49 protein-coding genes, 2 rRNA genes and 1 pseudogene are annotated in these 53,105 nt (G+C 72.7%); 34 read left to right on the top strand and 18 right to left on the bottom strand.

What is annotated here, in order from left to right:
* The 3 genes from GD880_RS18615 to GD880_RS18625 all read left to right on the top strand — a co-directional run.
* Positions 1 to 90: ribosomal RNA gene (locus GD880_RS18615) — 23S ribosomal RNA — on the top strand; the annotation flags it as partial.
* A 107-nt stretch (positions 91 to 197) separates the two neighbouring features.
* Positions 198 to 314: ribosomal RNA gene (gene rrf, locus GD880_RS18620) — 5S ribosomal RNA — on the top strand.
* Positions 315 to 674: 360 nt separating this feature from the next.
* Positions 675 to 1,667, top strand: a complete 993-nt coding sequence (locus GD880_RS18625) for a patatin-like phospholipase family protein (protein ID WP_405002765.1) — start codon at positions 675 to 677, stop codon at positions 1,665 to 1,667.
* Positions 1,668 to 1,901: 234 nt separating this feature from the next.
* Here the strand turns inward: GD880_RS18625 and GD880_RS18630 are convergent, their stop codons facing one another.
* Positions 1,902 to 2,795, bottom strand: a complete 894-nt coding sequence (locus GD880_RS18630) for a GNAT family N-acetyltransferase (RefSeq protein WP_152233110.1) — start codon at positions 2,793 to 2,795, stop codon at positions 1,902 to 1,904.
* Between the two features lie 189 nt (positions 2,796 to 2,984).
* Here GD880_RS18630 and GD880_RS18635 point away from each other — a divergent pair, with 189 nt between their 5' ends.
* Positions 2,985 to 3,275: a hypothetical protein gene (locus GD880_RS18635; RefSeq protein ID WP_152233111.1), complete on the top strand. Its 291-nt coding sequence runs from the start codon at positions 2,985 to 2,987 to the stop codon at positions 3,273 to 3,275.
* A gap of 24 nt (positions 3,276 to 3,299) precedes the next feature.
* Here the strand turns inward: GD880_RS18635 and GD880_RS18640 are convergent, their stop codons facing one another.
* Positions 3,300 to 4,727, bottom strand: coding sequence for an APC family permease (locus tag GD880_RS18640; protein ID WP_152233112.1), 1,428 nt, complete (start codon positions 4,725 to 4,727; stop codon positions 3,300 to 3,302).
* Positions 4,728 to 4,886: 159 nt separating this feature from the next.
* Positions 4,887 to 5,393: a hypothetical protein gene (locus GD880_RS18645; protein ID WP_152233113.1), complete on the bottom strand. Its 507-nt coding sequence runs from the start codon at positions 5,391 to 5,393 to the stop codon at positions 4,887 to 4,889.
* Between the two features lie 268 nt (positions 5,394 to 5,661).
* Here GD880_RS18645 and GD880_RS18650 point away from each other — a divergent pair, with 268 nt between their 5' ends.
* The 4 genes from GD880_RS18650 (at position 5,662) to GD880_RS18665 (ending at position 8,578) form a co-directional block, all read left to right on the top strand.
* Positions 5,662 to 6,090 carry a VOC family protein gene (locus GD880_RS18650; RefSeq protein ID WP_152233114.1) on the top strand — a complete coding sequence of 143 codons (429 nt, stop codon included), beginning with the start codon at positions 5,662 to 5,664 and terminating at the stop codon, positions 6,088 to 6,090.
* A gap of 94 nt (positions 6,091 to 6,184) precedes the next feature.
* Complete coding sequence (locus GD880_RS18655) at positions 6,185 to 6,526, top strand: nuclear transport factor 2 family protein (RefSeq protein ID WP_152233115.1); 342 nt, start codon at positions 6,185 to 6,187, stop codon at positions 6,524 to 6,526.
* 239 nt (positions 6,527 to 6,765) lie between these two features.
* Positions 6,766 to 7,485: a chitosanase gene (locus GD880_RS18660; protein WP_152233116.1), complete on the top strand. Its 720-nt coding sequence runs from the start codon at positions 6,766 to 6,768 to the stop codon at positions 7,483 to 7,485.
* Positions 7,486 to 7,576: 91 nt separating this feature from the next.
* On the top strand, positions 7,577 to 8,578 hold the full coding sequence (locus GD880_RS18665) for an aldo/keto reductase (RefSeq protein WP_152233117.1): 1,002 nt from the start codon (positions 7,577 to 7,579) through the stop codon (positions 8,576 to 8,578).
* Positions 8,579 to 8,656: 78 nt separating this feature from the next.
* Here GD880_RS18665 and GD880_RS18670 read toward each other — a convergent pair whose 3' ends face one another.
* Positions 8,657 to 10,333, bottom strand: a complete 1,677-nt coding sequence (locus GD880_RS18670) for a histidine kinase (RefSeq protein WP_193314601.1) — start codon at positions 10,331 to 10,333, stop codon at positions 8,657 to 8,659.
* A 351-nt stretch (positions 10,334 to 10,684) separates the two neighbouring features.
* Here GD880_RS18670 and guaD point away from each other — a divergent pair, with 351 nt between their 5' ends.
* The 4 genes from guaD to GD880_RS18690 all read left to right on the top strand — a co-directional run bounded on the left by guaD (position 10,685) and on the right by GD880_RS18690 (position 15,683).
* Positions 10,685 to 12,019 carry a guanine deaminase gene (guaD, locus tag GD880_RS18675; RefSeq protein ID WP_152233119.1) on the top strand — a complete coding sequence of 445 codons (1,335 nt, stop codon included), beginning with the start codon at positions 10,685 to 10,687 and terminating at the stop codon, positions 12,017 to 12,019.
* Complete coding sequence (locus tag GD880_RS18680; RefSeq protein WP_152233120.1) at positions 12,016 to 13,416, top strand: NCS2 family permease; 1,401 nt, start codon at positions 12,016 to 12,018, stop codon at positions 13,414 to 13,416. Before guaD ends, GD880_RS18680 begins: the two co-directional genes overlap by 4 nt.
* 140 nt (positions 13,417 to 13,556) lie before the next feature.
* Positions 13,557 to 13,892: a TfoX/Sxy family protein gene (locus GD880_RS18685; protein WP_152233121.1), complete on the top strand. Its 336-nt coding sequence runs from the start codon at positions 13,557 to 13,559 to the stop codon at positions 13,890 to 13,892.
* 318 nt (positions 13,893 to 14,210) lie between these two features.
* Entirely contained in the window at positions 14,211 to 15,683 is a 1,473-nt protein-coding gene (locus tag GD880_RS18690; RefSeq protein ID WP_319593278.1) for a TIGR01777 family oxidoreductase, read from the top strand.
* A 60-nt stretch (positions 15,684 to 15,743) separates the two neighbouring features.
* On the opposite strand, the gene GD880_RS18695 is transcribed toward GD880_RS18690, so the two are convergent.
* Positions 15,744 to 16,022 carry a hypothetical protein gene (locus tag GD880_RS18695; protein WP_152233123.1) on the bottom strand — a complete coding sequence of 93 codons (279 nt, stop codon included), beginning with the start codon at positions 16,020 to 16,022 and terminating at the stop codon, positions 15,744 to 15,746.
* Between the two features lie 136 nt (positions 16,023 to 16,158).
* Here GD880_RS18695 and GD880_RS18700 point away from each other — a divergent pair, with 136 nt between their 5' ends.
* Positions 16,159 to 16,422: a hypothetical protein gene (locus GD880_RS18700; protein WP_152233124.1), complete on the top strand. Its 264-nt coding sequence runs from the start codon at positions 16,159 to 16,161 to the stop codon at positions 16,420 to 16,422.
* A 110-nt stretch (positions 16,423 to 16,532) separates the two neighbouring features.
* On the opposite strand, the gene betT is transcribed toward GD880_RS18700, so the two are convergent.
* The 5 genes and pseudogenes from betT to GD880_RS18725 all read right to left on the bottom strand — a co-directional run.
* On the bottom strand, positions 16,533 to 18,767 hold the full coding sequence (betT, locus tag GD880_RS18705; RefSeq protein WP_452176757.1) for a choline BCCT transporter BetT: 2,235 nt from the start codon (positions 18,765 to 18,767) through the stop codon (positions 16,533 to 16,535).
* Between the two features lie 292 nt (positions 18,768 to 19,059).
* The gene (locus tag GD880_RS18710; protein ID WP_152233126.1) at positions 19,060 to 20,310 is read right to left on the bottom strand and encodes an MGDG synthase family glycosyltransferase; all 1,251 of its coding nucleotides are present in this window, start codon (positions 20,308 to 20,310) and stop codon (positions 19,060 to 19,062) included.
* The gene (locus tag GD880_RS18715) at positions 20,301 to 21,218 is read right to left on the bottom strand and encodes a DMT family transporter (RefSeq protein WP_152233127.1); all 918 of its coding nucleotides are present in this window, start codon (positions 21,216 to 21,218) and stop codon (positions 20,301 to 20,303) included. The genes GD880_RS18710 and GD880_RS18715 overlap by 10 nt, the downstream gene beginning before the upstream one ends.
* Positions 21,219 to 21,222: 4 nt before the next feature.
* A complete protein-coding gene (locus GD880_RS18720) occupies positions 21,223 to 22,008 on the bottom strand; it encodes a polysaccharide deacetylase family protein (protein ID WP_152233128.1) in 786 nt (261 codons plus the stop codon).
* Positions 22,009 to 22,164: 156 nt separating this feature from the next.
* Positions 22,165 to 22,419 (bottom strand): annotated as a pseudogene (locus GD880_RS18725) (ATP dependent DNA ligase); the annotation flags it as partial.
* A 90-nt stretch (positions 22,420 to 22,509) separates the two neighbouring features.
* On the opposite strand from GD880_RS18725, the gene GD880_RS18730 reads away from it, so the two are divergent.
* A complete protein-coding gene (locus GD880_RS18730; protein WP_152233129.1) occupies positions 22,510 to 24,066 on the top strand; it encodes a P-loop ATPase, Sll1717 family in 1,557 nt (518 codons plus the stop codon).
* Between the two features lie 83 nt (positions 24,067 to 24,149).
* On the opposite strand, the gene GD880_RS18735 is transcribed toward GD880_RS18730, so the two are convergent.
* Complete coding sequence (locus tag GD880_RS18735) at positions 24,150 to 25,703, bottom strand: ATP-dependent DNA ligase (RefSeq protein WP_152233130.1); 1,554 nt, start codon at positions 25,701 to 25,703, stop codon at positions 24,150 to 24,152.
* A 248-nt stretch (positions 25,704 to 25,951) separates the two neighbouring features.
* On the opposite strand from GD880_RS18735, the gene GD880_RS18740 reads away from it, so the two are divergent.
* The gene (locus GD880_RS18740; protein WP_152233131.1) at positions 25,952 to 26,398 is read left to right on the top strand and encodes a hypothetical protein; all 447 of its coding nucleotides are present in this window, start codon (positions 25,952 to 25,954) and stop codon (positions 26,396 to 26,398) included.
* 36 nt (positions 26,399 to 26,434) lie between these two features.
* Here GD880_RS18740 and GD880_RS18745 read toward each other — a convergent pair whose 3' ends face one another.
* The gene (locus GD880_RS18745) at positions 26,435 to 26,848 is read right to left on the bottom strand and encodes a pyridoxamine 5'-phosphate oxidase family protein (protein WP_152233132.1); all 414 of its coding nucleotides are present in this window, start codon (positions 26,846 to 26,848) and stop codon (positions 26,435 to 26,437) included.
* Between the two features lie 222 nt (positions 26,849 to 27,070).
* Here GD880_RS18745 and GD880_RS18750 point away from each other — a divergent pair, with 222 nt between their 5' ends.
* A complete protein-coding gene (locus tag GD880_RS18750) occupies positions 27,071 to 27,937 on the top strand; it encodes a DNA-3-methyladenine glycosylase family protein (protein ID WP_226909820.1) in 867 nt (288 codons plus the stop codon).
* A 164-nt stretch (positions 27,938 to 28,101) separates the two neighbouring features.
* Positions 28,102 to 29,313 carry a dipeptidase gene (locus tag GD880_RS18755; protein ID WP_152233134.1) on the top strand — a complete coding sequence of 404 codons (1,212 nt, stop codon included), beginning with the start codon at positions 28,102 to 28,104 and terminating at the stop codon, positions 29,311 to 29,313.
* Between the two features lie 124 nt (positions 29,314 to 29,437).
* Here the strand turns inward: GD880_RS18755 and GD880_RS18760 are convergent, their stop codons facing one another.
* Together GD880_RS18760 and GD880_RS18765 are read right to left on the bottom strand one after the other, a co-directional pair.
* Positions 29,438 to 30,865: an ABC transporter permease gene (locus tag GD880_RS18760; protein WP_152233135.1), complete on the bottom strand. Its 1,428-nt coding sequence runs from the start codon at positions 30,863 to 30,865 to the stop codon at positions 29,438 to 29,440.
* Complete coding sequence (locus GD880_RS18765; protein ID WP_152233136.1) at positions 30,862 to 31,704, bottom strand: ABC transporter ATP-binding protein; 843 nt, start codon at positions 31,702 to 31,704, stop codon at positions 30,862 to 30,864. The genes GD880_RS18760 and GD880_RS18765 overlap by 4 nt, the downstream gene beginning before the upstream one ends.
* 358 nt (positions 31,705 to 32,062) lie before the next feature.
* Here GD880_RS18765 and GD880_RS18770 point away from each other — a divergent pair, with 358 nt between their 5' ends.
* The 3 genes from GD880_RS18770 (at position 32,063) to GD880_RS21150 (ending at position 36,032) form a co-directional block, all read left to right on the top strand.
* A complete protein-coding gene (locus GD880_RS18770) occupies positions 32,063 to 32,854 on the top strand; it encodes an SDR family oxidoreductase (protein ID WP_152233137.1) in 792 nt (263 codons plus the stop codon).
* 122 nt (positions 32,855 to 32,976) lie between these two features.
* Entirely contained in the window at positions 32,977 to 33,177 is a 201-nt protein-coding gene (locus GD880_RS18775) for a hypothetical protein (RefSeq protein ID WP_152233138.1), read from the top strand.
* Between the two features lie 5 nt (positions 33,178 to 33,182).
* Positions 33,183 to 36,032 (top strand): helix-turn-helix transcriptional regulator, encoded by a 2,850-nt coding sequence (locus GD880_RS21150; protein ID WP_193314602.1) that lies wholly within the window; start codon positions 33,183 to 33,185, stop codon positions 36,030 to 36,032.
* 100 nt (positions 36,033 to 36,132) lie between these two features.
* Here GD880_RS21150 and GD880_RS18785 read toward each other — a convergent pair whose 3' ends face one another.
* Complete coding sequence (locus tag GD880_RS18785) at positions 36,133 to 37,017, bottom strand: fructose bisphosphate aldolase (RefSeq protein ID WP_152233140.1); 885 nt, start codon at positions 37,015 to 37,017, stop codon at positions 36,133 to 36,135.
* A gap of 154 nt (positions 37,018 to 37,171) precedes the next feature.
* Here GD880_RS18785 and GD880_RS18790 point away from each other — a divergent pair, with 154 nt between their 5' ends.
* Together GD880_RS18790 and GD880_RS18795 are read left to right on the top strand one after the other, a co-directional pair.
* A complete protein-coding gene (locus GD880_RS18790) occupies positions 37,172 to 38,425 on the top strand; it encodes a serine hydrolase domain-containing protein (RefSeq protein ID WP_152233141.1) in 1,254 nt (417 codons plus the stop codon).
* A 182-nt stretch (positions 38,426 to 38,607) separates the two neighbouring features.
* Positions 38,608 to 39,732 carry a thermonuclease family protein gene (locus GD880_RS18795; protein WP_152233142.1) on the top strand — a complete coding sequence of 375 codons (1,125 nt, stop codon included), beginning with the start codon at positions 38,608 to 38,610 and terminating at the stop codon, positions 39,730 to 39,732.
* A 69-nt stretch (positions 39,733 to 39,801) separates the two neighbouring features.
* Here GD880_RS18795 and GD880_RS18800 read toward each other — a convergent pair whose 3' ends face one another.
* Complete coding sequence (locus tag GD880_RS18800; protein ID WP_152233143.1) at positions 39,802 to 40,194, bottom strand: MerR family transcriptional regulator; 393 nt, start codon at positions 40,192 to 40,194, stop codon at positions 39,802 to 39,804.
* A gap of 174 nt (positions 40,195 to 40,368) precedes the next feature.
* On the opposite strand from GD880_RS18800, the gene GD880_RS18805 reads away from it, so the two are divergent.
* Positions 40,369 to 41,550: an MFS transporter gene (locus GD880_RS18805; protein ID WP_226909821.1), complete on the top strand. Its 1,182-nt coding sequence runs from the start codon at positions 40,369 to 40,371 to the stop codon at positions 41,548 to 41,550.
* Here the strand turns inward: GD880_RS18805 and GD880_RS18810 are convergent.
* Positions 41,505 to 42,053, bottom strand: coding sequence for an SRPBCC family protein (locus GD880_RS18810; protein WP_152233145.1), 549 nt, complete (start codon positions 42,051 to 42,053; stop codon positions 41,505 to 41,507). The genes GD880_RS18805 and GD880_RS18810 overlap by 46 nt on opposite strands.
* Positions 42,054 to 42,193: 140 nt before the next feature.
* On the opposite strand from GD880_RS18810, the gene GD880_RS18815 reads away from it, so the two are divergent.
* Both GD880_RS18815 and GD880_RS18820 read left to right on the top strand, forming a co-directional pair.
* Positions 42,194 to 42,844 carry a dihydrofolate reductase family protein gene (locus GD880_RS18815; protein ID WP_152233146.1) on the top strand — a complete coding sequence of 217 codons (651 nt, stop codon included), beginning with the start codon at positions 42,194 to 42,196 and terminating at the stop codon, positions 42,842 to 42,844.
* A 62-nt stretch (positions 42,845 to 42,906) separates the two neighbouring features.
* Positions 42,907 to 43,923, top strand: a complete 1,017-nt coding sequence (locus GD880_RS18820) for a PHP domain-containing protein (protein ID WP_152233147.1) — start codon at positions 42,907 to 42,909, stop codon at positions 43,921 to 43,923.
* A gap of 68 nt (positions 43,924 to 43,991) precedes the next feature.
* Here the strand turns inward: GD880_RS18820 and GD880_RS18825 are convergent, their stop codons facing one another.
* Positions 43,992 to 44,642 (bottom strand): TetR/AcrR family transcriptional regulator, encoded by a 651-nt coding sequence (locus GD880_RS18825; RefSeq protein ID WP_193314603.1) that lies wholly within the window; start codon positions 44,640 to 44,642, stop codon positions 43,992 to 43,994.
* 441 nt (positions 44,643 to 45,083) lie between these two features.
* On the opposite strand from GD880_RS18825, the gene GD880_RS18830 reads away from it, so the two are divergent.
* Genes GD880_RS18830 through GD880_RS18870 form a run of 9 tightly spaced genes read left to right on the top strand, consistent with a single transcriptional unit; the run spans position 45,084 to position 52,852 of the window.
* The gene (locus tag GD880_RS18830; RefSeq protein WP_152233149.1) at positions 45,084 to 45,296 is read left to right on the top strand and encodes a Flp family type IVb pilin; all 213 of its coding nucleotides are present in this window, start codon (positions 45,084 to 45,086) and stop codon (positions 45,294 to 45,296) included.
* Positions 45,297 to 45,330: 34 nt separating this feature from the next.
* On the top strand, positions 45,331 to 45,774 hold the full coding sequence (locus GD880_RS18835) for a TadE/TadG family type IV pilus assembly protein (RefSeq protein WP_226909822.1): 444 nt from the start codon (positions 45,331 to 45,333) through the stop codon (positions 45,772 to 45,774).
* Positions 45,762 to 46,829, top strand: coding sequence for a pilus assembly protein TadG-related protein (locus GD880_RS18840; protein ID WP_152233150.1), 1,068 nt, complete (start codon positions 45,762 to 45,764; stop codon positions 46,827 to 46,829). The genes GD880_RS18835 and GD880_RS18840 overlap by 13 nt, the downstream gene beginning before the upstream one ends.
* 12 nt (positions 46,830 to 46,841) lie before the next feature.
* Positions 46,842 to 47,597 (top strand): Flp pilus assembly protein CpaB, encoded by a 756-nt coding sequence (gene cpaB, locus GD880_RS18845; protein WP_152233151.1) that lies wholly within the window; start codon positions 46,842 to 46,844, stop codon positions 47,595 to 47,597.
* Complete coding sequence (locus tag GD880_RS18850; RefSeq protein WP_152233152.1) at positions 47,594 to 48,796, top strand: AAA family ATPase; 1,203 nt, start codon at positions 47,594 to 47,596, stop codon at positions 48,794 to 48,796. Before cpaB ends, GD880_RS18850 begins: the two co-directional genes overlap by 4 nt.
* On the top strand, positions 48,793 to 50,352 hold the full coding sequence (locus GD880_RS18855) for a CpaF family protein (RefSeq protein WP_226909823.1): 1,560 nt from the start codon (positions 48,793 to 48,795) through the stop codon (positions 50,350 to 50,352). Before GD880_RS18850 ends, GD880_RS18855 begins: the two co-directional genes overlap by 4 nt.
* Positions 50,349 to 51,296 carry a type II secretion system F family protein gene (locus GD880_RS18860; protein WP_226909824.1) on the top strand — a complete coding sequence of 316 codons (948 nt, stop codon included), beginning with the start codon at positions 50,349 to 50,351 and terminating at the stop codon, positions 51,294 to 51,296. Before GD880_RS18855 ends, GD880_RS18860 begins: the two co-directional genes overlap by 4 nt.
* Before the next feature lie 14 nt (positions 51,297 to 51,310).
* Positions 51,311 to 52,210, top strand: coding sequence for a type II secretion system F family protein (locus tag GD880_RS18865; protein WP_152233153.1), 900 nt, complete (start codon positions 51,311 to 51,313; stop codon positions 52,208 to 52,210).
* A gap of 15 nt (positions 52,211 to 52,225) precedes the next feature.
* Entirely contained in the window at positions 52,226 to 52,852 is a 627-nt protein-coding gene (locus tag GD880_RS18870) for a prepilin peptidase (protein WP_226909825.1), read from the top strand.
* Positions 52,853 to 53,105 lie beyond the last annotated feature (253 nt).

Genomic DNA, 53,105 nt, shown 5'->3' on the forward strand with positions numbered 1-53,105 from the left:
CCCCAGCAGACCACTGGGTTGATAGGCCGGACGTGGAAGCGCGGTAACGCGTGGAGCTGACCGGTACTAATTGGCCGACAACTTGCCACAACAAAACTAAGCATCAAACGACTGCTTGCGTCCACTGTATGGTTCCCGAGATACGCCCCACAACCAGCCCCAGAAGGGTTCGGTCGGGCCGGATATCTCCATAGAGTTACGGCAGTCATAGCGAGGGGGAAACGCCCGGTCCCATTCCGAACCCGGAAGCTAAGCCCCTCAGCGCCGATGGTACTGCACGGGAGACCGTGTGGGAGAGTAGGACACCGCCGAACACCCATTCCAGAAAGGCCCCCACACCCGTGGGGGCCTTTCTGCGTATCCCCGCTGTTGGCCCGGGTGGTCGATTCGATGGCGCGGCGGTTTCGGCCGACCGCCAAACGCGTTTCGAGATTTTCAAATGGAAGGTGTAGCCGTTTGGTGGCGCGTTCCGCGGCGCCACGGGAGCCGGCGTGATGCCGATTGCGCGCCACGTCACCGGTGTGCGATCATCCCCGAGATCGTGATTCCTTGGTAGGAGGTGAGACCCATGAACGCAGTATCCACAGTGGGCGCTCCCTCGGAGCTCACGATCGCGCGACTGAGGTAGTCGCCACCGGGAGCGCCCGACAGGCAATCCGCGAAAGGCGACTCCCTTGAACATCACACCGTCTTCACGTCCGCGCTTCACCTCGGCGGCCTCCGACCGGCCGCTGTCCGACCGGGTTCAGCCGCAGGTCGACGCCTCAAGCCGGATGCGCGCCGCGGGCGAGCGAGCGTTAGTCCTCGGCGGCGGCGGATCGACCGGCAACGCCTGGCTCATCGGCGTGATCGCCGGCCTGTTCGATGCAGGGCTGGACGTGACCACACCCGACCTGACCATCGGGACGTCGGCCGGAGCGACGGCAGCGGCCCAGATAGCCGGCGCCACCCCGCCCGAGCTGCTTGCCGCCATCCTCGCGGCAGCCCCGCGTTATCGGACCGGCCCGGCTCGATCCGACCGAGGACGCGGTCCGACCAGGCCGGTGACGAACCACCTGGAGAGAACGAGCGCGATCATCGCCGCCGCCGAGGACCCGGCCGACATGCGCCGCAGGATGGGCGCGGCGGCACTCGACATGGATGCGGCGTCGGACGGCTCCTGGCACACACAGTGGCGCGCCACGGTCGCAGAGCGGCTGCCCAGTCATCTCTGGCCACAGCGGGCTGCGCTCATCACCGCGGTCGATGCCCACACGGGTGAACCGGCCGTGTTCGACCGCCACAGCGGAGTCGACCTGGTGGACGCCGTCGCCGCCAGCTGCGCCAGTGGCCTTCCCCACCGGATCGGGGACCGCCGATACATCGACGGCGGCTACCGGTCCAACGCCGAGAATGCCGACCTGGCAGCCGGATACGCACGGGTGCTGGTGCTGTCCCCCTTCGGCGGCCGAACGCGCACGCCGCTGGAGTGGGGCATGCACCTCGCGAGGCAGGTCGACGAACTACGCGCACGCGGCAGCCGAGTGGAGACGATCTTCCCCGACAGCGACTCCGAGCACATGTTCGGCGCCAGTGCGATGGATCCGGCGTTGCGTCCGCCCGCCGCTCGAGCCGGCTACGCCCAGGGCAGAGCCCTTGCCCCGCGGCTCACCAGTTTCTGGCGCTGACCCGCACGGAAGCGATCGGCTCGGTAGGCGGGGCCACACCGGCTCACGCCTGGTCCGGCCCACGGGCGCGACACGCCTCGCACCGTCCGTGGGCCCCTCGCCTGGGCTCGGTCCGCCGTCCGTGGGCCCCTCGCCTGGGCTCGGTCCGCCGTCCGTGGGCCCCTCGCCTGGGCTCGGTCCGCCTTTCCGGGAGACCGCGGCCGCTCCCATGCCCGGGCGTTCGGGATCTCCGGCTCAGACCGCGATCGCGCGGTTGACCCAGACCGAGGTCACGTCCATGCCGACGCGCTGGTACAGCCCGAGCGCGCCGGTGCGCGAGTCGGTGCTGAGCTCGGAACGGACCGCGCCGTGCCCCCGGGCCGCGGCGAACGCGTCAGCGAGGAGGGCCTGGCCCAGGCCGAGGCCGCGCCGGTCGCGCCGGACCGCGAGCTTGTCGACAAAGCCGGTGGTGCCGGCGAGGAGCACGACCGCGGCGCCGACGACCGCGCCGTCGGGCGCCGCGGCGACGCGAAGATTCCACGCCTCGAAGCCGGGCCGACGCAGCACCTGGGCGCCGAAGTCCTCGAACGACTGCCGCGCGCGCGCCGACCATTCGAGGAAGGCGTCCTCGACCACCATCCACACCGCGCGGTGCTCGGCCGGCGTCGCCTCACGAATCGTGACGCCCGCCGGCAGCGGAGGGGCCGCGATGGTGGCGCCGTCGGGCATGGCGAGCACCCACGAGGTCCACCGGACGTGGAAGCCGAGCGCCTCGAGGAGACGGTCGCCGGGAGACCCCTGCGGGACCGGCATGCCGACGACCGCGCTGCCCACCGACCGCGCCCGCTCCTGGAGCCACCCGGCGAGGTGGCTGCCGATGCCGCGCCCGTGGTGCGCGGGGTCGACGGCGGCGTGCGCCCGGTCGGGCCCCGAGAGCTCGGCGTACGCCACGAGGCGGTCGCCGTCGAGCACGCCGACCGTGCCCGTGGGGAGGTCGAAGCTGGGCCGCTGCCAGTCGGCGAGGAGGTCCGCCTCCTCGATGCTGACCTGACCGGTGTCGCGCAGCTCCTCGGCGGCCATGATCGCCGTGACGGCGGCGGCGTCGTCGAGGGCGAGGGGGCGTTGTGTCAGGCCGGCGGGAAGGGGCATGAGGGCATTGAAGCGTGCGAACGGCACCAGGTCCCGCGAAATTCGCGTCCAGGGCGCACGTCATTGCCGCCGTCGGCGGGCAAGCGTCCATGTCCTGATGACCATGGTGGCCGGCTGTGCCACGCTGGCAGCGCGGGCGACGGCTGCGGCGCCGTCGTCGGCGGCGCGGAACCACGGAGGCGGTCGATCATGACGCACGGGCGGGAGGACGCACCGGGCCCACGGGCGCAGCACGGTGACCCGCCGGCGCGCCGGTGGGGGATGCTCGCCCGCTGGGTGCTCGCCCGCCGCGGCCTCTACGCCGCGGCGGTGGCGGCCCTCGCCGTCGTCGCCATGCAGCTGCACCGATGGGTGACCGGCACCTTCCAGCTGTGGGCGGTGCTCCTCATCGCGGCCATCGCCGTCGTCGCGGGGCGCCTGCTCGACCCGCGACGACGCCGCCTGCACGCCGCCAGACGTGCCGCCGAGCGTCGCACCTGACGCGGACGCCGGCGGGCCGCCCCTCTAGTGCTCCTCGCGCCCGAGGGCCTCCGGGTCACGGAAGTAGGTCTTCTTCGCCCGCACGCCCCGGTTCCACAACCAGGTCAACACCCACAGCACCACCCCGATCCCCACCAGCACCCCGGCGATGCGGTACTCGATCGGGTCCTGTGCCCACGGGCCGACGAGGTAGACGCAGGTGAGGGCGCCGAGGTAGGGCAGCACCCTCGGGGCGCGGAAGTGCTCCCGGTTCACCGGCCGCCGACGCAGCACGATCGCCGCGACGTTGACGACGGTGAAGACCGCGAGCAGCAGCAGCGCCGTCGTCCCGCCCAGGGCCGTGACGGTCTCCGCGCCCATGACGGTGGTGACGACGACGATCAGACCGGCCGCGATCGCCGTCGTGAACACGATGGCCGCCCAGGGCGAGCGGCGGCGGGGGAGGACCAGGCCCAGGGAGCGGGGCAGGACGTCCTGGCGGGCCATGCCGTAGAGCAGCCGGCTCGCCATCATCATGTTGATGAGGGCGGTGTTGGCGACGGCGAACATGGACAGGACCGGGTAGATCGTGTCCATCGGCAGCCCCGGCGCGCCGGCGCGGACCACCTCGAGGAGCGGGGTGGCGCTCTCGGCCAGCGTCCCCACCGGCACCAGCGCCACGGCGGCCACCGACACCAGGACGTAGACCACGGCGGTGAGGCTGAGCCCGGTGAGCATGATCCGCGGGAAGGTGCGCACCGGGTCCTTGGTCTCCTCGGCCATGTTCACCGAGTCCTCGAAGCCGACCATGGAGAAGAAGGCCAGCGCCGTCGCGGAGGTCACGGCGAGGAAGACCCCCTTGTCCTCCGGGGTCTCGAAGCCGACGACGCGGCTGAAGTCCGCCTGGCCCTGCCCCATCGCCCAGAACCCGATGAGCACGACGATGAGCAGCCCGGTCAGCTCCACGACCGTGAGCACCACGTTGACCTTGAGGCTCTCGGCCACCCCGCGCAGGTTGACCAGGGCCAGGAGCACCACGAACGTCACCGCGACCACCGTCACCCCGCGCTGACCCCAGTCCAGGCCGAAGGCGACCACGAAGTTCTCGCCGAGGAACTTCGAGGCCGTGGACGCCGAGGTGATGCCCGAGCTGAGCACGGCGAAGGTGACGAGGAACGTCAGGAAGTGGATGCCGAAGGCCCGGTGGGTGTACAGGGCGGCGCCGGCCGCCTGCGGGTACTTCGTGACGAGCTCGAGGTAGGAGAACGCCGTCATGGTGGCGACGGCGAACGCCAGCAGGATCGGCGCCCAGGCCGCGCCGCCGACCTCGGCGGCCACCTGGCCGGTGAGGGCGTAGACACCGGTGCCGAGGATGTCGCCGACGATGAAGAGCAGCAGCAGCTTGGGTCCGATGACCCGCTTGAGCCGGGGCTCCTCATCCTCCTTCGTCGTGGTCGTGGTCGTCGTCGACATGGTCCTCCTCGTGCGGTCGTCTCAGCGGACCTTGTCTGTCCGATGGATGGTTCGCAAGTGGAGGCGACGGCAGGCGGCTTCCGGACCCTGTGCCCGGACGCGCGACCTTCGCGGACGATCGATTCTCAACGGCCCCAGCGGGGGCGAGCACCGGGACGGCTACACGCCCTGCATCGGTGAGATGACGACGTCGACCGCTAACCAGCCCGGGACGGGCGGCGCGCTCGTGCCGTCCCAGTTCGCCAGCGGGATCGAGAAGAACGCGGTCTGTGTCACCACGATGGCGCCGACGGCGAGCAAGATCACGGTGGGGCCGGCCCAGCTGAGCGCTCTGAGGGCGGCTGCCGCATCATTCGCCCGCTGCACGGCTCTGATGGTCGCCCACACGACGACCAACGCGAGCAGCAGGTAGACCACAGGGCTCGGGCGAAGCGTCATGGCGATGCACGACGGGGCAATGTCGGTCGGGTTGCCGAACCGGTCGACGAAGCCACCGTCGGCGTCCATGCCACCCGGGCAGTATCCCTGGCTTCCTGTCGACAGGATCGAGTAGCCAAACCCTGCGACAAATGCCGTGACGATGAGTCGCCGAACCAGAACGAGCACCTCGCTACCGGGCGGCGAGGACGTGGCGAAGGCGGGAGACCTGATCGTGTCGCTCGGCATAGGGGCACTCCTGCTCGGATCCTCGGCGCCTCACCGTTCGCCTCGACGACGCGGTCTGTCAGGCGTGTCTCCACTGCGCGCCGTCGTTGGCGCTCGACGTCGATCATGGCACAGGGGCCACCGGGGGCGGCTGGACCCCGTACGACTGGCATGGCCCGGCAGCTCGAGGAGTGAAGCGCTGTGGTTCGGACAGCCGCCACAATCATGCCGAAGGACCACCGCCGCAACGAACGCGGCAGCAGGCCCACCACCGACAAAGGAGTCACCCATGGATTGGACCCTCGAGGTCGTCATCGTGCCGGTCAGTGACATCGACCGGGCGATCGCCTTCTACCGCGACCAGGTCGGCTTTGCGCTCGACCACCACACCGTCAACGAGCACATGACCGTCGCGCAGCTCACCCCGCCCGGCTCGGGCTGCTCGATCGTCGTCGGCACCCTGCCGGCGCAGAATGCGATGACGCCGGGGACGCTCCACGGGCTGCAGCTCGTGGTCGCCGACGCGGCGGCGGCCCGCCGGGAGCTGGTCGACCGGGGCGTGCCGTGCAGCGAGATCACCGCCTTCGACGAGCGCGACGGTGGGACGTTCTTCGGGTTCCAGGACCCGGACGGCAACAGCTGGGCGGTGCAGCAGATCCGGGCGCGGGCCGAGAGGCCGCTCATCCCGCTGGAGGCACGCGCCACCTTCGGCGGGTAACGACCGCGACCGTTCTCCGCCGGCGCGGGCTCCGTGCCTGCACACTGGGAGCAGGCCGAGGCGGTCGGCCGGTCCAGCCCGAGGGAGGTCGACGATGACCAGGACGCCGGAAGAGATCTTCGCCCACCACGGCCAGGCGCTGGGGGCCGAGGACCTCGAGGACATCGTCGCCGACTACGCCGAGGACGCCGTCCTCGTCCTCCACAAGGAGGTGTTCCGGGGCAAGGACGGCGCCCGGGAGGTCTTCACCCGCCTGCTCGGCGACGTCCCGCGGGCCCAGTGGGAGCTGGACACCACCTTCGTCGACGACGTGCTGTACCTGGAGTGGAATGCCACCGGCGGCGGCCGGCGGATCCAGGACGCCATCGACACGTTCGTCTTCGCGGACGGGCAGATCCAGGTCCAGACCATCGCGTACACGGTCCGTCAGCTCTGATGTGGAACGGCCCTGTCAAGTGGTGCTGGTAGGAGGCTGACGGCGTGAGGTGGTGGCGCCGGGCGCGAGCGGGGGGCCGGGCGCAGGGCCCGGCGCCCGCCGAGCCGGACCGCGAGCCGGGCCACGTGGCCGGCGACCCGTCGGCCGGGGAGGCGGGGCGGGGATCACCCGCCGGCGAGCCGGACCGGGGATCAGCGGGGGTCCCGGGGCTCGCCAGCTATAAGGAGCTGGCGCTGGAGATGACCTCCACGGCCGAGAACTCCACCCTGGACTGGACCACCGCGTACGGCTACATCGAGGACATCGACGACGGGCGCGGCTACACCGGCGGGCTCGTCGGCTTCTGCTCGGGCACGGCCGACATGCTCGCCCTGGTCCGACGCTACGCCGGGCGCGCGCCGAGCAACCCCCTCGCGCCCTACCTCGAGGCGCTCACGGCGATCGTGGCCGCGCCGTACGCACGCCGGGCGAAGCTCTCCCACCGGCTGCTCGACCCGGGTTTCGTGCCCGCCTGGCGCGCCGCGGCGAACGACCCGGCCTTCCGCCAGGCCCAGCGCGACCTGCGCGACCAGCTCTACTGGGCCCCGGCCCTCGAAGCGGCCCGGGCCGACGGCGCGGGGGCGCTCGGTCTGGCGATCTACTACGACGTCTCGGTCAACCACGGCCCCGGCGAGGACCGGGAGTCCTTCGGTGGCATCCTGCGGACCGCCCGGGCGGCGCGTCCGACGCCCGCCGCCGGGGGCGATGAGGCCCGCTACCTCGCCGCGGTCGTGGACGCGCGCGCCGCGGTGCTCAAGGAGTGGGGCGACCTGCAGCCGGACGGGCGCGTCGCCGCGCACCGCGCGCTGCTCGCCACGGGCAACCTGGGCCTCGTGCCGCCGGTGTCCTGGTCGATGTACGGCGACCGGTTCACCGTGCCCGCCTGGCCGGCGCCCCCGTCGGAGGAGCGCGGCGCCTGACGCGGCGCGCGGACCGGGGTGGGCTCGTCCCGTAGGCGCCCGCTCGCCGTCGGGCGCACGATGGCAGGACCCCACCGGCGAGGAGAGTCTCATGCGACTGCGCACGCTCGGCACCACCGACGCCAACGCCCTGACGGTCTCGGCCCAGGGCCTGGGCTGCATGGGCATGTCGGAGTTCTACGGCACCGCCGACGAGGATCAGGCGATCGGCACCATCCACCGGGCGCTCGAGCTGGGGGTCACGCTGCTCGACACGGCCGACATGTACGGCGTCGGCGCGAACGAGCGGCTCGTCGGGCGCGCCATCGCCACCGCCGGCGTGCCCCGCGAGCAGATCGTGCTGGCCACCAAGTTCGGCAACGTCCGCGACCCCGACGACCCCACCAAACGCGGCGTCAACGGGCGCCCGGAGTACGTGCGCCAGGCCTGCGACGCGAGCCTGCGCCGGCTCGGCCTGGACCACGTCGACCTGTACTACCAGCACCGGGTGGACAAGAACACGCCGATCGAGGACACCGTCGGGGCGATGGCCGAGCTCGTGCGCGCCGGCAAGGTCCGCTACCTCGGGCTCTCGGAGGCGTCGGCGGAGACCATCCGCCGCGCGCACGCCACCCACCCCATCACGGCGCTGCAGACCGAGTACTCGCTGTGGACCCGGGACATCGAGCCGGAGATCCTCCCGACGATCCGCGAGCTGGGCATCGGGCTGGTGCCCTACGCCCCGCTCGGGCGGGGCTTCCTCACCGGCACCATCACCGACCCGGACAAGCTGGCCCCGGACGACTTCCGCCGGCACAACCCCCGCTTCCAGGGCGAGGCCCTCCGGGCGAACCTCGCCCTCGTCGACGCGGTCAAGGCCCTCGCCGCCACGAGGGGCGTCACACCCGGCCAGCTCGCCCTCGCCTGGGTGCTGGCCCAGGGCGACGACGTCGTGCCCATCCCCGGCACCAAGCACCGTAGGTACCTCGAGGAGAACGTCGCCGCGGACGGCATCGAGCTGAGCGACGACGACCTCGCGGCGCTCGAGGGCGCCGTGCCGCCCGAGGCGGTGCAGGGGCAGCGGTATCCGGACATGTCGACCATCGACAGGTAGCGGGCGCGCGCGTCAGCCGCGCGCGAGGTGATGCGGTGCGCCGCCTCGGCGCGCCATGCCGTGCGCAGTCTCGACGCGTTACCCGGTGAGGGGCAGGACGGCGACCACGGACGTGCCCGAGCCCGGGACGCTCGTGACCCGCAGATCGCCGTCGCACAGCCGGGCCCGCTCGCGCATGGTCTGCTGGCCGTGGGTGCCCGGTCGGACCGTCGCGGTGTCGAACCCGCGCCCGTCGTCGACCACGGCCAGCTCGAGCCGGCGCGGGCTGAGGGTGAGGGTGAGGGTCGCCGCCGTCGCCGAGGCGTGCTTGACGGCGTTGTGCAGCGCCTCGCCGGCGATGCGCACCAGGTGCTCGCCGGTCCCCGGGGGCAGCACCGGCAGCGCGTTCTGGGGCACGGTCACCCGCACGGGCAGGCCGTCGCGCGTCGTGACGGACTCGGCCAGCTCGCGCAGGGCCTGGCGCAGGTCCAGCGGGGCGGCGTCGCCCGACGGGCGCAGTTCGACGAGCAGCTCGCGCATCTCCGTCGTGGCCTGCCGCGCGAGCTCCTCGAGGTCCAGCGCGGCCTGCCGCGCCTTGTCCGGGTCGCCGGAGTCCAGCGCCCGCTGCACCAGGTAGGCCCGCGTCTGCAGCGCGAAGAGCGCGTGGTTGACCGAGTCGTGCAGCTCGCGGGCGATGCGTTCGCGCTCCACCCGGGCCGAGGCGTAGGAGATCTCGTGGCGCATCCGGTCTGCGCCCAGCGCCACGCCGGCGTGCTCGGCCATGGAGGACCAGAACGCCAGCTCCGCCTCGCTGGGCGCGGTGACCCGGTCGGGGACGACGATCATCAGCACGCCGGCCACCCGCTCGTCGCGCCACACCGGGAACTTCGCCGTCCCCTGCCAGCTCAGCTCGTCGAGGGCGTCCACCCAGGGGCGGGTGCGCACGCCGGTGGCCAGCCGCTCGCGGTCGTCGGAGAGGAACCCGGCGCGCCCGCGCGCGAGCATCGGCCCGGCCGGCAGGTCCTGCAGGCGGGCCGGTGAGGCCGCCATGACCTCGGCGAAGTCGTCGGGCAGCCCGGTGGAGGCGGCCGGACGCAGCAGCCCGCGCCCGTCCTCGACCAGCAGCAGGGCGCCGAGCGCGCGGGTCGCCGCCACGGTCTCGCGGACCAGGGCGTCGAGGACGTCGGCCGTCGAGCGGCCCGAGGCCATCCGCGCCGCGGCCGCGCCGAGCTCGGCGGCCTCGCGCTGGGCCTGGCGCACGCTGGTGGTCTCGTGGAAGACGGCCGGGGCGAGCTCTGCGCCGCCCACGCTGATCACGGTGCCCGACCAGGTCATCTCCAGCTCGGTGCCGTCGGGCCGGACCACGGTGTTGGTGTAGAAGCCGGTGTCGCCCTCACGCTGCTTCTGCCCGAGCGCCAGCAGCGCCGCCCGGTCGTGCTCGACGAAGGAGCGCAGGTAGTTCTCCCCCCGCAGCTGCTCGAACGGCCGGCCCATGATGCGGGCCCCGGCGGGGTTGAGGTAGGTCCAGCCCTGGTTCTCGCCCGTGATGCTCACCCCGTACCCGATCGTCTCGATGATCGCCACGAGGGCGTCGATCCCGAGCCCGTAGAGCACCGCGGCGCTGGCGCCGGGCATGGCGCGGCCGGTAGACGGCAGGACGTCGGGGTCGGAGCCTGTCGACGGCACCGCCTCGAGCGCGGCGGGGTCGGCGGATTCGGCTGACGGCGCCGACGGCGCGGCCATGGTGTGCGGGGGTGCGCCCCCGGGGCGGTTCACAGCGCGAATCATGCCAGTACCCGGGGGTATTCCATGACAGTCTGCCCCGGAAATGAAACGGGTGCCCACAACCGGCGCGGCGCCGCGGCGAGCATTGTCCGGGAATCGACCAGGAATGCGACCGGCCGCAGCCACGAAGTGAAAACGGTCTTCCGAAATGATTGCCAACGTTGCGGCGCCGGGACTATGGTCCCTGGCGACACCGGGGTCGTCGTTCGCATGGATAACCGGCGGCCCGGGGAGGACCGATTCCCAACCATGCCCGCGCCCGAGCGCGGTGGCTCGACGAGGAGCGTGGATGGACCGGTGCGACCAGGCGCGCAAAGGTGCCCGCACACCGAGGGCGGCCGCGTGACCCTCTACCGCGCCGCCGTCATGGACACCCCCCGCGACCCGCTCGTCGAGGGCCCGGACGCGCTGCGGGCCGACGCCGATGCCGGCCTGCTCGTGCGCGACGGCGTCGTCGCCGCCCGCGGACCGTTCGCCGCCGTCGCCGCCGCCCACCCGGAGGAGGAGGTCGTCGACCTGCGCGCGGGCGTGCTGCTGCCCGGCTTCGTCGACACCCACGTGCACTATCCCCAGGTCCGGATCATCGGCGGGCTGGGCATGCCGCTGCTCGACTGGCTCACCAGCTGCGCCCTGCCCGAGGAGGCCCGGCTCGCCGACGCCGCCCACGCCCGGGCGGTGGCCCGCGAGTTCGTCGACGGCCTGGTGCGCGCCGGCACGACGACGGCCCTGGTCTTCGGCTCGCACTTCCCGGGCGCCACCGACGCCGTGTTCGCCGCCGCCGAGGCGGTGGGGCTGCGGATGACCGCCGGGCTCGTCGTCGGCGACCGCTTCCTGCCCGAGCCGTTGCTGACCACCCCGGACGCCGCGCTCGCCCACGGCAGGGCGCTGCTGGAGAAGTGGCACGGCCGGGGGCGGCTGCGCTACGCCGTCACCCCGCGGTTCTCGCTGTCCACCTCCGACGCCATGCTCGAGGCCTGCGCGGAGCTGCTCGCCGCCCGCGAGGACGTCTGGTTCACCTCCCACCTCAACGAGAACCCCACCGAGATCGAGGAGGTGCGCCGCCTGTTTCCCGGCGCCGGGCACTACCTCGACTCTTACCACCAGCACGGCCTGGTCACGGCCCGCTCGGTCCTGGCCCACAACGTCCACCCCACCGCCCACGAGCTCGAGGTCCTCGCGGGCACGGGCGCCGCCGTCGCCCACTGCCCGACGTCCAACTGCTCCCTCGGCAGCGGGCTGTTCCCCCTGGCCGCGCACCTGGACGCCGGCGTGCGCGTGGCGCTGGGCTCCGACGTCGGCGCCGGCAGCGGGTTCTGCCTGCTCAAGGAGGGGCTGCAGGCCTACTTCGTCCAGCGCCTGCTCGGCCCGCACGGGGTCGACCTGGGCCCGGCCGCCCTGCTCCACCTGGCCACCCGGGCCGGGGCGCTCGCGCTGGGCCTGAGCGACCAGGTCGGGGACCTGGCGGTGGGCAAGCAGTTCGACGCGGTGTGGGTGAGGCCCCAGCCTGGCACTACGCTCGACGTCGTCCTGCGCCACGGCGCCGACGCCCCCGACGCCCTGGCCAAGATCTTCACCCTCGGAACTCCCAGCGACATCGCTGTCGTCTGGGTTGCCGGACGGACGGTCTCCGGACCGTCCGCGCCGGTGCCACCACCCCTTCCACTGGAGGCAGCATGAGCACGACCGCACCCCCGCGGCCGACCCCACGGGCGACGGCGCCCGCGTTCCTCGACCGGTACTTCGGCCTCACCGCCGAGGGCACCACCCTCCCGCGCGAGCTGCGGGCCGGCTTCACCACCTTCTTGACGATGAGCTACATCCTCTTCGTCAACCCCCAGGTCCTCTCCGCGGCCATCGACGTGCCCAACGCGTTCGTCCAGCTGCTGATGACGACCGCGATCGCGGCGGCCTTCGGCTCGCTGGTGATGGGGCTGATCGCCCGGTACCCGTTCGCGCAGGCGCCGGGCATGGGCCTGAACGCCTTCTTCTCCTTCACCGTCGTCGCCGGCATGGGGGTGCCCTGGCAGACGGCGCTGGGCGCGGTGTTCATCTCCGGGGTGCTTTTCGTGGTGCTCAGCGTGGTCGGGGCCCGCAAGGCGATCGTCATGGCGATCCCGATGAGCCTCAAGCTCGCCATCACCGCCGGCATCGGCTGCTTCCTGGCCTTCCTCGGGCTGCGCAGCGCCGGGCTGGTGGTGGCCAACGAGGCGACGATGGTCTCCCTCGGGTCGCTGTCCAACCCGACGGCGTGGGTGGCGATCATCGGGCTGATCGTCACCGCGGTGCTGCTCCAGCTGCGGGTCAAGGGCGCGATCCTGTGGGGCATCCTCCTCAGCTCCGTCGTCGCCATCGTCACCGGCGCGAAGGTCTACGCCGGCGGGCCCGACGGCGCCCTCCAGGCCTTCCCGGGCTTCGCCGACGGCGTGGTGGCCGCCCCGGTGTGGCCCAGTGACCTGGTCGGCCAGCTCGACATCGCCGGGGCGCTGGGCCTGGGCATCCTCAGCGTGGTCTTCACGTTCTTCTTCGTCGACTTCTTCGACGCCACCGGCACCCTCACCGGCCTGGCCCAGCGCGCCGGCTACCTCGACGAGCGCGGGGACATGCCGCGGGCCAAGACCACCTTCTCCATGGACGGCCTCGCCGCCATGTTCGGGGCGTTCATGGGCACCTCGACCACTACCGCCTACGTCGAGAGCGCCTCGGGCATCGAGGACGGCGGGCGCACCGGGCTGACGTCGGCGACCACCGGCGTCCTGTTCGCGCTGTCGATGTTCCTGTGGCCGCTGGCCGGCGCCATCCCCGGCGCCGCCACCGCCCCGGCGCTCATCCTCGTCGGCGCGATGATGATGGACGGCATCCGGCACATCGAGTGGAGCGAGGTCGCCGAGGGCGTGCCGTCGTTCCTCGCGATCATCTCCATGCCGCTGACCTTCTCCATCGCCAACGGCGTGAGCCTGGGCGTCATCAGCTACTGCGCCATCCGGCTGTTCAGCGGCCGCGGCCGCAAGGTCCACCCGATCCTCTACGTCGTCGCGCTGCTCCTGGTCCTGCGGTACGTCTTCCTCGCCGAGTAGGTCACCGGGTCCCGCAGTTCGAGGCGGGCCGCGGCGGCCGGTGCGGCCCGCCGCGGCCCGTGGCGCGTCCGGCCCCTTGCCGCCCGGCGCGGGACCGCGGGAGCATCGGAGCGCACACGTCGTCGACCGGGGGAGCCGCCATGCAGATGCCGCGGCCGAGCGAGGCGGACAAGGCGCGGTTCCGCTCGCTGATCCCCGACGACCCGCGCGTCGAGATCAGGCCGATGTTCGGCAACCTCGGCGCCTTCATCGACGGCACCATCTTCGCCGCGCTGCTCGGCGCAGACATCGGCGTCAAGCTCTCGGCCGCCGAGCTCGACGAGCTGCGCGCGGGCGGGGCGCGCGGGTTCGGGCCGGGGCCGCGGCCGATGGACGGCTACGTGACCGTGCCCGACGACGCCGACGCCCGCGCGCTCGTGGCGCGGGCCGCCGCGTACGTGGCGGCGCTGCCGCCCAAGGCGCCGAAGAAGCGGTGAGGCCGCTCGCCCGGCGCCCGTCGGGGTTGCTCGCGGACATCCGGCGCTGGAGGGTCGCCATCGCCTGGGCGTTCGCCGACGGCACGTGACCTCGAGCGCCACAACCGGGGCGGGAGTGACGCCACGGACCCCGACACGCTGTCACATCCGCATCACCTGTCCCGGTTGTGGCGTTCCGCGCGCGAGTGGCGGTGAGGTCACGGCCGGCGGCGCTCGGTTCGGGGCACGAACGGGGTGCCAACATCCGCGGGCGGGACCGCCGAGGCTGGCCGCCCGCTCGCCGGGTCCGTCCCGGCGCCGGCTGCCACGATGACCGTCATGGCCGTCTTCGAGCGCACGACCGTCCTGCCCCACCCGCGCGCGCAGGTGTTCGCCTGGTTCGAGCGGCCCGGCGCGCTGGTGCGGCTCAGCCCGCCGTTCGGGGGCAGCGTGCTGGCCGAGCCGTCCGACGGCATCCGCGACGGCTCCGTCGCCCGCCTGGGCATCGCCGCGCCTGGCCTGCTGGGCGCCAGCCTCGAGGCGCTGGCCCACGCCGTGCCCTGGCCCGCCGCCGTCCCGGCCCGGCTGCGGAGACCGGAGCTGGACTGGACCGCCCGGCACGACCGCTACCACCCGCCCCAGCTGTTCCGCGACACCATGGTCCGCGGCCCGCTGGGCCACTGGGTGCACACCCACCGCTTCGCCGACGCCGCCGACGGCGGCACGGTGATGACCGACCATGTCGCCTACGGGGTGCCCGGGGAGAATGTGCTGCCCGGCCGGGCCGCCGACGCCGCGGCACGGGCCATGCGCCCGGCGCTGGAGCGGATCTTCGCCTACCGCGCCGCCCAGCTGCACGCCGACCTCGCCTTCCACGCCGCCCACGCCGGGGCGGCGCGCACGGTCGCGGTCGCCGGCGCCTCCGGGCTCATCGGGCGCCAGCTGTGCGCGCTGCTCACCGGCGGCGGGCACACGGTGCTGCGGCTGGTGCGCCGCCGCGCGGCCGCGCCGGACGAGATCGACTGGGACCCCGCCGCCGGCACCCTCGACCACGCGGCGCTGCGCGGCGTCGACGTCGTCGTCAACCTCGCCGGGCGGTCCATCGGCGGCCGGTTCACCGCCGAGGCGAAGGCGGAGATCCGGCGCAGCCGGGTCGACGGCACCACCCTGCTGGCCGAGGCGCTCGCCCGGCTGGCCGGCGACGGCCGGCCGCGGGCGTTCCTGTGCGCCTCGGGCATCGGCTACTACGGGCCGCGCCCGCACGGGGACGACCCCGACCCGGCGCCGCTGACCGAGGACGCCCCGTCCGGCCCGGGCTTCCTCGCCGCGGTCTGCCGGGCGTGGGAGGCCGCGACCGCGCCGGCGGCGGCGGCCGGGGTGCGGGTGGTCAACGTGCGCACGGGCCTGGTGCAGACCCCGGCGGAGGGGCCGCTGGCCCGGCTGCTGCCGCTGTTCGCCGTCGGGCTGGGCGGGCCGTTGGACCCCGGGCAGTGGCAGAGCTGGATCTCCATCGACGACATCGCCGCCGTCTATGCCCACGCCGCCCTCGACGACCGGCTGCGCGGGCCGGTCAACGCCGTCGCGCCGGCCCCGGTGCCCGGCCGCGAGTACGCCCGCGCCCTGGGCCGCGTGCTCCGCCGCCCGGCGGCGCTGCCGGTGCCGGGGTTCGGCCCGCGGCTGGTGGTGGGGGAGGAGGGGGCGGCGGAGCTGGCCTATGCGAGCCAGCGGGTGTCGTCCGGCAAGCTCGAGGCGGCCGGGTTCCGGTTCCGGCACCCCACCCTCGAGGCGGCGCTGCGCCACGTGCTGCCCTAGCGCCATGCCATCACCGGCGGTTGCTCACCACCCGACCGAGGCCGGTGACCCGGGATCTGCTCAGCGCCCGGGCTGCTCCAGCGCGGCCCGGGTGGAGGCGAGCGCGCGTTCGAGGCAGCCGGCCAGGCGTTCGGCGGAACGAGCCCGGACGGCGGCCGCCTCCCGGCCGGCTTCGGCGCGTGCCTGGTCGGCCTCCGCCCGGGCCTCGGCGAGCCGGGCGAGCACGGGCTCGATCTCGGCGGTCCTCTCGGCCGCGCGGTCGGGCGCCCCCGAAGGGAGGGGCGCACCGGGCGGACGGGCCGGTTGGAAGCGCTGCAGGGGGTCCCGGGCCCACGACATATGGCCTCCCATCGTCGTCGCACGACCGGACCAGCCTAGGTCGCCGCGCCCGGGCGTGAGCGGGCATCGGTGTCACGCGCTGGCGGGGCACAGGCCCCGCACGCTGCCCCGGATCGAACGCATGTACGATACTGGCGTGGCGCGCGGTGCAGACGGTGTGGCTCCCTGGTGGGCGGGCCACCAGCGGATCCTCAACGCCCGCGCGGTGCCCGAGCGCTTCACCCGGGCCGCGCAGCCGGTGCCGGTGCGGGTGCGCCTGGACTGGTCCCAGGACGGCGCCGAGGAGCGCGAGGCGGTGGCGACGGCGTGGACCACCCCGCTGGTCCTCGTCCTCGTCGACGACCCGCGCGCGGCGCTGCGCGGGGTATGGGTCCCCGCGCGGGACGTGCACCGGCGCTGATCGCGCACGCACGCGGCCCGCCGGCGCAAGCTGCCTTGCGCCGGCGGGCCGCATGGAGTGGCCCGCCGGGACCGCCTCGCCGGGGGTGCCGGCGGTGGCGGGCCGGGGCGTCAGTCCGCGACGCGCTCGACGTCGTCCGCGTCCGTCGGCACGATCGGGACGGCGCCGGTCGTCGCCGCGACCGCGGGGGTCAGCACCGAGGCGTAGTCGTGCTCGCGGGAGTAGCTGAGGAACGACAGGTGCGCCTCGTAGCGGTCCAGGACGTCGTTGATGACCTGCTGCTGGGTCAGGCCCATGAGGTCGTAGCCCTCGGTGCCCGTCTGGGTGAAGACCTCCACCTTGTAGTAGACGTCGTCGCCCTTGGGCATCGGCCGCCCGCCGATGCGCGGGACCTGCGCCTCGACCGCGGCCGCCTGGTAGTGGAAGTCGCGGTGCTCGGCCATGTTGACGACCAGGGTGTGCTCGTCGATGCCGGTCTCGGCGTTCGGCGTGGTCGACAGGGTCGCGTCGTAGCCCTGCTCCCGGAACTCCGCGGCGACGGCGGACAGGGCCGGCTGCACGGTGCGGTCCAAGAACTGCGAGACGGACCGCCGGGACGGGTAGGACCGCAGCTGCGCCATGCGCTGCTTCCACGTCTTCTCCGGCACCTGGCCGCCGTGGGCGGCGGCCGAGCGGCGCCTGATGATCTGGCCCTCGCGCTCGGCCCGCTCCATCCGCAGCACCTTGAGGAAGGAGGCCATGACGAGGTAGGCGATGATCGTCACCGGGAAGGCGAAGATCAGCGTCGCGTGCTCCATGGTGGTCACGCCGCCGGCGACCAGCATGGCGATCGTGAGCAGCGCGGTGACCACGGCCCAGAAGATGCGCAGCCACTTCGCGCCGTCCTGCGCCGGGTCGGGGATCGTGGAGGAGAAGTTCGCCATGACCATGGCGCCGGAGTTGGCGCTGGTGAGGTAGAACAGCATGCCGGACAGCGTCGCCAGGCCGATGAGGAACGCCGCGCCGGGGAACATCTCCAGCAGGGCGTACCAGCCCTGCTCGGGGTGGGCGATGGCGAGCTCGGCGAACTCGGTGTTCCCGCCCATGACCACCGACAGGGCGGAGTTGCCGAAGATCGACACGATGATGAAGTCGCACAGCACCGGGGCGGTGATGGCGGCGACGACGAACTCGCGCAGGGTGCGCCCACGGGAGATGCGGGCCAGGAACAGGCCCACGAACGGGCCCCAGGCCAGCCAGAACGCCCAGAAGAACAGCGTCCAGCCGCCCATCCAGTCGGCGCCGCCGGGCTCGTAGGCAAACGTCTCCAGGGTGCGCTCGGGCAGGGTGCCGATGAACCGGCCGATGTTGGTGACCAGGGCGTTGAGCAGGAACGCGGTCTTCCCGGTGACGAGGATGTAGAGCATCATCGCGGCCGCGATCCAGATGTTGAGCTCGGAGACCAGGCGGATGCCCTTGTCCACCCCCGACAGGCAACCGGCGACGGTCATGACGACGGCGACCAGCACCAGCGCGATCTGCAGGGCCAGGCCCTCGGGCAGGCCGAACAGCCAGGAGAAGCCGACGTTGAGCAGGACGACGCCGATGCCCATGGAGGTCGCGACGCCGAAGATGGTGCCGATGAGGGCGAAGATGTCGATGGCGTCGCCGGCGGCGCCGCGCACCCGCTTGCCGAGCAGCGGGTACAGGGCCGCGCGGATCGACAGCGGCATGCCCCAGCGGTAGGCGAAGTAGCCCATCGCCATGCCCAGCAGGGAGTACATCGACCAGCCGGAGATGCCGTAGTGGAACATCGTCCAGACGACGGCGTCCTGGGCGGCCTGGGCGGACTGCGGGTCGCCCGTCGGTGGCATCATGTACTGCGCGATCGGCCCGGTGACGGAGTAGAAGAGCATGTCGATGCCGACGCCGGCGCCGAACAGCATCGCGACCCAGGTGAACAGCTTGTACTGCGGGCGGGAGTGGTCGGGGCCGAGGCGCACCCGGCCCTCCTTCGAGAAGGCCACCCAGATCACGAAGAGGATCACCAGCACGACGGTCACGACGTAGACCCAGCCGAGGTTCGCCGCGAGGCCCAGGACGGCCTCGCGCATGACGTTCGCGGCGTTGGTGGGGGCGAGCATCGCCCACAGCGAGAAGGCGACGATCACGGCGGCCGAGATGATGAAGACCCGCCAGTTGACCCGCGCCCCGCGGTTCTCCGCCAGCTCGGTGGGCCCCTTGCTGAGCTCGGCGCTGGAGATCGGCGCCCGCCGGTCGTCGTCGCCCCGGGTCTTCCGTCGCTCCGTGGCGCCGAACCGACCGCGGTCGATCGTGGATCGGGTTGCTTCGTTGGTCGGTGTCACGTCGTGGTCAGCCGCCACTCGCTCCTCCTTCGCCTCGGGACCAAGTCCACGGGCGGGGCCGGTTGGGCGCGCGCCGCGGCCATCGCAGAACCGTGGCGACGAGGAACGAGTCCGGCGGTGCGGGCACCCAGCCGTGCAGCCGCCGTTGGGGACACTAGCTCGCCTTCCACCATACGACTGGGCAGCCATTGGTCAACGATGTGTCACGAAACTCATAGTGAATGACCAGGCTCGCCCGGGCCGGTGGAGCGATGCCGTCCAGCCCGGCGCACGGCGCCCGACGGCGTCTGTCTCACCCCGCCGCCGGGTCCTCACGCCGCCCGGGACTGAACAGCCGACCAGCGGCGCGGCCATGGGCCGGAGACCGACCTGGGCCGATGACGCCGGCAGTCCGCGCGGCGGGCAGCAGGTGGTCGCCGGCCGCCGAGAGGGTGAGCAGCCCGAGGACCTGGTCGGCCGGGTCGCCGTGGCGGGCGCCGGCGCGGCACCGGCTCGCCTGCTCGTTCAGTGCGCGGGCGAACTGCTCCGCGCTGCGGGCCCACGGGGCTGAGCCGGACCTCTCGAGAACGGCGGCGTTGGCGCGGCCGTGGCCGGCGATGCAGCGATAGCTCACCGCCGGCAGCCCCGCCACGAGCGCCTCGGTGTAGCTGAGGCCGCCGGCGTTGTGGACGAGGACGTCGGCCAGGTGCATGAGCTCGTGGACGTCGTCGCGCCAGCCGCAGGCGAGCACTCCCGGCAGCGCGGACAGCCGGCGGCGCAGGGCGGCGTTGCGCCCGCACAGCACCAGCGGCACCAGGCCGGCCTCCTGAACGGCGCGGCTGGTGCCCTCCAGGTCTCCTAGCCCGAGCGACCCGGAGACCAGGAGCGCCACCCGCTGCTCGATCCCGATGCCGAGCGCCGCCCGCAGCCGCGCGCGGCGCACCGGGTCGAGGTCCCCGGCGAAGCGCGGCGGCACCAGCGGCCCGGCCGCGCGCATGGGGATGCCATAGGTCGCCTCGCCCTGCTCGGCGGTGGCCGGCGTGACCGTGAGGTGCAGGTCCACGTGGCGATGGACCCAGGTGCGGTGGGCCGCCGGATCGGTCAGGTACGTGACCGCGGGCGCGACGAGCCGGCCCCGGGCGCGCAGCGTGCCCAGGGTCTGGCTGGCGAGTGGGTAGGTGGAGACGACGGCGCCGTACTGCCGGGCGCCGGCCCAGTGCCGCACGCGCCGGTCACCCAGGTGGCAGGACAGGATTGCGGCGCCGCGGACCCAGCGGTTGTGCTCGATGTTGTCGAACAGCCACTGGAACACTGCGGGGACCCGGTTGACGCTGGCGGTGTAGCCCTCGCGCAGGAGGATGCGGTACCACCCGGGCAGCGCCTCGAGGTAGTCGCGCACGTCGACGTCGACCCCGCGGCCGCGCAAGCGCCGGGCGAGCTCCTGGGCGGCGCCGTCGTGCCCGGCGCCGACGCTCCCGGAGAGGATGAGGACGGCGGGAGCGCCGTCGGCGGGGGGCCTGTCGCGGCCGGCCGGGTGCGGGCGGGTCGAAGGCGTCATGAGCATGGGCCCTCCGGGTGGCGGGGTGCTGCATCGTGCGGGCTCGCAAGGGCGCTCGGGCCGGTGGCCTCGCGGTCCCTCGGCCGTGCGGTCAGGGCGGCCAGGCGCCACACCCCCCAGGCCATGAGCGCGAAGCCGGCGACCTGGGCCGCCACGGCGGGCGGGGCCGGCTCCAGGGCCTCGTTGAAGGCGACGGCGCCGATGAGCACCGCCGTGACCGGCTCGGCCATGGTCAAGGGAGGAAGGGCCGAGGCCAGGCGCCCCATCTGGAAGCTCCTTTGGACCACCGCCGTTCCCAGAACTCCCAGGGTGACCATCGCGTACCCCGGCCACGTTGTCAGCACCCGTCGGGGGTCGATCGTGAACTGGTCGACCACCTGCTTGAGCAGCCCGCTCATGAGGCCGAACGTGACCCCGCCGGCCAGGCCGAGCAGGGCCGCCCGGTGGTGTGCGAGGGGACCGTACGAGAGCGCGACGGCGATCGCCGCGACGAGGATGCCGATCCCGGTCGCCGCGGCGAGCGCCCACGCGTCGGCGAGGCGATCGCCGGGCGCCGGGCGCGCGGCGACCAGGAACGTCGCCAGTCCCGCCACCACGACGAGGGCGTAGAGCCACTCCGGGATGCTCGGATGCCGGCCGTCGAGGAGCGCGCTGGCCGGCAGGGCGAACAGCAGCTCGGAGACCAGGAGGGGCTGGACGACGGTGAGCGGCCCGGACGACAGGGCGAGGGCCTGCAGCCCCATGCCCGCCGCGCCCGCGAGGAACCCGAGCAGCCAGGCGGGGCGTCGGAACAGGCGCAGCAAGAGCCCGATCCCGAGCCCGGTGGCCGCCGGCGCGCGCGCGGCGGCGCGATGCTGCAGCACGCTCGAGACGGCGAAGCTCATCGCGGCGAGGAGGGCGATGACCACGGCCATGACCTCACCGCCCCAGGTGCTCGGTGAGCGTGCGCACCTGCCAGTCTTGCGCCCGGACCCGCGCGGCGAGCAAGGGGATGCTCCGGACCGTGCCCCGCCAGGACCCCGGCACGCTGGTGCAGTCCGAGTCGTGCAGCAGCACCGTGCCGCCGTCGCGGAGGGTGCGCAGCACCGTCGCCGTGATCGTCTCGGCGGGCAGCCCGGTCCAGTCCCGGCCCCAGGCCGTCCACAGGACCGGCCGCAGGCCCGCGCGCCGCGCCGCCCAGACCGTGCCGGCGGAGAGCACCCCGTACGGCGGGCGGAACCACCGCGGCCGGACGCCGGTGACCGCCTCGATCACGGTCTTTGCGCGCGCGAGGTCGCGGCGCAGCGCCTGCGGGCCCCGCGCCAGGTGGTTGCGGTGGAGGTGGCCGTGCACGCCGATCTCGTGACGGGCCTGCACGATGCGCCGGGCGACCTCGGGGTACCGCACCGCCTGCGCGCCGAGCAGGAAGAACGTCACGCGCCAGCCCAGCTCGGCGAGGACGTTCAGGACGGCGGGGGTGCCGAGCGGGTCCGGACCGTCGTCCAACGTCACCGCGATCCCGCCGGGGGCACCCACGCCGCTGAGGCGCGGGAGCAACGCCAACCGCAGCGGCCGGATCGTGGTCAGGGCGGGCGCCGCGTGTGCCGCGAGTGCGGCGGCCGGGACGCCGGTGACGGCGAGACGCAGGGCGACCGGGAGGGTCGGTCGGCGGGCCGCCTGGTGGCTGAGCCTCGCCGCGGAACGGGCTTCGGGAAGGAGAGGCATGGACGACTCGTTCCACTGGCTGCAGCATCGCAGTTGCTGCCGTTGACCGTAGTAGCCCATCGCCCGTGGCGACAATGCGGCCACCGGCGGGTCGGGCCCGACCGGGGGCGACAGCCCGCCCGCCCCGAGCAGCAGGAGGCCGGCGTCCTGGGTTGGTCAGGCGAGCGAGCGGACGGTGTCCATGGTGTCGGCCTCCGTCGCCGTCTTGTCGTCGCGGTAGCGCAGGACGCGCGCGAACCGCAGGGCGAGCCCGCCGGGGTAGCGCGGGGAGCGCTGGATGCCGTCGAAGGCCACCTCGACCACCTGCTCGGGCCGCAGCGCGACGACGTGGCCGTGCCGCCCGGTCTCCAGCTGGAGGAAGCGCTCGGTCTGCCAGGCGAGCATCTCGTCGGTCATCCCTTTGAAAGTCTTGCACCGCACGTGTGACACACGCCGTGCAGAGCGTGCCTCTCACACGTCGGTAAGTTAAAGTCGCGACCAGTCAATAATCTGGAGACACAGGTGACCGCTGAGAGCTTCCTTACCAGCCATGGGTTCGTCGGCGATCCCTTCGCATCGACCAACTCAGAGAATGAAGAAAGCCTGGCAGACTACTTCGTTCCGCCCCCCTACTTTGAGAGCGTCCTCGGGTCTCCCACGTCACCCAAGTCAACGATTGTCTTTGCTCCGCGCGGCAGCGGCAAGACGGCGCAGCGACGAATGATCGAGATCGCATCAGGGGAGGAGGCCGACTTTGCGTGCGTTACGTACACCAACTTCTCTGAGATCGATCCAAAGACGGCGAGCCTTGCCGATCATCAGAAGGTTATATGCCGCCTGCTGACGGTGGCCGCACTTAGTCACCTCGCCGAGGACACTTGGCGTGCACATTCGCTTAGTGAGCACAATAAGCAGGTTCTCAAGTATGCTGCAGGCGAACTACTTAATGACCTCAATCAACAAGAGCTAGAAACCGCCATCTCGTCCGTGAAGTCCCTAGGAGACAAGGCGGTAGAAACTTGGCACAAGTACGGCGGATTCATAGCAGCGGGCATCGCTGCGCTGATGAGCAAGTTTGGCTTAGATGGCGTAAAGTTGCCTTCCGAGCTGGCGGAGAGCGCAACCGGTCAAGCCGCCACGCTGGCCTATCTATTCCCGAAACTGGTTGACGTGTTTCGCGCTCTAGGGTTCGAGGCGGTTTACATTCTTGTCGATAAGTTGGACGAGACTAGCAAGACCGGGAACCGCCCTGACCTTGCCTTTAGTCTCGTTAGCCCGCTTCTCTTGGATCTCACGACTGTAGAGCAGCCTGGAGTGGCGTTTAAGTTCTTTCTCTGGGACCTCCTTGAAGATCTCTTTGTGGAAAGCGGCGGACGTGGGGATCGTCTTGGCGTCTCTAAACTCCACTGGACAGTGCCAGAACTGATGGAGATGCTTAGCCGACGGGTTGCTGCTTTTTCCGATGGGCGCGTGACTAGTTTCAATCAGTTGGTCGATCCATCGTTCGGCGTCGACGTTCACCGACTACTCGCCCATCTAAGTCCCGACTCACCGCGCGACATGATCAGAATGTGTGAGCGGATCGTAGCAGAACACACGCGTCAACCCGACTACCCTGCTCTGATATCTGAGCGCACAATCTACAAGGGTATTCACGAGTTCTCGAAAACGCGTAGCCAGGAACTGTTCGGCAGATTCATGAAGGATTTGGCTCGACTGCCGGAACCCTCCTTTACGAACACTCGATTGGCGAGCGACGTGTTCAAAATCTCGACGACCGCCGTGCGAAACAAGATCGTAAGCTGGATTGAGGCGGGTGCGGTCGAAAAAATCGGGGAGTTGAGTCGCGGGGCCAAGCCGCTTCACAAGTATGCGCTGAAGGACCCTAGGACGGTTCTGGCAACGGCCCCTCTGGCCAGCCTTTCGAGGCTTCTTAACTCCGACATTTTTATTTGCCCGTCGTGCTCCGCCATGCTCATCACCTCGTCTCCGTCGGAGCCGTGTAAGGAGTGTGGCGCAGAAAGCGACGAAAGTGCGGTGAGGAGTCTGCTGGCAACCTGTGAAAAGCCGACGGATTAGGACGCGACATTAGGCGGGTAGAGGATTGACCTCTTGTCGGCCCGGGTGCCGAACATCAATCGGGTAACGGGGCGGCGCTGGGATCAGAGACCGCGCAATGTTTGGATGGTGTCTGCCTCGCTCGCGTCCTTGTCGTCGCGATAGCGGACGACGCGCGCGAAGCGCAAAGCGACGCCACCTGCATACCGGTTGGATCGCTGCACTCCATCGAACGCTACCTCCACGACCTGCTCGGGCCGGACGTAGACGATGCGGCCTTCGCGGTGCGTCTCCAACTCCAGGAAACGCTTCGTCTGCCAGGCGAGCATCTCGTCTGTCATCCCCTTGAAAGTTTTTCCGACAGGAACCCAGCCGCTTCGGTCACTGTTCTTCAAAGTCTTGCCGAGCATGACGAACCCGTCGCCGTCGCGGGCGCCGAGGTGGATGTTCGACAGCCATCCCTGGCGCCGGCCGCTGCCCCACTCCACCGCGAGCACGACCAGGTCCAGGGTGTGCCGCGGCTTGACCTTGACCCAGGCCGACCCGCGCCGGCCGGCGTCGTAGGGCGCGGCGAGGTCCTTGACGACGACGCCCTCATGGCCGCGCTCGAGCATCTGCCGGAAGAAGTCCTGGACCTCCGCCGGGTCCGCGCTCACCCGCCGCGGGACGATCGACGCCGCCGGCACCACCCGGGACAGGGCCGCGAAGCGTTCGGCGGCGGGGGCGTCGATGAGGTCGGCCCCGTCGAGGTGGAGCACGTCGAAGAAGTACGCGGTGAGCGGGACCTGCTCGCGCAGGGCGGCGCCGTCGCGGCTCATCGTCCGTGAGCCGGTCTCCTGGAACGGGCGCGGACGCCCGGCCGCGTCCAGGGCGATCGCCTCGCCGTCGAGCACGACGGCGTCCGTCTCGAGCCCGGCAACCAGCTCCACGAGCTCGGGCACCCGGTCCGTGATGTCGTCGAGGGAGCGGGTGAAGACGGCGACGTCGTCGCCGGCCCGGTGGACCTGGACGCGGATGCCGTCGATCTTGCCGTCAGCGGCGACCGGGCCGCCGAGCTTGGCCAGCGCGGCCGGGACGTCCGGGGCGCTCGCGGCCAGCATGGGCCGCACCGGCCGGCCGACCTCGAGACGGAACGCGGCCAGCGCCGGCGCGCCGCCGGTGAGCGCGGCGGCCGCGATCGGCCCCGACAGGGCGCTGAACATCGCCGCCCGGCGCACCGCGGCGAGGGGGACGTCGGCGGCCGCGGCGATGGCGTCGAGCAGGAGGGAGTCCAGGGCGCCCTGGCGCAGCTCGCCGAAGATCAGGGCGCGCAGGAAGCGCTGCTCCTGGGCGGTGGCGGCGGCGAACAGGCGGGCGACGGCCTCGGACCGAGCCGCCTGCGACCCGGCGCCGGCCAGGGCGGCGATCCGCTCGAGCGCCGCGTCGACTCCGGCCGGCGTCAGCGTGGCGGTGTCGGCGGGGCTCGGCAGCTCCGTCAGCGAGCGCCAACCGACACCGGTGCGCCGCTGGCGCGGCCGGCCGGAGAGGTAGGACGCGACGATCTCGACCTCGTCGGGTCCCGCCGCGCGCAGGGCGGCCGCCAGCAGGGCGCGCTTGTCCAGCCGGGAGCGGGTGGCCGCGACGGCGGCGGAGGTCTCGACCAGCTCGGCGAGCAACATCTCCCGATTCTGGCAGCGACCGGCCGCGAGGGCAGGCGTCGCGGCACGGACGAGCCGGCGGAGTGCATGCGGCTCACGTGCGCTCCGGGGCGCCGCCGAGGGCGTGAGGAGAGCTCGGTCGGGATCTGGTGGCAATCTCGTTCCGGTACGTGGTGCGTGTCACGCCCGAGCGAGAGGTCCCGCCCACGCCGGGATGGGACCACCACGCAGGTGTGGCCCGGGCGCGCGCGGCGGGCCACCATGCCGTCATGGAGGAGCTTCCGCGCCAGGCGCGGGACCGGGTGCGGGCAATGAGCCTGTACCTCGTGTGCGCGGTGGTGATCCTCGGGCTCCTTCTCGCGCTCTACGCGGTCTTCGTCGGCTTCGACCGCCTGCACGCGGCCCCGGTGACCGCCGTCGCCGCCACCGGGGACGGCCGGGACCTCGTGGTGGAGTACACCGGCGGCGCCCCGGGCTGCGGAGACCCGCACGACGTCACCGTGCGCGAGAGCGGCCGGACCGTGGAGCTGCGGGCCGTCACCGTCGCGCGCCGGGCCACCCGGCTCGGTTTCGCCTGCCCGTCGCGGGCGGTGCCGCTGCTGCAGACGGTGCGCCTCGCCGCGCCGCTGGACGGGCGCGAGGTGCGCGACCGCGCCCGAGGCGGGGCCGTCGTCGCGGTGACCGATCCCGCGGACCTGCTCGCCGCGGTGCGGTAGCGCGCCCTTCGCCCGGGCGCGCTCACCGGCGCGCGGTCACTCCGGGGTGAAGTCGAAGGCGCGCCCCTCGACCATCTCCGGGGTGATCTCCACGTAGACCGGCGCGGCGATCGGCAGCCGCACACGCAGCGGCAGCTGCTCGACGGCCGCGATCTCGGCCTCCTTCTCCAGCCGGCGCGCCCGGCCGTGGACGACGACGCTGCTGGCGTGGTCGTCGTCGACCCGGTCCACCTCGAGCGCGACCTGGCTGTTGATCGCCAGCTCGAGCAGCTTGCTGCCCTCGGAGGTGCGCAGGTACAGCTTCCGGTCCCGGCTGAGGTACGAGATCGGGTAGATGTCCGGCCGGTTCGCGACACTCACGGCCAGGCGCGCGAGGTCGTTCGCCTCGAGCAGCTCCCAGCACGCGTCGTCGCTGAGGGGAGTGATGCGGTGCTCGTCGTCGAAGCCCATGCCCCATCGTGCCCCCGACGGGCGCCCGGCGGCACGCGACCAAGGTCCGGGTTCGACGGCCGGATCCGGTCCCGTTCATCGGCGCGTCCGGATTCGTTCACCGGCGCGTCCGGGCCCGTTGACCGGCCGGGTCCGGGCCCGCAGCTCCCAGGCTCGTATCCTGGGACCGTGCGGGCAGCCGAGCGGACGTGGATTGCCCCGTGGCCCTGCCCCCTCCACCAGGTGATCGGTGTCCTGCGCCATGGCGGCGGCGACCCGACCTTCCGCCGCGACGACGACGGCGCCGTCTGGCGCGGTCTGCGCACGCCCGAGGGCACCGCCACCCTGCGGCTCGAGCCGCGCCCGGCCGGCGCGGCGGTCCACGCGGCCGCCTGGGGCGACGGGGCGGAGTGGGCCCTGGCGGCGGTGCCGGCGATGCTCGGCGGCGACGACGACGCGGCGGGCTTTCCCGCCCACCGTCACCCGGTCGTCGCCGAGCTGGCGCGCCGGCACCCCCACTGGCGCATGCCCCGCACGGGGCTGGTGATGGAGTCCCTCGTCCCGGCGGTCATCGAGCAGAAGGTCACCGGGCGGGAGGCGTTCGCCGGGTTCCGCAACCTCGTCTACCGCTTCGGTGAGCGCGCCCCGGGGCCGGGCGCCGCCCGGCGCCTGTGGGTCCAGCCCGACCCGCAGACGCTGGCGCGCATCCCCTCCTGGGAGTGGCTGCGCCTGCCGGTCGACCCCGCCCGCTCCCGCACGATCGTGCGGGCCGCGCGGCTGGCCCCCTCCCTCGAGCGCACCCTCGCGATGACGCCGGCCGACGCCGACCGCGGGCTGCGCTCGCTGCCCGGCATCGGGGTGTGGACCAGCGCCGAGGTGCGCTTCCGCGCCCACGGCGACGCCGACGCGGTGAGCTTCGGGGACTACCACGTCGCCCGGGACATCACCTACGCCCTCACCGGCGAGGAGCTCGACGACGCCGCCCTCGCCGAGCTGCTCGAGCCGTTCCGGCCGCACCGCTACCGGGTGCAGCGCCTGGTCGAGCTGGCCGGGCTGCGCCATCCGCGGCGCGGCCCGCGGATGGCGCCGCGCACCCACCTGCCGGTGTAGCGGGCCGGTGTGGCGGCGCGCTTGCGGGTCGCGGCCGGGCAGCCGCGCCGGCCCCCTGCGCTCCGCCTGCGCGGATGCCTGCGCCGGCCGTCCCCGTGCCTGCCGCCCCGGCGCCGGAGGCGGCTTCCCGGCGAACCGCCGGAAGCCGCGGGAGGATGAGGTCCATGACCACCGCCGCCGCGGCCCTCGTCGACGAGGTCCTCACCACCACCCCGCTCATCGACGGGCACAACGACCTCGCCTACGCCCTGCGCAGCCGCGCCGGGTACGCCGTCGACGGGCTCGACGCCCCGCGCGCGGGCCTGCACACCGACATCCCGCGGCTGCGGGCGGGCCGGGTGGGCGCCCAGTTCTGGTCGGTGTTCGTGCCCTCCACCCTCACCGGCGCCGAGGCGGTGCTCGGCACCATCGAGCAGGTCGACGCCGTCCACCGGCTCATCGCCCGCTACCCCGACACCTTCGCCCTCGCCTGCACCGCCGACGAGGTGCTCGCGACGTTCCGCGCCGGCCGCATCGCCTCCCTCCTCGGCGCCGAGGGCGGCCACTCGATCGGCCGGTCGCTCGGGGCGCTGCGGGCGCTGGCCCGGCTGGGGGTGCGGTACATGACCCTGACCCACAACGACAACGTCGCCTGGGCCGACTCCGCCACCGACGCCCCCGCGGTCGGGGGCCTGACCGACGAGGGCCGCGCCGTCGTCGCCGAGATGAACCGCATCGGCATGCTCGTCGACCTGTCCCACACCGCCGAGACCACCCAGCTGGCCGCCCTGGACGCGACGCGCGCGCCGGTCATCTTCTCCCACTCCTCCTGCCGGGCGGTGTGCGACCACCCGCGCAACGCCTCCGACGCCGTCCTCGAGCGGCTGGCCGCCAACGGCGGCGTGCTGCAGGTGACGTTCGTGCCCAAGTTCGTCTCGTCCGCCGCCGCCCGGTGGACCGAGGCGGCGCACGCCGCGCTGGACGGCGGGGACTGGCACTGGCCGCGCGCGCCGCGCCCGGGGGAGGACCCGGCCGCCGTCGCCGCCGAGAACGCCGCCGACGACCCCGAGGCGGCGTGGGAGCGGCGCCTGGCGGTCTGGGAGGCCGAGCACCCGCGCCCGCAGGTGGGCATCGACGACGTCGTCGCGCACGTCGAGCACGCCCGGGAGGTGGCCGGGGTGGACCACATCGGCCTGGGCGGGGACTACGACGGCGTGGACCGGCTGCCCACCGGGCTGGAGGACGTCTCGGGCTACCCGCGCCTGCTTACCGCGCTGGCCGAGCGGGGCTGGTCGCGCCGGGAGCTCGAGGCGCTCGCGGGCGGCAACGTCTTGCGCGTGCTGCGCGACGCCGACGACGCCGCGGCCGAGACGATGTGGCCGACGGCGCGGCGGTAGTGCCCAGCTCTCCGGCGTGCCTCCAGCGAGACTCGTTGAGCGCGACAGTTGCAACTGCCGCGGTGGCCGCGTCGTGCAAGCGGTGGCCGCGAGCGGGGCCCGCGGTCGCCCGCCGCGAGGGGTGCTACACCGCCTGCAGCGCCGCCGTCGGCGAGACCCGCGCGGCGCGCCGCGCGGGGGCGAGCGAGGCCGCCGCCACGACCAGGCCGGCCGCGACCACCGCCCCGGCGAGCACGCCCCAGGGCAGGGCCGGGGCCATCAGGCCCACGCCGTCGAGCGCGGAGAGCAGGCTGAGCGCCCCCGCCCAGCCGTAGAGGACGCCGAGGACGACGCCGAGCATCGTGGCCGCCACGGTCAGCTGCGCCGCCTCGGCGAGGATCATCGCGCGCACCCGGCGGCGGGAGAGCCCCACCGCCCGCAGCAGCCCGATCTCACGCCTGCGTTGGAGCACCGACAAGGACATGTTGTTGACGACGCCGATGACGGCGATGACCACCGCGAAGGCGAGCAGCACCGCGAAGAACGCCAGCGCGTCGGCGACGAGACGCTCGACCTCGGCGAGCTCGGCGGCGCTCATCTCGGTCTGCGCCTCGTTGGACAGGGCCATCGCCTTGTTGAGGTTCGCCGCGGCGGTGGCGAACATGACGATCAGGGTGACCCCGATGACCAGGCCCATCGTGGTGCGCGCCGTGCGCACGGGGTAACGCGCGGCGTTGCGGGCGGCCAACCGGCCGGCGGGGCCGCGCCCCAGCACGGCGCCGGCGAGCCGCTGCACCGGCGGCATCACCCAGGCGGCGCCGAGCACCAGCCCGGTGAAGGACAGCATGCCGCCGGGCAGCGCGACGAGGATGCCGACGGGGCTGACCTGCCCCAGCCACACCCCGGCCCCCAGCAGCACCGTGCCACCGCCGGCGGCGAGCACCGACAGCACGTGCCGCGCCCGGCCGCTGCGCGCCTCGTCGAGGTTGGGCTCGCGCGCCTGCCCGGTGGCCTGCATCGGCGAGACAGTGAGGATGCGCCGCGAGCCGGCGTGGGCCGCGGCCCAGGTGATGAGAACCGTCGTGACCACGGGCGCGACCAGCCCGGGACCGAGCAGGTTCACCGCCAGGTCGTGGGCGAGGTCGAGCCGGCCCATGAGCCAGATCCCGGCGGACGCGAGACCGGTGCCGACGACGGCGCCCGCGGGCGCGCCGGCAACCCCGACCAGCAACCCCTCCGCGCCCACCGACCGGCGCAGCCGGCGCGCGGAGGCGCCGATGAGGCGCAGCAGCGCCAGGCGCTCGGCCCGCCCGGCCACGATGATGCCGAAGGTGTTGGCGATGACCAGCGCCGAGACGAACAGGGCGATGCCGAAGAAGACGATGCCGACGATCCAGATCATCACCAGCGCGGTGCCGGACTCCTGCACCGCCTCGGCCTGCCGCAGCCAGGCCGAGAGGATGGCGATGCCGTCGATGATCGCGACACCGAACAGCGACGCGATCGTGACCACGAGCGCGCTGGGCAGGTGCTGGCGCGGGTCGGCGCGCAGCTCGCGCAGCGCGTTTCTCATGCGACCCGCTCCCGGCCGAGCCGACCGTGCCGGCCGGCGGCCCGGTGCGCGGCCCGGGCCGCGGCCGACTCCTCCAGGTGCAGCATGACCTCGGCGATCTCCGCGCGGGTCGGGGTGGCGAGCTCGTGGACCAGGCGGCCGTCGGCGATGAAGACCACGCGGGAGGCGTGCGCGGCGGCCGCGGCGTCGTGGGTGACCATGACGATCGACTGCCCCAGGGTGTCCGCGGCGTCGGCGAGCAGGGCGAGCACCTCCGCGCCCGAGCGGGAGTCGAGGTTGCCGGTGGGCTCGTCGGCGAGGACGAGGTCGGGCCGGGTGGCCAGGGCGCGGGCGATCGCCACGCGCTGCTGCTGGCCCCCGGAGAGCTCCCCGGGCCGGTGCGCGAGCCGGTCGGCCAGGCCCAGCCGGTCGACGAGCTGGTGCACCCAGGCGCGCTGCTGGTCGGTGGCCATGTGGTCGTCGAGCTCGAAGGGCAGGTAGACGTTGCCCAGCACGTCCATGGTCGGCACGAGGTTGAAGGCCTGGAAGACGAAGCCGACCTGGCGGCGCCGGATGGCCGTGAGGTCCTCGTCGCCCAGCGTGGTGATCTCGGTGCCACCGATCCAGGCGCGTCCCGACGTCGGGGTGTCGAGTCCGGCCATGACGTGCATGAGGGTGGACTTGCCACTGCCGGACGGGCCCATGACGGCGGTGAGACGGCCGGGCGCGATGGCGAGGGAGACGTCGTCGAGGGCGACGACGGCGCCCGGGCCCTCGCCGTAGCGCTTGGTGACGCGCTCGACGCGGGCGACGGGCTCGTTGGGTGCCGCGGGGGTGTGCGGCGTGGTCGCGGTGATCATGCTCCGACGCTATTTTCGGCTGCCCCGTCGGGGCATCGTCGTGCCGGACGATCCTGCTTGGGGTGGGCCGGACCGGGGAAGGACGCCGCCCACTCGCCCATCCCACCACGGGTGGAGGGCCGGGTCGTCCCCGGCTCCGGGGAGGCCGTCGCCATCGTGCGTCGGGCCACCGGCGCGGGTCGGGCCCCCCAGCGCGGGATCGTGCCGGCCTTTCGGCAACGCTTCATGCCAGCGAACACGGGTGTCGGCAGGGATCGGTGCCCTACGCTGTCCGAAATCGGACCTGGGAGGTCGATGTGCACCCGACGGCCAGCAGGCACGCTGCCGTGACGATGGATCTCGCCGCGAGGGGACGACGATGAGCGAGGTGCTCCTGACGGGGGCCAGCGGGCAGCTGGGCCGGGTGGTCGCGCCGGCGCTCGCCGTCGCCGGGCACGGCGTCCGGGCCCTCAGCCGCGAGGGGCGCGCGGACGACGGCCCGGTGCGCTGGGTGCGCGGCGACCTGGCGACCGGCGCGGGCCTCGCCGAGGCCGTAGCCGGCGCGGACGCCGTCGTCCACCTCGCCTCGGCGCCCTACCGGCGCGGCTACACCCGCCAGGTGGACGTCGAGGGCACCTACCGGCTGGCGGCCGCGGCACGGGCGGCCGGGGTCGGGCACCTGGTGTACGTCTCGATCGTGGGCGTCGACGCCGTGCCGTGGGGGTACTACCGGGTCAAGCTCGCCGCCGAGGAGGCCGTGCGCACCTCCGGCGTCGGCTGGACGGTGCTGCGCGCCACCCAGTTCCACACCTTCCCGGACCAGATCTTCGCTGCGACGGCGCGGCTGGGCGCGCTCGTCGTCGACCCCGGCATCCGCGTGCAGACGGTCGACCTCGACGACGTCGCCGCGCGCCTGGCCGAGATCGTCGCCGCGGGGCCCTCCGGGCAGGTGCTCGAGCTGTGCGGGCCCGAGGTGTTCGACATGGGCGAGATCGCTCGCCAGTGGCTGCACGCCCGCGGCCTGCGGCGCCCGGTGGTCCGGATGCGCGTGCCGGGCCGGCTCGGCCGGGCGTTCCGCGCGGACAGTCTCGTCACCGACGCCGTGCCGCGCGGCGCGGGCACCTGGGGCGAGTACCTCCAGCGCACCGCCATGCGCCGGAGCCGCGCCTGAGACCGCCCGGCTGCGCCTGAGACCGCCCGGCTCCACCTAAGGCACCTTAGGGAGGTGGGCGCCCGCCCAGAACTGGGCAGGTGCCCGATGTTCCGGGGGCGGAATCGGCGGATTCTCGTTCCATGAGCCTCTACGACGCCTTCACCCACGAGTTCCTCTCCGCCGACACCGAGCGGCGCGCCGCCGCCAACGCCGAGGCGGCCCGCCGCCTCGCCGAGCGCGTCGGCGACCCCGCGCCGGCCACCCGCGGCCCCCGCCCGCCCCGGTGGGCCGTGCGCCGCGCGTTCTTCCCCCAGCCGCGTGGGTACCGCATGGCACGATGAGCGCCGTGCCCCCACGCCCGGTCCCGCTGCTGGTCGGCCGGTCCGCCCAGCTCGACGAGCTGCGCCGGACCTGGTCGTCCGCGCTGACCGACGGCGCCCGCCTCACCCTCGTCGCCGGCGAGGCCGGCATGGGCAAGACCACCCTCGTCGCCGCGTTCGCCGAGTCCCTCGACGACGCCGAGGTGGTCACCGGCCAGTGCGTGGCCTTCGCGGGGGAGGGGATGCCCTACGCCGCCGTCGCGCAGCTCCTGCGCGACCTCGTCCGCCGGCACGGCCAGGACCAGGTGATCGGGTGGGCCGGCGCGGGCTGGGCCTCGCTCGGGACCGTGCTGCCCGGGCTCACCGCCGCCCCCGGCAGCGCCGACGTCGAGCGGCTGCGCCTGTACGAGGCGATCACCCTCGTGCTCGAGGAGGCGGCCCGGCGCCGCCCGCTCCTCGTCGTCGTCGAGGACCTGCACTGGGGCGACCAGTCGACCTGGCACCTGCTGCGCTTCCTCGGCGCCGCCCTGACCGACGCGCCGGTGATGATCCTCGCGACCTACCGCGAGGAGGAGCTGCACCGCCGCCACCCGCTGCGCCCGGTCCTCGCCGAGCTGCTGCGCCAGCGCGGCACCGCCCGGCTGGACCTCGGTCCGCTGGACGCCGCCGGCACCGCCGATCTCGTCGCGGCGGTCGGGTCGCCCCCGCCGGGGGTGGCTACGGCGATCTACCGGCGCAGCGACGGCGTGCCCTACTTCGTCGAGGAGCTGGCCCGGGCCGCCGCCGACGGCGTGACCATGCCCGGCACGCTGCGCGACGCGCTCCTCGGCCGGGTGCGCGCGCTCAGCGAGGAGGCCCAGCACGTGCTGCGCACGGCGGCCGCGGCGGGCACCCAGTTCGAGCACGAGCTGCTCGCCGCCGTCAGCGACCTCCCCGCGCCGGCCCTCGACGCCGCGCTGCGCGAGGCGGTGGACGCCGTCGTCCTCGTGCCCGATGACACCGGGTACCGCTTCCGCCACGCGCTGCTCCACGAGGTGGTCCAGGACGACCTGCTGCCGGGGGAGCACACGCGGCTGCACGCCCGCTACGCCGCGGTGCTCGCCGGGCGCCCGGAGCTGTCCGCCGCCCGCGGCCACGACCTGGTCCATCACCTCTTCGCCGCCCACCGCCTCGACGAGGCCTTCCGCGCCGCCCTGGCCCGCGCCGAGGATCGCGCCACCGCGCCGCACGAGGCCCTCGCCCTGTACGAGCGGGCGCTGGAGGTGTGGGACCTGGTGCGCGAGCCGGCCGCGGTGGCCGGCGACCACGCCGTCGTGCTCGAGCGTGCGGCCCGCGCCGCCGTCTGGGCCGGCGAGGCCGAGCGGGCGCTCGCCCTGGCCGACGCCGCGCTGCGGGAGACCCCCGCCGACGCCGAGCCGGAGGTGCGCGCCTACCGGCTGGTGATCCGGGGCCGGGCGCTGGGCAACCTCATGCGCCCGGGCGGCCCCGAGGTGCTCGCCGAGGCCGTCGCCCTCACCCACGACCGCCCGGCCACCCGCGAGCGGGCCATGGCGCTGGAGCTGCTCGCGGCCCAGCTCGCGCTGGCCGGCCGGCACCGCGAGGCGATCGCCGTCGCGGAGGAGGCCATCGCCGTCGCCACCGCCATCGACGACCCGGCCTACCGCGGCAGCGCCCGCAACACCCGCGCCATGGCGCTGTGCGCCCTCGGGGACGAGGAGGCCGGCCTGGTCGAGCTCGCCGCCGCCCGCGCCGACTCCGCGGCCCGCTCGCGCATCGCCATGCGGTACTGGATCAACTGGTCCAACCAGCTCAACCTCGCCGGCCGGTTCCGGGAGGCCAAGGAGGCGGCGCTGGCCGGCGTCGAGATGAATCGCGTGCAGGGCCTGGAACGCTCGGGCGGCGTCATGCTCTACGGCAACGCCGCCGAGCCGATGATCGCCCTCGGCGAGCTCGCGGCGGCCGAGCGCATGGTGGACCGCGCCATCGAGCTGGTGCCCCCGCAGAACTACGTGCTCCACCTGCGCATCCTCAAGGCGTGGCTGGCGCTGTGGCACGACCGGCCCGAGGAGGTCGAGCAGACTCTCGCCGACTTCGCCTCGGTGGTCGAGGGACACAGCCCGCAGACCCAGTTCCAGGGCGAGCTGACGCTGCTCACCGCCTGGCTCGCGCTGCTCGGCCCGCAGCCGGACCCCGGGCGCGCCTGGGACGCCACCCAGCGCATCCTGTGCGCCCCCGGCGGGCACGCGCCCAACCGGCTGTGGCAGCTCACGCACCTGGCCGCCGCGGCGCTGCGGCGGCGCACGGACGACGCGGTGCCCGCCGACCGGGCCCTGCTCGCCGGGCAGGTGGCCCAGATCCCCACCGCCCTGGTCCGGCCCACCTGGGCGCCGATGGTCGCGGCGGAGCTCGCCGACGACGCCGCCACCTGGCGCGCCACGCTCGCCGACCCGGCCGTGCTGGCCGGCCCGGCGGTCTTGCGCCCCTATGCCGGGCTGCAGCTGGCGCGCTGCCTGGCCGGTGAGGACCGGGCGGGCGCCGAGCCCGTGCTCGCCGCGGCCCGCCGGGAGGCGGAGCGGATCGGCGCGCGCCTGCTCACCCGGCACCTCGACGACGTCGCCCAGCGCGCCGGCCTGGGCGCGCCGCGGCGGCGCAGCGCCGACCCCGCCGCGCTGACCGCCCGGGAGCGCGAGGTGCTCGCCCTCGTCGCGGCCGGGCGGTCCAACGGCGAGATCGCCGCCGAGCTGTTCATCTCGACCAAGACCGCGAGCGTGCACGTCTCGAACATCCTCGCCAAGCTCGGCGTGCCCACGCGCGTGGCCGCGGCCGCGCTGGCGCACCGCCGCCCCGACCTGCTCGCCGAGGCGGCGGTGCGCTGAGCCCCGGCTCGCCGAGGCGGCGCGGTGAGCCCCGGCTCGCCGAGGCTGCGGTGCACTGAGCCCGGCGTGACGCCGCGCCGGGCGCGGCCGGTGCGCCGGCTCAGGTCAGCGAGGCCTCCGCGATCCCGGCGATCGCGGCGTCCAGCGCCGCGTCGAACTCGCTGTCGCTCTGGTCCACGTGCAGCCCCTCGGTCAGGGCGCGGGAGAAACTGGCCACCACGCCGTGGTTGCGGGCGAGGCGCGCGTCGGCCTCGGCGCGGGTGTAGCCGCCGGACAGGGCCAGCACCCGCAGAACCTTCGGGTGCTCGACGAAGTCGCGGTAGAGGTTGTCCTCCTCGGGCAGGGTGAGCTTGAACACGACCAGCCGGTCGTCCGGGACCTGCTCGAGGTGACCGGCGAGCGCCGTCTTGAGCTGCTGCTCGGCCTCGGCCTTCTTCGGGCTGTGGATGTCGACCTCGGGCTCGATGATCGGCACCAGGCCCGTGCCCAGGATCCGGTGGGCGATCTCGAACTGCTGGTCGACCACCGCGTCGACGCCCGCGCCGGGCAGCTTGACGACCGAGCGCATCTTGGTCCCGAAGATGCCGTTGTCCGTGGCGCGGGCGAGGAGCTCGTCCAGCCCGGGCATGGGCTTCATGACCTGCGCGCCGTCGGCCTCCTCGGCCAGGCCCTTGTCAACCTTGAGGATCGGCACGACGCGCTTGTCGTTCCACAGGTAGTCCGGGGTGGGCCGGCCCTCGATGTCCCGGTCCATGGTGTTCTCGAAGAGGATGGCGGCGAGGATCCGGTCGCCGTTGAAGCTCGGGCTGGTCATGATGCGCGTGCGCATCTGGTGGACCAGGTCGAACATCTCCTCCTCGGAGGTGTAGGCGTCCTCCGGGATGCCGTAGAGCCGCAGGGCCTTGGGCGTGCTGCCGCCGCTCTGGTCCAGCGCCGCGACGAAACCGGTGCCGTTCCTCATCTTCTCGAGCTGCTCAAGGTTCATCGAGAAGTCCCTCGCCCTTCCGCACGGGTTGGCGCCCGGGACCTGCCCGGGTGGTGGCGGGGCGCCACGCCACCAGCGTGGCACCGCGGATGCCGGTCCGGGAGACGTTCACCTGCCATCCTTGCGCCGTGACTCGCACAGACGTGACGGCGCGGTGAGCGCCCTCATCACCGCCGCGACGGTCCTCGCCACCCTGGCCCTCGCGGCGGCCGCGGTGCTCCTCGTGCGGCGTGCGCTGCGCCGACGGCGGCGCCGGCTGCGGTGGCCGGCCACGGTGGCGACCGTGCTCGCCGTCGTCCTGGCGGGGACGTGGGCCTGGGCCCATCTCATGCTCGACCGCTCCGGCGCCGCCCGGGCGATCGCCTGGCTGGATTCCGACACCGGCGACTGGCGGCGCTTCCCGGCCCGGCCGGTCCCCGCCGGGCCCACGCCCTTGGCCCTGCGGGACGCGCCGCTGCCGGAGGGGGCGCTGGACGGCGTGCCGCTGCCCGGCGGCGCGACCTCGCTGAGTGGGCTGCTCGAGGACACCGGCACGACGGCGTTCCTCGTGCTGCACGGGGACGACGTCGTCGTCGAGCAGTACCTCAACGGCTCCTCCCGGGAGGCGACGCAGACGTCGTTCTCGGTGGCCAAGTCGTTCGACTCCACGCTGGTGGGCATCGCCATCGCCCGCGGGGAGATCGCCAGCCTCGACGACGCCGTCACCACCTACGTGCCCGAGCTGCTCGCGCGGGACGAACGCTTCGCCGACATCACGCTGCGCGACCTGGTGACGATGTCGTCCGGGCTGCGCTACGTCGAGCGCAGCATGCCCTGGAGCGACGACGCCGTCACCTACTACTCGACCGACCTGCGGGCCGTGGCACAGCGCGCCAAGGTGGTCGAGGCGCCGGGGGAGCGGTGGCACTACAACAACTACAACCCGCTGCTGGTGGGCCTGATCCTCGAGCGGGCCACCGGGCGCCCGGTGGCCGACTACCTCGCCGAGGTGCTGTGGCAGCCGATGGGCGCCGAGGCCGACGGATCCTGGAGCCTGGACAGCGAGGCGAGCGGCTTCGAGAAGATGGAGAGCGGGATCAACGGCCGCGCCCGCGACTTCGCCGCGCTGGGGTACCTGTTCGCGCACGACGGCGCGGTGGGTGGGCGGCAGGTGGTGCCGGCCGAGTGGGTGCACGAGGCCACCGCGAACGACACGACCACCGACCCCGCCGCGCACTACCAGTACTTCTGGTGGGTCGACACCGAGCGCCCGGGCCGGTTCTACGCGATGGGCAACCACGGGCAGTTCATCTACGTCGACCCGGCCACCGACGTCGTCGTGGTGCGGATGGGCGATCGCTACGGCCTGAGCTACGAGGACTGGCCCGCGCTGCTGCGGGGCGTCGCCGACGAGGTGGGCGCGGGCTGAGAACGCAGCGGCCCTGATGAGCGCCTCGACGAGGTGCGCTCGTCCGCGCCGCTGCTGTGCCGGTGCTCACCCGGCCGTCTCGGCCCTCACACGGTCGCCGCCGCTGCCGATGAACTCATCGGAGAACGTTCCGCACGGTCGGCTGCCGTCGTGGGCGGCCGGACCGGAAGGAAGGTAGTGCGGTGGGCAACGTGCGCAGTTTCGTGGCGGGCCACAAGGTGATCGCGAGCGTGGTCGCCGGTGCCGTGGTCGTCGGTGGTGTCGGTGTCGGTGTTGCGGTCGCCACGGCCGACACGACGACGACGGCGGTGGTCACGAAGGTGGTCGACGGCGACACGATCGATGTCGACTACGACGGTGCGACGCACCGCGTGCGCCTGCTCAACGTTGACACCCCGGAGTCGGTCGACCCGAGCAAGCCCGTGGAATGCCTCGCGCGAGAGGCGACTGACTTCCTGGGCGGACTGCTCATGAACGGCACCGAGGTCCGGCTCGAGTTCGACGAGGAACGGCTCGACCAGTACGACCGGGAACTGGCCGGCGTCTTCGTCGAGGAAACCCTGGTGAATGCCGAGATCGCCCGCGCGGGGCTTGGCATCGCCGTCCTGTACGAGCCCAACGACCGCTTCTACGAGGACGTCCGTCAGGCTCAGGAGGAGGCGCAGCGCGGAGCCGTCGGGCTCTACGACCCGGACGTCTCCTGCACGCTCTCCGCCCAGCTCAAGGCGTACGAGGAGTCGGTCGCCGAGCTCGAGGAGGATGCCGCGGCGATCGCGACCGACGACGTGGACGCGCTGCGGCGGCACGACGCCAGCGCCGCGGCGCTGGTGGCCTCCGGGCTGGCCCTGAGCAAGCTCTTCGACAGCGATCGCACCGCGCTTCCTCTCGCGGCCTTCCGCGGCACCGACGTGGACCGCATGCGCGCGGCGGTCACGGACGGTCAGGACAAGGCACAGACCGTCGCCGACAACGCCAAGGCGGCGGTGCAGGAGCAGGAGCGGCTCGCGGAGGAGCGGAGGGTCGCGGAGGAGGCGGCCCGCAAGGCCGCCGAAGAGGCCGAGCGCATGGCCGCTGAGGAGGCAGCACGAAAGGCCGCCGAGGACGCGGCCCGCGCCGCCGCCGCTGCACCGTCGCGGCCCAGCTCACCTGCCCCGGCGCCGGCTCCCCAGCCGAAGCCTGCGCCGGCGAACGTCTACTACAAGAACTGCGCCGCGGCGCGCGCCGCGGGTGCCGCACCCGTCTACAGGGGTGAGCCGGGATACGCCCCTCACCTCGACCGCGACGGCGACGGGGTGGGCTGCGAGTAGCACCTCTGCGCACGGCACTCCGCTCCTGACGTCCGCCCGCCCGGAGCGGAGTTCCTGCCAGCCGGCACGTCAGTCGGCTGCGGTGCCGCCGTCGGCAAGCACCGTCGCGTGCTCGGTCCGGGCAAGGAAGGTCCGGATGGTCTCCCGGCTGCGGGTGAGGCACCCGATCCGGGCGTCGAGGTCGCGCAGCTCCCCGGCGAGCAGCTCCGCCACGTCGCGCGAGCATGAGGCGGCCAGCTCCGGGGCGCGCACCCCCTCGAGCTCGAGCAGCGCCTTCACCAACCGGGTGGGCACGCCCGAGCGCACCAGCAGCGCGACCCGCTCGACGACGGCGACATGCCCCTCGTCGTAGGTGCGGTACCCGTTCGCCGAACGCCCAGGGCTGAGCAGCCCCTGCTCCTCGTAGTACCGCAGCAGCCGGGTGGCCACCCCGGTCCTGCGGGAGAGCTCGCCGATCTTCACGCCGTCCCCCTTGACCTTGACACTGGTGTGAAAGTTTAGCGTCGCGGCATGGACCTCACCCGGGATTCTGCGGCGCCCACGGCGGCCGCGCGCACAGCAGGAGTCGGCCGCCCCGACCGCCCGCCCTCCGCCCCCGAGCGGCTGCCGTGGCCCAGCCTGCTCACGCTCGGTTTCATGACCTTCGTCGTGGTGACCGGGGAGATGCTGCCCACCGCGGTGCTCCCGCTCATGGCGGCCGACCTGGGCGTCTCCCCGGCACGCGTCGGGCTGCTCGTGTCCGGCTGGGCCTTCGTGGTCGTCGTGGCCAGCTTCCCGCTCGTCCGCCTGACCCGCGGCCTCGACCGACGGCGCCTGCTCGCCGGGGCCATCGCGGTCTTCGGCGCCGCCAGCCTCGTCACCGCGCTGGCCGGCTCGTACGCCGTCGCCGCCGGGTCCCGGCTCGTGGCGGCCGCGGTGTGCGGGCTGCTGTGGGCGACGGTCAACGCCCACCTCGCCGCGCTCGTGCCCGAGCGGCTGCTCGGCAGGGCCGTGGCCGTCGTGCTCGGCGGCGGCACTCTCGGCACGGTGCTCGCGGTCCCCGCCGCCAACGCCGCGGGCGCCCTGTGGGGATGGCGGACGACGTTCGGTGCGCTGGCCGCCCTGAGCCTGCTCGCCGTCGCGGGGGCCGTGAGCACTCTGGCGCCGAGGACGGCGCGCGGCGAGGCAGCCGCGCGACCGGGCCAGGCCGGGCGTCGATCGCTGCGCCCGGTGGTCGTGCTCGTGGCGCTCGGCGGGACGCTGCTCGTCGGACACTTCGCGGCGTACACCTTCGTCACCGAGCTCCTCGCCGGCTCCGGCGCGAGCCTCGCGGTCAGCGCCGCCCTCCTCCTGTTCGGGGTGCTCTCCGGGTTGGGGGTGCTCGTCGTCGGCCGGGTGGGGGACCGCTTCCCCCGTGCCGCGCTGGTCGCCAGTGCCGGCCTCGTGGCCGCCGCCCTGCTGGGGCTGATTGCCCTGGGCGCCCACCCGCTCGCCGACGTCGCCGTGGTTGCGGTGTGGGGACTGGCCACCGGTGCCCTGCCCCCGCTCATCCAGACGGCGGTCATGCGCGCCGCGGGCCCGGAGCACCGGGCGGCCGCCGCGACGCTCATCCCGGTCGTGTTCAACCTCGGCATCGCCGTCGGCGCGGCGGCCGGCAGCGCCGTCGTCGCCGCGTTCGGCGTCGCGGCGCTGCCCGTGCCGGCCGGGGTCGTGGCGCTGCTGGCGGCCGCCGGCCTGACGGCAGCGGGGATCGGTGCGCGTCGGGTCTCGGTGCGGCGACCGCGCGGCGCGGCTCAGTCGCTCCCCGGCGCGCCCGCCACGTCGAGCAGTTCGGCGTAGCCGTCGGCCAGCGCCTGCCAGCCGTACCCCATGGCCGCCTCGCCGACGATCGGCGGGATGGGCGCGCCGTCAAGCAGGTGCTCGGCCACGAGCAAGCACAGGTGCCACCCGGCGGCCACCTTCGGCATCCAGTCCGGGGAGTGGACCGTGTGGGCGAGGGTCAGGCGCGTGCCGCCGCCGTCGTCGGCCGCCAGCTCCCAACGCAGACGGTCCTCGCCCCACGTGTACTCGAGCAGCCGCGGCGCGTGGGCGGCGGAGACGGTGGCGGGCAGGTCCACGCGGGACTCGGAGTCGATCGTCGTCAGCGTCGCCGGGCCTTCGGCGCCGAGGTCGCGGTCGGCGGTGTAGGGCGCCCACCGGCCCAGCAGCTCGGGATCGGTGAGCACGGCCCACACCGACTCGGGTGGGTGGGCGAGGGGACGGTGGAGGACCAGCGTGCTGCGACCGCCGTCCTGGTGGCCGGCGACCTCCAGCAGGGGACCGGGATCGAAGGCTGCGGGCATGATCTGCTCCTTGGGCGGGGATCGGCGTACCGCCCCAGTGGATCACGCCGTCGTGTCGATCGGGCGCCGCGCCGTTCGACGCAGGGACGACACGGCGGGGACGCGACCGGATCCCCGGCGCCCGACACAAGGAGCCCTTCATGCGCAAGCTCGTCATGACCGCGTTCGTCTCGCTCGACGGCGTCATGCAGGCGCCCGGCGGTCCCGAGGAGGACCCCTCGGGCGGGTTCCCGTACGGCGGGTGGCAGTTCCCGTTCAACGACGACGAGATGGGCGAGATCGTCGTCGAGGTCTCCAGGCGCGCGGGCGGCTTCCTCCTCGGCCGGCGCACCTACGACATCTTCGCCGGGTACTGGCCGCAGGTGACCGACCCGAACGACCCGATCGCCAGCGGGCTGAACACCCTGCCCAAGTACGTCGTGTCCACCACCCTGCTGGACCCTGCCTGGCACAACACCACGGTGATCGGCGAGAACGTGCCGGAGGCGGTGCGGGCCCTGAAGGCGGAGGACGGCGGGGACATCCTCATCTGGGGCAGCAGCCAGCTGCTGCGCACCCTGCTGGCGCACGACCTCGTCGACGAGTTCCTGCTCGGGATCTACCCGGTCGTGCTCGGCCGCGGCAAGCGGTTGTTCGCGGAGGGGGCGCCGGCGCGGACGCTGCGCCTGACACAATCGCGCCGCACCAGCAGCGGGGCCATGTTCAACACCTACGAGCCGGTGGGCGAGGTGAAGACGGGCGAATTCGGCGTGGACGAGCATGGCCGGGAGAGCGCCGCGCCGAGCGCCTGAGCGACGGCGTCCGGCGTCCGGCGAGGGAGCGCGACCCCGTCGTCGTCGCTAGCGTCGGCGCCGTGGACCCGGTTTCGGCGCTGCGGCGCGTGGCGTACCTGCTCGAGCGCGAGCTCGCGGAGCCGCACCGGGTGCGCGCGTACCGCACGGCGGCGAACCGGCTCGCGTCGCTGCCCGCCGGCGAGGTGGACCGGCGTGCGGCGGCCGGCACGCTGACCCAGCTGCCCGGGGTCGGTCCGAAGACCGCCGCCATTGCTTCCCAAGCCGTCGGCGGGGGCACGCCGGAGTACCTCGCCGAGCTCGAGGCGCGGGCGGTATCGCCGCTGGTGCCCGGCGGGGAGACGGTGCGCGGCTGGCTGCGCGGAGACCTGCACGCGCACTCGGACTGGAGCGACGGCACCACGCCGATCGACGAGATGGCCCGCGCGGCGATCATGGTCGGTCATGACTACCTCGCCCTGACCGACCATTCGCCAAGGCTGACCATCGCCAACGGCCTGAGCCCGGAGCGGCTGCGCCGGCAGCTCGGCGTGATCGCCGAGCTCAACTCGGTGCTGGCGCCGTTCCGCATCCTCACCGGCATCGAGGTCGACATTCTCGAGGACGGCACTCTGGACCAGGACGACGCGCTGCTGGCCGAGCTCGACGTCGTGGTCGCGTCCGTGCACTCCAAGCTGCGGATGGATGAGGCGGAGATGACGCGGCGGATGGTGCGGGCGGTGTCCAACCCCCGGGTGGACGTGCTCGGCCACTGCACCGGCCGGCTCATCACCGGCGGTCGGGGGACCCGGCCGGAGTCGCAGTTCGATGCCGAGGCCGTGTTCGCGGCGTGCCGCGACAACGACGTGGCGGTGGAGATCAACTCCCGCCCGGAGCGGCGGGACCCGCCGACCCGGCTGCTGCTCCTGGCTGCCGAGATGGGGTGTCGGTTCTCCATCGACACCGACGCGCATGCGCCGGGGCAGCTGGACTTCCTCGACTACGGGTGTGAGCGGGCCGAGGCGGCCGGCCTGGGCCGGGAGCGGATCGTCAATGCGACGGGGATCGACGAGCTGTTGGCGTGGTCGCGGCGGGCGTGAACTCCGCTGCGACGGCGCCCGTGCCACGGATAGCAGTCGTGGTTCGCGGCGCGAGCTCGGAGGCCGGCTCAAGGGACTCGCGCGGCGTGGGTGTCGTTCTGGTCGACTGACGGAGGCCGTAGGCCCCCGGCAATCTGATCGAAAGCGGCGCGGATCAGTTCTGGAAGAGTCTCAGGCTCAGACTCCGAGCGTGCCCACAGGCGGATCGACGAGCTGACGGCCGAGACGGCGGCGGCCGCGGCGATCCACGGGTACACATCCGCATCGACGTTGGTGTGCGTGCGGGCTGCGATGGTTTCTCGGAGCGCGGCCTCGAGCTCGTCGTACTGCGCGACCTGATAGGGGCGCAGCGCCGGATACTCCCGCTCGACCTGGAGCTTCTGGCGTTCCACTCGGAGTCGCTCCGGGGACAGCGAGCCGGCGAAGTCGACCAGCACCAGGCGCAGCGCCTCCATGGGCGACTCGTCGCTAGTGCGCGTGGCGAAGTCGTCGACCAGGCCGAACAAATCCTGCGAACCCGCCCGGGCCACCGCCTCCTCCTTGCAGGAGAAGTAGTTCGAGACCGTCCTGGCAGAAACGAACGCGAGGTTGGCGATCTCGTCGAGCGTGACGTTGGCGAGGCCGCGCTCGACCGACAGCGCTAAGGCGGCGTCAGCGATCGTCTCCCGCGTGAGGTGCTTCTTGCGCTCCCGCAGGCCCATCTTGTCGGGGGTGGCCATGCGATTCACGATACGAGTTCCCTGCGCGTCTGCACTCAGTTCCAAGTCTGCAAAAGCCGCGAAAATGCGACGGCGATGCATGAAAACTTGGCATTGGCTGCTGGGCGATGAAGGGGCCGAGAATGCCGATTAGCGGGTGAAGGTGCGACGGCCCTCGGCGTTGAGGGAGTGCAGCGCCTGCCGATGTCGCAGAACTGGCCACTTTCAGCGGATATTTCCGGGCTCCGTGACATCGCGGACGATGCGGGTGAGGCGTCTTTCACGCATGTGATTCACCCTCCTCACCCCGAGTGGATGAAGTTTCGGACCCCCGAAAGTTCGTCCGTAAGAAGGTCTTCCATTCCCGCAAAGTTCTGGGATGTTCCTCTCATCGCCGGCCCGATCCCGAGCCGGAGAAAACGCACCGGGCCCCTCCGGAGCAATCCCCTGAAAGGAACACCCATGAACCGCGCTGCCGCATACTTCATGACCCTCTTCACCGTCATCGGCGACCGCTTCGAGAACCGCAAGGACCGCGGCGCCACCGCTGTCGAGTACGGCCTCATGGTCGGCCTGATCGCTGTGGTGATCATCGTCGCGGTCACCACGCTCGGAAAGCAGCTCAACAGCCTGTTCCTGGACGTGAGCAGCCACCTGCCGGCGGCGAAGCCGTGAGTCTGGCTTCCCATCGCTGAGCAACTCCGGCGCGGTGCTCACCGCTGCGAGCACCGCGCCGGAAACCGTTAAGGAAGCGGTCGAAGGAGAGCTAGCTGTGAGACATCGAGCAGGCGAGCGCGGTGCCTCAGCCGTCGAGTTCGCCCTCATCCTCCCAATCCTCATCCTCCTGACCTTCGGCATGGTCGAGTTCGGTCGGGCATATCAGGTCCAGACCACCCTCTCCGCAGCCGCTCGTGAGGGTGCGAGAAGCGTGGCGTTGGGCAAGCCGGCCGAAGCCGTCGGTGCCGTGAAGAACTTCGATTCGACGATCACCATCCCCGACAGCGAGATCACCATCTCGCCCTCTTCGTGCCCCACAACGGGACCCACCACCAACGTCCAGGTCACCGTCAGCCACAAGCACAAGTTCCTCACGGGCTTCTTCGGTGTTGACGTCACCCTCACAGGCAAAGGAACGATGAGATGCGAAGGCTGAAGCGCGAGCGGGGCGCCGTCGCCGTCATGGTCGCAATTCTGGCAATCCCGCTGATCGCGGCCGCGGCGCTGGGCGTCGACATCGCCGCCCTGGCCGCCGAGCGGCAGCAGCTCCAGAACGGCGCCGACGCCGGCGCGCTTGCGATCGCGCAGGTATGCGCCAAGGCGAGCGTCGCTGCACCAGGAGGCTGCGTCGCCGCCGGGGTGGCCCCGACCCCAACGGTCGGGGCCGACAAGATCGCCCAGGACTACGCGCTCTCGAACAGCAACGACAAGGAGGCGCTGGCCGCGGTTGTTCGGCCGCCGGCCTCGCTCACGCTGAGTCCCACGGCCGGTGAGGTCACGGTGGAGAACACCGGGATTCGCGAGCACTGGCTGGCGCCGGTCATCGGTATCGATGCCAGCAACATCCGGACCACTGCCACGGCGGTGTGGGGCGCGACGAACAAAGGCACGTCACTGCCGCTCACCATTTCTCTCTGCGAAATCACCAAGCTCATCGCTGCCGGCGACCCCACGTTCAGCTTCAACTCCGCTACCGGCAATTACGAGAGTAAATCGCCCTCCGGCAACAAGGTGCCCATCCGGCTGCCCCATCCCAGCAACCCTGACGAGTGCAAGCCAAACGGTGCTCCCCAGTATGTGCCCGGAGGTTTTGCCTGGATTGTCTCGGACAGCCCCGGCGCGTGCAGCGCCACCACGCAGATCGGCGAATTGGTCGGCTCGGACACCGGGAACAACGTCAAGTGCGACGCTGCCTACCTCAAGAGCCTGGTCGACTCAGGCAAGGTCATCACGATCCCGATTTTCGACAACATGACTGGGAGTGGAGCGAACGCCAAGTACCGCGTCTACGGCTATGTGGGCTTCAAGCTCACCGGGTTCGGCTTCGCCGGCAACTCCGCGTACCAGTACAACAACAACCCCTTCTGCAGCGGTAGCGGCAACGACCAGTGCATTGTCGGCATCTTCTCCAACGTCGTCGTCAAGGACGGCACGCTCACGCCCGGCGCGCCGTCGCTCGGCGGCAAAACCATCCGGCTGATCAAAAAGTAAGGAAGCGCTCCCATGATCCGTCGACTCCTCGCCGCAGTGGCAGCGATCCTGCTGGCCGCGATCGGTGCCCTCGTCCTCGTGACCTACGTCGGCAACGCCGACGAGCGGGCCATGGCCGGCATGCGGACCACCGAGGTCCTCGTCGTCACGGCCCCGGTCGCCGAGGGCACGCCCGCGGCGGACCTCAAGGAGGCAGTGACCCTCGAGACCCTCCCAGCCAAGGCGGTGCCGGCAGGCGCGGTCGCCACGCTCGATAGCCTCGCCGGCAAGGTCATCACCGCCGATCTGCAGCCGGGGGAACAGCTCCTTGCCGCCCGTTTCGCCGACCCGGCGACACTGGCGAAGGCCGGCGCGGTGGAGGTGCCGCCGAACATGCACGAGGTCTCGGTGCTCCTCGACCCGCAGCGCGTAGTTGGGGGCCGCGTGACCGCTGGCGACACCGTCGGCGTGTTCGTCTCGCTCGGCGGCAAGACCCACCTCACCCTGCACAAGGTGCTGGTGACGCACGTTCAGGGTGGGGTGGTCCCCCCCGCCCAGGACGGGGCGACCACCGATGTCGCGCCAGCTGCGGCCGGGGACGGGGGCGCCGCCGCGACGCCAGAGCCCGCGCCGTCGAGCAGCGTCATGGTGACCTTCGCCCTCAGCGCCCCGGATGCGGAGAAGGTCGTCTTCGCCGCGGAGAGCGCCAGCATCTGGCTCTCGAAGGAGGGTGCCGAGGTCCCCCAGGACGGGACGCGCGTCGTCACCGAAGGGAACGTGTACGAATGAGCATCCTCCTTGCCACAACCTCCACCGACCTGGAGGACCGGATCCAGCGCGCCACATCGGGGCACGTGCTCTCGATCAAAGGTCCGCTCCCCGACCGGCCTGAGGAGCTGCTGTACCGGCTCGTCGGCTCACCCGTTCCCCAGGTCGTCGTGCTCGACGCGCAGGCGTCCTCCGTGCAGGCCCTCGGCCTCGCAGCCGGGTTCGCCGTCACGTCGCCAGGAACCAGCGTGCTGCTGGTGAGCGATCTGTGGCAGGAGATCGGCATGGACGCGATGCGGGCCGGCGTGCTCGACATCCTGCATCCCTCGGCCGAGATCGCCGACATCCAGGTGGCCCTGGAACGAGCCGAACGGGTGGCACAGCTGCGCGGTCAGCCCCAGACCACCGCGCCGACGACGGTGGATCCGACCACGGCCACCGTCGCCGGCGGGCGGGTGATCAGCGTCGTCTCGCCCAAGGGCGGTGTAGGCAAGACGACCGTCTCGACCAACTTGGCAGTCGGTCTGGCCAAGGCGGCGCCGCAGTCCGTGGTGCTGGTGGACCTGGACATCCAGTTCGGCGACGTCGCCAACGCCCTCAACCTCGAGCCCGAGTACCAGCTGCCCCAGATGGTCCGGGGCGACGCGGCGCGCGACACGATGGTGCTGAAGACCTTCCTCGCTCTGCACCCGACCGGCCTGTACGTCGTCAGTGGACCAGAGTCGCCGATCGAGGCCGACGGGATCGACGGCGAGATGGTCGGCCATCTCCTCGACCAGCTCGCGGCAGAGTTCCGGTTCGTCGTCGTCGACACGGCCCCGGGGCTGTCCGAGCACACGCTGGCCGCCATGGACCGCACCACCGACCTGGTCCTGATCACCAGCATGGACGTGCACGGGGTGCGTGGGCTCCGCAAGGAGCTGGACACGCTCGACGACCTCGGGATGTTCACCGACGCGCGCCACATCGTCCTCAATTTCGCCGAGAACGGGCGCGGACTGTCCACCGCCGACGTCCGCGCCACCCTCGGCACCGATGTCGACCTGGTCCTGCCCGTCTCGAGGTCCGTGCCGGCGTCGGTCAACCAGGGGATCCCCTTGCTGCAGAGCAGCATGCGCAGCCCCGTCACCAAAGAACTCGCTCGGCTCGTGGCGCGCTTTGCGCCGCCGGTTTCCACCGGGCGAGGCCGTCACCGTCGATCCTGGGTAGGTGCACGATGAGCTTGTCTGAGAGGTTGCGGGCGCGACACACGGACGAAGCCGCCACGGGGGTCTCCGACCCGCTGGCGCCGTTCGCCCCACCGCCGACCGCCGCGTCGGGCGATGGGTGGCTCCCGCCGTCGCCCCCCGCGGGTGTCCCAGCGCCGCCGGCAGGTGCGTCGGGGCCTCACGCCGCGCTGGCCACGCTGCCCGCAGTGCCCGCGCTCGCCGAACCGGCCCCCGCGACGCTGTCCTCCCGGCTCGGTGCCCCCGCCCTGCCGGCGCCCGTGAGCGATGCCCTGGCCCGGCTGAAGAACCGTGCGGAGGACGCGCTGTACGAGCGCGTCGGGGGCCGGCTGAGTGATCCGTCGCTCAGCGAGGAGCAGCTGCACGCCCTCGTGCGCGCCGAGCTCAACTACGTGGTCGAGGAGGAGAAGGTCCCGCTCACCGGGGAGGAGCGCAGGCGCCTCACCCGCGAGGTGCTCGACGAGGTCCTCGGGCTCGGCCCGCTCCAGCGCCTGCTCGACGACGAGTCCGTCACCGAGGTCATGGTCAACGGCCCGGAGATGGTCTACGTCGAGCAGCACGGCAAGCTCTCCCGCACCAGCGTCAGATTCTCCTCCGACGAGCACCTGCGCCGCATCATCGAGCGCATCGTCTCCAAGGTCGGACGGCGCATCGACGAGTCCTCGCCGTTGGTCGACGCCCGGCTCGCGGACGGCTCCCGTGTCAACGCCGTCATCCCGCCGCTGGCGTTCAGCGGCGCGACGCTGACCATCCGGAAGTTCGCCAAGGACCCGTTCAAGGTCGACGACCTCATCCGGTTCGGCACGATGAGCCCGTCGATGGCCGAGCTGCTCCACGCCTGTGTGGAGGCGCGGCTCAACATCATTGTCTCCGGCGGCACCGGCACCGGAAAGACCACGCTGCTCAACGTCCTCTCCTCCTTCATCCCCGAGGGTGAGCGCATCGTCACCATCGAGGACGCCGTCGAGCTCCAGCTCCAGCAGGAGCACGTGGTGCGCCTCGAGGCCCGGCCTCCCAACTCGGAGGGCAAGGGCGAGATCACCATCCGCGACCTCGTCCGCAACTCCCTGCGCATGCGGCCGGACCGCATCGTCGTCGGCGAGGTCCGCGGCGGAGAGTCCCTGGACATGCTCCAGGCGATGAACACCGGTCACGATGGGTCGATCTCGACCGTGCACGCCAACTCGCCCCGGGACGCCATCGCCCGCCTCGAGACGCTGGTGCTCATGGCCGGCATGGACCTGCCGCTGCGGGCCATCCGTGAGCAGGTGTCCTCCGCCATCGACGTCATCGTCCAGCTGGCCCGCCTGCGCGACGGGACTCGCCGGATCACGGCGATCACCGAGGTGCACGGCATGGAGGGGCAGACGGTCACCCTCCAGGACGCCTTCGTCTTCGATTTCTCCGCGGGGGTGGCCCCCGACGGCCGGTTCCTCGGCACCACCATTCCCACGGGCGTCCGCCCCCGGTTCACCGACCGATTCGCCGAGCTCGGCATCGGCGTCTCCCCGCAGATCTTCGCTCCCGTGCCGGGAAGGCCGCTTCGATGAACGGGCTCATGACCTCGCCGGGCACCGTCTACGGCGCCATCGGCGCGTGCGCCCTAGCGGTGGCGATCGGCGTCTACCTCCTTCTCGGCCCCGGTCCGGTGCGGGTACCGCTGGCCCGGCGCCGGCCCGGGGTTGCCCCGGCCGCCGGGCCCTGGGCGGGCGCCGCGACGGCGGCGACCGGCGCCGTCGAGCGGGCGATGCGGCGCCGCGGGACCCGGCTCGGCGCGCTGGAGCTGGCGGGTGTGCGGATGCGGCCGCAGGACTTCGTCTTCCTCGTCGCCATGGTGAGCGTCGTAGCCGGGGCGGTGGGGCTCGTGCTGTCCGGGCCCCTGATCGGGCTGTTGCTCGCCGGGCTCAGCCCCGTCGGGGCCAAGGTGTACCTGCGGGCGCGCACCGCCCGCCGCCAGCGAGTCTTCGCGGACCAGCTCGGCGACTCGCTGCAGCTGATGTCCTCGAGCCTCCGCGCCGGCCACAGCCTGCCCCAGGCCCTGGCGTCGGTGGCCCGGGAGGCGGAGGCGCCGACCTCGGAGGAGTTCTCCCGCGTCATCAACGAGATGCGCATGGGCCGCGACCTCACCGACGCGCTGGACGAGACATCCGCCCGCCTCGGCAGCCAGGACTTCCTGTGGGTCACGCAGGCGATCGCCATCAACCGTGAGGTCGGGGGCAACCTCGCCGAGGTGCTCGACGGTGTGGGGCACACGATTCGCGAGCGCAACCAGATCCGTCGCCAGGTCAAGGCGCTCAGTGCCGAGGGCAAGCTCTCCGCGATCATCCTCATGCTCCTGCCGATCGGGATCACCGGGTTCTTGTCGCTGACCAACCCCGAGTACATCGGCAAGTTCACCCAGAGCCTGGTGGGGTATGCCCTCATCGGCATCGCCGTCGTCCTCCTCATGGTCGGCGGGGTCTGGCTCGCCAAGACCGTGAAGATCAAGTTCTGAGAGCGGAGACCGCCATGCCCGCACTAGTGATCGTCGCGATCGCCGCCGTCAGCGTGGCCCTGCCGCTGGCCGCGTGGTCCGTCCTCGCCCATCCGGACCGGGTGCGCCAGCAGTCCGTGGCCAACCTGCAGCGAGGACTCGATGCCCGCACCCCGGGGGCCTTCGTCGCCGTGGGACAGCGCGGCGGCTTCCGTGCCTTCGCGCGCCGTCTGACGCCGGCGGGACACGTCAGGCGGATCGACCGGCTGCTCGCCCGGGCCGGCCGGCCCCCGGGGTGGCCGTTGGACCGGGTGCTCTCGGTCAAGCTCGTGCTGCTCTTCTCCTTTGTGGTGGGCAATCTCTTCTACATCAGCGTCGTCCACACCCCGATCGTCAAGGTCATTGCCGTCACGGCCACGTTGTGCGCCTACTTCCTGCCCGAGCTGCTGCTGCAGAACCGCGGAATCAAGCGACGTGACCAGATCCAGCTCGAGCTGGCGGACACCCTCGACCAGATGACCATCGCTGTCGAGGCCGGGCTGGGCTTCGACTCCGCCATGGCGCGGGCGGGGAAGAACGGCAAGGGGCCGTTGGCGGAAGAGCTTGTCCGCACCTTGCAGGACATCCAGCTGGGACAGTCGCGGCGGCAAGCCTACGAGGCATTCCTGGAGCGCGTCGACGTGCCGGACCTGCGCCGGTTCCTCCGCGCGGTGATCCAGGCCGACATGTATGGCATCGCCGTGGGCGACGTGCTGCGCACCCAGGCAGCCGAGATGCGCCTCAAGCGCCGCCAGCGGGCCGAGGAGAAGGCCATGCAGATCCCGGTCAAGGTGATCTTCCCGCTGATCATGTGCATCCTGCCGGTGCTGTTCATCGTCCTGCTCGGGCCGGCGGCGATGGACATCGTGGCCGCCTTCACGGGCGGAGGCCTCTGAGTGGGGCTCGGGGCGGTGCTCGTCTCCGCCCTCGGCGTCGGCGGCGGGGCGTGGGGACTCGGGTCGTTCATGCGGACGACGGCGGCCATCCGCTCGCGGTGGCTGACCTCGCCCGTGCATGTGGTGCTGGCCTTCGTCCTGGGCGGGGCGGTGGCGCTCCTCGCGGACGGCTGGACGGAGCTCGCCGCGTTCGCATTGCTGGCCCTGGCGTGCGCGCTCCTCGTCGTCATCGATCTGGCCGCGTACCGCCTGCCCGACGTCATCGTGGGCCCGATGTATCCGATCTTCCTCGGCGGACTCGCTGTGGCTACCGCCGTCGACGGGGACTGGGGACGCCTGGGTCGGGCTGTGGGGGCGGGCGTCATCCTCGCGGCCTGCTACTTCGTCCTGGCGTTCATCTCGCCGGCCGGTCTGGGGCTGGGCGACGTCAAGCTCTCAGGGCTGCTTGGGCTGTTTCTCGGTTGGCTCGGGTGGCCCGAGCTGCTCCTGGGCAGCACGGCGGCCTTCGTACTGAGTGCGGCATTCGCCATCGCGCTGCTCATAGCGCGGAGGGCTGACCGGCACACCGCCTTCCCTTTCGGGCCTTGGATGGTGCTCGGCGCCGTCGTGGGCGCTGCGTTGGGGCCCGCTCTCGCGAGCTAATTCTCCGGCGATGCACCTGAGCACATCGCCCGCGGCGCTTCGAGCGATTTCGGGAGGAATCCGCGTCTGCTTCTCCGCAAAGAACCACACCCGTCTCAGTAAGTGGCACACCGGCGGGATGAAACCGGCTCTTCAGAATTGAGGGTGTAGTCGGGGTCTGAATCCGCCGGCCTCTAGCAGGGATCTGGCGATGTAGTTGGTGAGGTTGCGGAAGCCGAGGGCGGAGCCTCGGAGGTGCTCGAGTCGGCCGTTC

This window comes from Georgenia ruanii, assembly GCF_009193175.1.
GTDB lineage: Bacteria > Actinomycetota > Actinomycetes > Actinomycetales > Actinomycetaceae > Georgenia > Georgenia ruanii.

Coding starts and splice junctions, on each gene's coding strand:
- GD880_RS18630 (WP_152233110.1), bottom strand. CDS start 2,795: ATGCCCCTTCCCGCCGGCCTGACACAACGCCCCCTCGCCCTCGACGAC.
- GD880_RS18635 (WP_152233111.1), top strand. CDS start 2,985: ATGACGCACGGGCGGGAGGACGCACCGGGCCCACGGGCGCAGCACGGT.
- GD880_RS18640 (WP_152233112.1), bottom strand. CDS start 4,727: ATGTCGACGACGACCACGACCACGACGAAGGAGGATGAGGAGCCCCGG.
- GD880_RS18645 (WP_152233113.1), bottom strand. CDS start 5,393: ATGCCGAGCGACACGATCAGGTCTCCCGCCTTCGCCACGTCCTCGCCG.
- GD880_RS18650 (WP_152233114.1), top strand. CDS start 5,662: ATGGATTGGACCCTCGAGGTCGTCATCGTGCCGGTCAGTGACATCGAC.
- GD880_RS18655 (WP_152233115.1), top strand. CDS start 6,185: ATGACCAGGACGCCGGAAGAGATCTTCGCCCACCACGGCCAGGCGCTG.
- GD880_RS18660 (WP_152233116.1), top strand. CDS start 6,766: ATGACCTCCACGGCCGAGAACTCCACCCTGGACTGGACCACCGCGTAC.
- GD880_RS18665 (WP_152233117.1), top strand. CDS start 7,577: ATGCGACTGCGCACGCTCGGCACCACCGACGCCAACGCCCTGACGGTC.
- GD880_RS18680 (WP_152233120.1), top strand. CDS start 12,016: ATGAGCACGACCGCACCCCCGCGGCCGACCCCACGGGCGACGGCGCCC.
- GD880_RS18685 (WP_152233121.1), top strand. CDS start 13,557: ATGCAGATGCCGCGGCCGAGCGAGGCGGACAAGGCGCGGTTCCGCTCG.
- GD880_RS18690 (WP_319593278.1), top strand. CDS start 14,211: ATGGCCGTCTTCGAGCGCACGACCGTCCTGCCCCACCCGCGCGCGCAG.
- GD880_RS18695 (WP_152233123.1), bottom strand. CDS start 16,022: ATGTCGTGGGCCCGGGACCCCCTGCAGCGCTTCCAACCGGCCCGTCCG.
- GD880_RS18710 (WP_152233126.1), bottom strand. CDS start 20,310: ATGCTCATGACGCCTTCGACCCGCCCGCACCCGGCCGGCCGCGACAGG.
- GD880_RS18715 (WP_152233127.1), bottom strand. CDS start 21,218: ATGGCCGTGGTCATCGCCCTCCTCGCCGCGATGAGCTTCGCCGTCTCG.
- GD880_RS18720 (WP_152233128.1), bottom strand. CDS start 22,008: ATGCCTCTCCTTCCCGAAGCCCGTTCCGCGGCGAGGCTCAGCCACCAG.
- GD880_RS18735 (WP_152233130.1), bottom strand. CDS start 25,703: ATGTTGCTCGCCGAGCTGGTCGAGACCTCCGCCGCCGTCGCGGCCACC.
- GD880_RS18740 (WP_152233131.1), top strand. CDS start 25,952: ATGGAGGAGCTTCCGCGCCAGGCGCGGGACCGGGTGCGGGCAATGAGC.
- GD880_RS18745 (WP_152233132.1), bottom strand. CDS start 26,848: ATGGGCTTCGACGACGAGCACCGCATCACTCCCCTCAGCGACGACGCG.
- GD880_RS18755 (WP_152233134.1), top strand. CDS start 28,102: ATGACCACCGCCGCCGCGGCCCTCGTCGACGAGGTCCTCACCACCACC.
- GD880_RS18760 (WP_152233135.1), bottom strand. CDS start 30,865: ATGAGAAACGCGCTGCGCGAGCTGCGCGCCGACCCGCGCCAGCACCTG.
- GD880_RS18765 (WP_152233136.1), bottom strand. CDS start 31,704: ATGATCACCGCGACCACGCCGCACACCCCCGCGGCACCCAACGAGCCC.
- GD880_RS18770 (WP_152233137.1), top strand. CDS start 32,063: ATGAGCGAGGTGCTCCTGACGGGGGCCAGCGGGCAGCTGGGCCGGGTG.
- GD880_RS18775 (WP_152233138.1), top strand. CDS start 32,977: ATGAGCCTCTACGACGCCTTCACCCACGAGTTCCTCTCCGCCGACACC.
- GD880_RS18785 (WP_152233140.1), bottom strand. CDS start 37,017: ATGAACCTTGAGCAGCTCGAGAAGATGAGGAACGGCACCGGTTTCGTC.
- GD880_RS18805 (WP_226909821.1), top strand. CDS start 40,369: ATGACCTTCGTCGTGGTGACCGGGGAGATGCTGCCCACCGCGGTGCTC.
- GD880_RS18810 (WP_152233145.1), bottom strand. CDS start 42,053: ATGCCCGCAGCCTTCGATCCCGGTCCCCTGCTGGAGGTCGCCGGCCAC.
- GD880_RS18815 (WP_152233146.1), top strand. CDS start 42,194: ATGCGCAAGCTCGTCATGACCGCGTTCGTCTCGCTCGACGGCGTCATG.
- GD880_RS18825 (WP_193314603.1), bottom strand. CDS start 44,642: ATGGCCACCCCCGACAAGATGGGCCTGCGGGAGCGCAAGAAGCACCTC.
- GD880_RS18830 (WP_152233149.1), top strand. CDS start 45,084: ATGAACCGCGCTGCCGCATACTTCATGACCCTCTTCACCGTCATCGGC.
- GD880_RS18840 (WP_152233150.1), top strand. CDS start 45,762: ATGCGAAGGCTGAAGCGCGAGCGGGGCGCCGTCGCCGTCATGGTCGCA.
- cpaB (WP_152233151.1), top strand. CDS start 46,842: ATGATCCGTCGACTCCTCGCCGCAGTGGCAGCGATCCTGCTGGCCGCG.
- GD880_RS18850 (WP_152233152.1), top strand. CDS start 47,594: ATGAGCATCCTCCTTGCCACAACCTCCACCGACCTGGAGGACCGGATC.
- GD880_RS18855 (WP_226909823.1), top strand. CDS start 48,793: ATGAGCTTGTCTGAGAGGTTGCGGGCGCGACACACGGACGAAGCCGCC.
- GD880_RS18860 (WP_226909824.1), top strand. CDS start 50,349: ATGAACGGGCTCATGACCTCGCCGGGCACCGTCTACGGCGCCATCGGC.
- GD880_RS18865 (WP_152233153.1), top strand. CDS start 51,311: ATGCCCGCACTAGTGATCGTCGCGATCGCCGCCGTCAGCGTGGCCCTG.